46 protein-coding genes (1 of these 46 running past the window's edge) are annotated in these 57671 nt (G+C 45.5%); 27 read left to right on the forward strand and 19 right to left on the reverse strand.

Annotated features, from left to right (window positions below; all coding sequences use genetic code 11):
- Positions 1-183: 183 nt before the first annotated feature.
- Complete coding sequence (locus tag QTO06_RS18450; protein WP_331409284.1) at positions 184-1287, reverse strand: mechanosensitive ion channel family protein; 1104 nt, start codon at positions 1285-1287, stop codon at positions 184-186.
- 349 nt (positions 1288-1636) lie between these two features.
- On the opposite strand from QTO06_RS18450, the gene QTO06_RS18455 reads away from it, so the two are divergent.
- Together QTO06_RS18455 and QTO06_RS18460 are read left to right on the forward strand one after the other, a co-directional pair.
- On the forward strand, positions 1637-1984 hold the full coding sequence (locus tag QTO06_RS18455) for a helix-turn-helix domain-containing protein (protein ID WP_331409285.1): 348 nt from the start codon (positions 1637-1639) through the stop codon (positions 1982-1984).
- Positions 1985-2342: 358 nt separating this feature from the next.
- Positions 2343-3581: a beta-prism lectin domain-containing protein gene (locus QTO06_RS18460; RefSeq protein ID WP_331409286.1), complete on the forward strand. Its 1239-nt coding sequence runs from the start codon at positions 2343-2345 to the stop codon at positions 3579-3581.
- 101 nt (positions 3582-3682) lie between these two features.
- On the opposite strand, the gene lldD is transcribed toward QTO06_RS18460, so the two are convergent.
- Together lldD and QTO06_RS18470 are read right to left on the reverse strand one after the other, a co-directional pair.
- Positions 3683-4825 (reverse strand): FMN-dependent L-lactate dehydrogenase LldD, encoded by a 1143-nt coding sequence (gene lldD, locus QTO06_RS18465; protein WP_331409288.1) that lies wholly within the window; start codon positions 4823-4825, stop codon positions 3683-3685.
- Positions 4826-5113: 288 nt separating this feature from the next.
- Positions 5114-6805 (reverse strand): L-lactate permease, encoded by a 1692-nt coding sequence (locus QTO06_RS18470; RefSeq protein WP_077263365.1) that lies wholly within the window; start codon positions 6803-6805, stop codon positions 5114-5116.
- Between the two features lie 157 nt (positions 6806-6962).
- Between QTO06_RS18470 and QTO06_RS18475 the strand changes: the two genes are divergently transcribed.
- Together QTO06_RS18475 and QTO06_RS18480 are read left to right on the forward strand one after the other, a co-directional pair.
- The gene (locus tag QTO06_RS18475) at positions 6963-7862 is read left to right on the forward strand and encodes a LysR family transcriptional regulator (protein WP_005432244.1); all 900 of its coding nucleotides are present in this window, start codon (positions 6963-6965) and stop codon (positions 7860-7862) included.
- A 137-nt stretch (positions 7863-7999) separates the two neighbouring features.
- Positions 8000-10039 (forward strand): prolyl oligopeptidase family serine peptidase, encoded by a 2040-nt coding sequence (locus tag QTO06_RS18480; protein ID WP_331409290.1) that lies wholly within the window; start codon positions 8000-8002, stop codon positions 10037-10039.
- 246 nt (positions 10040-10285) lie between these two features.
- Here the strand turns inward: QTO06_RS18480 and QTO06_RS18485 are convergent, their stop codons facing one another.
- Together QTO06_RS18485 and QTO06_RS18490 are read right to left on the reverse strand one after the other, a co-directional pair.
- Positions 10286-11917 carry an ABC transporter ATP-binding protein gene (locus QTO06_RS18485; RefSeq protein WP_331409291.1) on the reverse strand — a complete coding sequence of 544 codons (1632 nt, stop codon included), beginning with the start codon at positions 11915-11917 and terminating at the stop codon, positions 10286-10288.
- A 79-nt stretch (positions 11918-11996) separates the two neighbouring features.
- Positions 11997-12494: a hypothetical protein gene (locus tag QTO06_RS18490; protein ID WP_331409293.1), complete on the reverse strand. Its 498-nt coding sequence runs from the start codon at positions 12492-12494 to the stop codon at positions 11997-11999.
- 197 nt (positions 12495-12691) lie between these two features.
- Between QTO06_RS18490 and QTO06_RS18495 the strand changes: the two genes are divergently transcribed.
- The 3 genes from QTO06_RS18495 to QTO06_RS18505 all read left to right on the forward strand — a co-directional run bounded on the left by QTO06_RS18495 (position 12692) and on the right by QTO06_RS18505 (position 18272).
- Positions 12692-15052 (forward strand): Lon protease family protein, encoded by a 2361-nt coding sequence (locus tag QTO06_RS18495; protein ID WP_331409294.1) that lies wholly within the window; start codon positions 12692-12694, stop codon positions 15050-15052.
- A gap of 226 nt (positions 15053-15278) precedes the next feature.
- Entirely contained in the window at positions 15279-16907 is a 1629-nt protein-coding gene (locus QTO06_RS18500; protein ID WP_005432236.1) for a methyl-accepting chemotaxis protein, read from the forward strand.
- 417 nt (positions 16908-17324) lie between these two features.
- Positions 17325-18272 carry a porin gene (locus QTO06_RS18505; protein WP_331409295.1) on the forward strand — a complete coding sequence of 316 codons (948 nt, stop codon included), beginning with the start codon at positions 17325-17327 and terminating at the stop codon, positions 18270-18272.
- A 111-nt stretch (positions 18273-18383) separates the two neighbouring features.
- Here the strand turns inward: QTO06_RS18505 and QTO06_RS18510 are convergent, their stop codons facing one another.
- Positions 18384-19121 carry a flagellar brake protein gene (locus tag QTO06_RS18510; RefSeq protein ID WP_331409332.1) on the reverse strand — a complete coding sequence of 246 codons (738 nt, stop codon included), beginning with the start codon at positions 19119-19121 and terminating at the stop codon, positions 18384-18386.
- A gap of 145 nt (positions 19122-19266) precedes the next feature.
- On the opposite strand from QTO06_RS18510, the gene QTO06_RS18515 reads away from it, so the two are divergent.
- Both QTO06_RS18515 and QTO06_RS18520 read left to right on the forward strand, forming a co-directional pair.
- Entirely contained in the window at positions 19267-19542 is a 276-nt protein-coding gene (locus tag QTO06_RS18515) for a GNAT family N-acetyltransferase (RefSeq protein WP_331409296.1), read from the forward strand.
- Positions 19542-20528, forward strand: coding sequence for a phosphotransferase (locus QTO06_RS18520; protein WP_331409333.1), 987 nt, complete (start codon positions 19542-19544; stop codon positions 20526-20528). Before QTO06_RS18515 ends, QTO06_RS18520 begins: the two co-directional genes overlap by 1 nt.
- A 107-nt stretch (positions 20529-20635) precedes the next feature.
- Here QTO06_RS18520 and QTO06_RS18525 read toward each other — a convergent pair whose 3' ends face one another.
- Complete coding sequence (locus QTO06_RS18525) at positions 20636-21136, reverse strand: GNAT family N-acetyltransferase (RefSeq protein ID WP_331409297.1); 501 nt, start codon at positions 21134-21136, stop codon at positions 20636-20638.
- 407 nt (positions 21137-21543) lie between these two features.
- On the opposite strand from QTO06_RS18525, the gene napG reads away from it, so the two are divergent.
- Together napG and napH are read left to right on the forward strand one after the other, a co-directional pair.
- Positions 21544-22314 (forward strand): ferredoxin-type protein NapG, encoded by a 771-nt coding sequence (gene napG / locus QTO06_RS18530; RefSeq protein ID WP_331409298.1) that lies wholly within the window; start codon positions 21544-21546, stop codon positions 22312-22314.
- Complete coding sequence (napH, locus tag QTO06_RS18535; protein ID WP_331409299.1) at positions 22314-23168, forward strand: quinol dehydrogenase ferredoxin subunit NapH; 855 nt, start codon at positions 22314-22316, stop codon at positions 23166-23168. Before napG ends, napH begins: the two co-directional genes overlap by 1 nt.
- A 551-nt stretch (positions 23169-23719) precedes the next feature.
- Here the strand turns inward: napH and QTO06_RS18540 are convergent.
- Positions 23720-24466 (reverse strand): metalloregulator ArsR/SmtB family transcription factor, encoded by a 747-nt coding sequence (locus tag QTO06_RS18540; protein WP_331409300.1) that lies wholly within the window; start codon positions 24464-24466, stop codon positions 23720-23722.
- A gap of 335 nt (positions 24467-24801) precedes the next feature.
- Here QTO06_RS18540 and QTO06_RS18545 point away from each other — a divergent pair, with 335 nt between their 5' ends.
- Positions 24802-25983 carry an MFS transporter gene (locus tag QTO06_RS18545; protein WP_331409302.1) on the forward strand — a complete coding sequence of 394 codons (1182 nt, stop codon included), beginning with the start codon at positions 24802-24804 and terminating at the stop codon, positions 25981-25983.
- A gap of 104 nt (positions 25984-26087) precedes the next feature.
- Here the strand turns inward: QTO06_RS18545 and QTO06_RS18550 are convergent, their stop codons facing one another.
- The 5 genes from QTO06_RS18550 to QTO06_RS18570 form a co-directional block, all read right to left on the reverse strand.
- A complete protein-coding gene (locus QTO06_RS18550) occupies positions 26088-26927 on the reverse strand; it encodes an energy-coupling factor transporter transmembrane component T family protein (protein ID WP_331409303.1) in 840 nt (279 codons plus the stop codon).
- Entirely contained in the window at positions 26924-28705 is a 1782-nt protein-coding gene (locus QTO06_RS18555; RefSeq protein ID WP_331409304.1) for an ABC transporter ATP-binding protein, read from the reverse strand. The genes QTO06_RS18550 and QTO06_RS18555 overlap by 4 nt, the downstream gene beginning before the upstream one ends.
- A gap of 6 nt (positions 28706-28711) precedes the next feature.
- Complete coding sequence (locus QTO06_RS18560; RefSeq protein ID WP_005432209.1) at positions 28712-29260, reverse strand: ECF-type riboflavin transporter substrate-binding protein; 549 nt, start codon at positions 29258-29260, stop codon at positions 28712-28714.
- Between the two features lie 310 nt (positions 29261-29570).
- Entirely contained in the window at positions 29571-30701 is a 1131-nt protein-coding gene (locus QTO06_RS18565) for an HlyD family secretion protein (protein ID WP_005432207.1), read from the reverse strand.
- Positions 30701-31087: a DUF3302 domain-containing protein gene (locus tag QTO06_RS18570; protein ID WP_005432206.1), complete on the reverse strand. Its 387-nt coding sequence runs from the start codon at positions 31085-31087 to the stop codon at positions 30701-30703. Before QTO06_RS18570 ends, QTO06_RS18565 begins: the two co-directional genes overlap by 1 nt.
- Before the next feature lie 146 nt (positions 31088-31233).
- On the opposite strand from QTO06_RS18570, the gene QTO06_RS18575 reads away from it, so the two are divergent.
- On the forward strand, positions 31234-32124 hold the full coding sequence (locus tag QTO06_RS18575; RefSeq protein WP_331409306.1) for a DMT family transporter: 891 nt from the start codon (positions 31234-31236) through the stop codon (positions 32122-32124).
- Positions 32125-32206: 82 nt separating this feature from the next.
- Here QTO06_RS18575 and QTO06_RS18580 read toward each other — a convergent pair whose 3' ends face one another.
- The 4 genes from QTO06_RS18580 to deoD form a co-directional block, all read right to left on the reverse strand.
- On the reverse strand, positions 32207-33790 hold the full coding sequence (locus tag QTO06_RS18580) for a GGDEF domain-containing protein (protein ID WP_331409308.1): 1584 nt from the start codon (positions 33788-33790) through the stop codon (positions 32207-32209).
- On the reverse strand, positions 33774-35258 hold the full coding sequence (locus QTO06_RS18585; protein WP_331409309.1) for a tetratricopeptide repeat protein: 1485 nt from the start codon (positions 35256-35258) through the stop codon (positions 33774-33776). The genes QTO06_RS18580 and QTO06_RS18585 overlap by 17 nt, the downstream gene beginning before the upstream one ends.
- Before the next feature lie 169 nt (positions 35259-35427).
- Complete coding sequence (locus QTO06_RS18590; protein WP_331409310.1) at positions 35428-36897, reverse strand: lactate dehydrogenase; 1470 nt, start codon at positions 36895-36897, stop codon at positions 35428-35430.
- 68 nt (positions 36898-36965) lie between these two features.
- Complete coding sequence (gene deoD / locus QTO06_RS18595) at positions 36966-37676, reverse strand: purine-nucleoside phosphorylase (RefSeq protein WP_005441106.1); 711 nt, start codon at positions 37674-37676, stop codon at positions 36966-36968.
- A 398-nt stretch (positions 37677-38074) separates the two neighbouring features.
- On the opposite strand from deoD, the gene QTO06_RS18600 reads away from it, so the two are divergent.
- From QTO06_RS18600 to QTO06_RS18615, 4 genes are read left to right on the forward strand one after another with little or no spacing between them, the layout of a single operon-like run.
- Positions 38075-39025, forward strand: a complete 951-nt coding sequence (locus tag QTO06_RS18600; RefSeq protein ID WP_331409311.1) for a YbgA family protein — start codon at positions 38075-38077, stop codon at positions 39023-39025.
- Complete coding sequence (locus tag QTO06_RS18605) at positions 39015-39818, forward strand: MerR family transcriptional regulator (RefSeq protein ID WP_005432196.1); 804 nt, start codon at positions 39015-39017, stop codon at positions 39816-39818. Before QTO06_RS18600 ends, QTO06_RS18605 begins: the two co-directional genes overlap by 11 nt.
- A 24-nt stretch (positions 39819-39842) precedes the next feature.
- Entirely contained in the window at positions 39843-41258 is a 1416-nt protein-coding gene (gene phrB / locus QTO06_RS18610) for a deoxyribodipyrimidine photo-lyase (protein WP_331409312.1), read from the forward strand.
- A gap of 6 nt (positions 41259-41264) precedes the next feature.
- The gene (locus QTO06_RS18615) at positions 41265-42191 is read left to right on the forward strand and encodes a L,D-transpeptidase family protein (protein ID WP_005441098.1); all 927 of its coding nucleotides are present in this window, start codon (positions 41265-41267) and stop codon (positions 42189-42191) included.
- Between the two features lie 26 nt (positions 42192-42217).
- Here QTO06_RS18615 and QTO06_RS18620 read toward each other — a convergent pair whose 3' ends face one another.
- Positions 42218-42466: an Lpp/OprI family alanine-zipper lipoprotein gene (locus QTO06_RS18620; protein WP_005441096.1), complete on the reverse strand. Its 249-nt coding sequence runs from the start codon at positions 42464-42466 to the stop codon at positions 42218-42220.
- 422 nt (positions 42467-42888) lie between these two features.
- Between QTO06_RS18620 and QTO06_RS18625 the strand changes: the two genes are divergently transcribed.
- The 7 genes from QTO06_RS18625 (at position 42889) to QTO06_RS18655 (ending at position 53423) form a co-directional block, all read left to right on the forward strand.
- A complete protein-coding gene (locus tag QTO06_RS18625; RefSeq protein WP_005441090.1) occupies positions 42889-44232 on the forward strand; it encodes a DEAD/DEAH box helicase in 1344 nt (447 codons plus the stop codon).
- Positions 44233-44416: 184 nt separating this feature from the next.
- On the forward strand, positions 44417-44590 hold the full coding sequence (locus QTO06_RS18630) for a hypothetical protein (protein WP_331409315.1): 174 nt from the start codon (positions 44417-44419) through the stop codon (positions 44588-44590).
- Positions 44591-44973: 383 nt separating this feature from the next.
- Complete coding sequence (locus tag QTO06_RS18635) at positions 44974-46986, forward strand: prolyl oligopeptidase family serine peptidase (RefSeq protein ID WP_331409316.1); 2013 nt, start codon at positions 44974-44976, stop codon at positions 46984-46986.
- Entirely contained in the window at positions 46987-49128 is a 2142-nt protein-coding gene (locus tag QTO06_RS18640) for a TonB-dependent hemoglobin/transferrin/lactoferrin family receptor (RefSeq protein WP_331409318.1), read from the forward strand.
- A gap of 9 nt (positions 49129-49137) precedes the next feature.
- Complete coding sequence (locus tag QTO06_RS18645) at positions 49138-51390, forward strand: proprotein convertase P-domain-containing protein (RefSeq protein ID WP_331409320.1); 2253 nt, start codon at positions 49138-49140, stop codon at positions 51388-51390.
- A 25-nt stretch (positions 51391-51415) separates the two neighbouring features.
- Positions 51416-52849, forward strand: coding sequence for an Lcl domain-containing protein (locus QTO06_RS18650; protein WP_331409322.1), 1434 nt, complete (start codon positions 51416-51418; stop codon positions 52847-52849).
- Between the two features lies 1 nt (position 52850).
- Entirely contained in the window at positions 52851-53423 is a 573-nt protein-coding gene (locus QTO06_RS18655) for an Lcl C-terminal domain-containing protein (protein ID WP_331409324.1), read from the forward strand.
- Positions 53424-53525: 102 nt separating this feature from the next.
- Here QTO06_RS18655 and QTO06_RS18660 read toward each other — a convergent pair whose 3' ends face one another.
- Positions 53526-55169, reverse strand: coding sequence for a methyl-accepting chemotaxis protein (locus tag QTO06_RS18660; RefSeq protein ID WP_331409326.1), 1644 nt, complete (start codon positions 55167-55169; stop codon positions 53526-53528).
- Positions 55170-55502: 333 nt separating this feature from the next.
- Between QTO06_RS18660 and QTO06_RS18665 the strand changes: the two genes are divergently transcribed.
- The 3 genes from QTO06_RS18665 to pstA form a co-directional block, all read left to right on the forward strand.
- Positions 55503-56324, forward strand: a complete 822-nt coding sequence (locus QTO06_RS18665; protein ID WP_331409327.1) for a phosphate ABC transporter substrate-binding protein — start codon at positions 55503-55505, stop codon at positions 56322-56324.
- 98 nt (positions 56325-56422) lie between these two features.
- Positions 56423-57355 carry a phosphate ABC transporter permease subunit PstC gene (gene pstC, locus QTO06_RS18670; protein ID WP_331409328.1) on the forward strand — a complete coding sequence of 311 codons (933 nt, stop codon included), beginning with the start codon at positions 56423-56425 and terminating at the stop codon, positions 57353-57355.
- A gap of 22 nt (positions 57356-57377) precedes the next feature.
- A protein-coding gene (gene pstA, locus QTO06_RS18675; protein WP_005441059.1) for a phosphate ABC transporter permease PstA crosses the window boundary here: on the forward strand, positions 57378-57671 show its 5' end (the start). 570 nt of this gene lie beyond the right edge of the window; the window shows 294 of its 864 coding nt (coding positions 1-294); it begins with the start codon at positions 57378-57380; its stop codon lies off the right edge, out of view.

Genomic DNA, 57671 nt, shown 5'->3' on the forward strand with positions numbered 1-57671 from the left:
AATTGTTCTTGTGCCCAAAGTTTAGCGTCTGAATATGTCATCTTAGTGTTTCAGTGAGGAATAGTAAGTGATCAGATCGCACACACGTTAAAGAGTTCAAAAAAAATCCCCAAGCTACAAGCTTGGGGATTTGTGTATAAGAGACAGGCTGATTAAGCGGGCTTTGTGCTTGGTATTTTGAACTTAGAAACCACTGTCGTCTTGCGCTTGAGCTTTCGCCATTTGAATCGGGTCAAGCTTGAGTGTCTGCGTAGGGAACGCAATATCCGCTTCGTGCTTCTTAATGATCGCCATGACTTGCAAAAGCACATCTTGTTTCACTTCGTGGTAGCGGACCCAGTTCACCGTTTTAGTGAAGGTATAGATAAAGAAGTTCAGTGAAGACGCACCAAACGCATCGAAGTTGACGATAAGTGTCTGGCGCGTATCGATATCTTTGTGGTTCTTCAGCATTTCGCGCACTTCATCAATGATTACTGGTACTTTGTCTGCATCGTCGTAGCGCAGGCCAATTGTCTCAAAGATTCGGCGGTTCAACATGCGAGACGGGTTTTCTACCACGATGTTGCTGAACACTGAGTTAGGTACATAGATAGGTCGCTTATCGAAGGTTCGAATGCTGGTCATGCGCCAGCCAATACGTTCCACCGTTCCTTCTATTTGACGGTCTGGAGAGCGGATCCAATCGCCAACTTTAAACGGACGATCGAAGTAAATCATCAAACCACCAAAGAAGTTTGATAGAAGATCCTTGGCTGCTAAACCTACAATCAAACCACCGACACCACCAAAGGTCAGTAAACCAGAAAGGCTGAGACCAAATGCCTGCATAACGGTCAATACGCCGATGATGATAAAGAACAGGCGAGCGACTTTCGCGACGGCTTGTACGGTTGTCTCGTCACGGGTCTTCTGCTCCAGCACGTAGTCTTCGACGTTGGTGATAAGACGCATCACAATCCAAACTAGGATGCTGATAACAAGAATGAGTTTAAGGGTGCTGAGCCAGTTGAACTCGTTCCCCAACTCACTTTGCAGAACAATGCCCAACGATACCGTCGCAGGCCAACACCAGATTAAGGTACTGATGGGGGTTTTGAGTGCTTCTAATAAAAGGTCATCCCAATGAAAGGGGGTTTTCTCGACCAAAATAGCTAATCGAGAATGCAATACGCGCCACGCAATCCAAGCAAAAAAGCTCGCAATCGTAATGAACAGTACGCTGCTGCTCCAGTCTTGATGATGGGCCATGATGTAAGTTTGAAGTTCTGTAAACCACTGTGGCATAAGTAAAGTTTCATTTTTTGGAACAATGAGTGAAAGGTAGCAGAGTTTGAGTCTACGCCCTAGCAAAATGATGTGATTCGAATAATCCGTTCTTGTCTTCTTATAACTGTTATTAAGGCGGTGAGTGTTTAGAGTGATGTTAATGATTAATGTGTAAATACAAGGTAATGATACGTATGGTGAAATGTAACGTTCGTGCTGTTCAACCTACACGGTGTGATGAAACTCGAACTTTGAAAGATAAGCGCTATCATTCGAACCATCAATTGTAGGTTCTTTGACTCATCGCTAACATTTATCAAGCTCAAACATGAGACTTTAATGTCACTTTGACATACGGAGATAAACCATGGAATTCACAGAGCTAGATAGAAATGCGCTCTACGACATTTGGATGTCGCAAAAAGCAAAAATGCACCTCACCCAAATGGAGATGGCAAAGCGCCTAGGTTTAAGCTTGCATGAGTTCTCTGCGTTGCTACGTGGGAACGCTCCGCTAACACTTGGCTTCGTGAAGCAACTTTGCGAACAATTGCATGTCCGTCCTGGTCAAGTGATTCCATCTATGAGCAAGCGCGATATTTCTTCTTCGGGCTCGGTGTACCTACAAAACCGTATCACCGTAGATGGTGAAATCCGTAATGTCTTCATTGAAGGCAACCAAGTTGTGATCGAGTACGAACATACTCTTAGCTAAGTCGCGGAATTAAGTATCTCGAGGCTACTTGGGTATGTCTAGCGAGAAGCTTTTATTGCTTTCCTCTAAATGAAAGGAACGTTGACGGAAGCTTTTCTCAAGATCTCCTTCTCCTGCTAATCAACATACCACTTGTACTCTTAGTTGTTTTATTTTATTAAGTTTGCTTAATTGGTAAATTATCTATAGGCATTCTATATAAGTGGTATTTATCTAGTGCCAATAATAATATTGCCAATATCAATTAGTTTACCCGTGATAGTGAAATATGTTGTATTTGTTTTGAAACAACATACAACATATTAAGCACTAAATAACCACACCAATAAGGTGGGTATTTAATCACGGAGCTACAAGTATGCATAAAATTAGTGTTTTGCCGTTAGTGATGGCGATATCTTTTTCTGCTGTGTTTCAGGCATCGCCAAGTTTGGCCTACTCAGCAGTTTCGTCAGAATCATATGTTTTTAATAAACCTCATGTTGTTCATGTAAATGTATTTGACACGGAACTTAAGACACCAATCCTTGATGGTGAATATGAAGTTTTAGTTAAAATACTCAAATCTGAAAAAAGTAAGCAAATTGGTTATAAGAATATTACTTGTACATTTGTAAATGGCAGTTGTGAAATCCCTATATCAAATGAAGACCTAAAAGGTAATAACACTTTAACGGATTTAGGGGATAGCCATTTTCTCATAGAAATCCCCGAAATATTAAGCAATTATTCGATTGAGTATGAAGTTAAAGCGGTACTATTTGCTCGTGTTGCTGAAAATGCTGTTGGCTTTATTACCCCAACTGAAGTTGATACAAATGCCATTTATATCGACGGTAATATGGTTATTGATAGCTCAGGAAGATGGGTTGGTGACTTAGAAGGCCTTGGCGGTGAAGTTGGTCCTCAAGGGCCGAAAGGTGACGCTGGTGCTGTAGGTCCGGTGGGGCCAAAAGGTGACAAGGGCGACAAAGGTGATAGAGGTACAGCAGGAGCTCAAGGACCAAAAGGTGACAAGGGAGATAAAGGAAACACAGGTAGCCGTGGTTATAGAGGTTACAAAGGTGAGGAAGGTGACTCGGCATATGAGGTCTGGCGAAAACTTCCAGGTAACTCGAACAAGACGGAAGAAGACTTTTTTAAATACATAGCGAGTTTGATCGATATTGACAAAGACTCTTCAGGTTGGAATTCTTCACCATGGTTTGGAGACCAAGTTGGGAACGCAAAATCAATGGAGTTATCTAATAATAAATTGTTTATACGTTCTGGGTGGGCTGTCGATGCAATAGGCTCAAGTTCTAGCAATTATGTTGGTTTGTCGAGCGGCGGTCGTGTATATAACGTTAGTACAACGAACTTAAAGCAAATTAATGTCACCGTCGGCAATTATAGATATGCTCAGGGTAAGCGTTCTATTGTTTCTTTAGAATTTGTATATAAGAATGGCTCGAGACATAAATATGGTACAGGTCAAGAATCCACTAATAAACAGGTGTCTACATATTCCATTCCTAATGGAAAAACATTAAATAAAATAGAGGCATATTCACCATCTAGATACATAGTGAGTGCCATTAAGTTTTATTCAAAATGATAGTTGGTTCATCTAAGTTAGCTATTGTTAATAACGAGGACTCAACTTAATATATTTCCTTTGTCCCAGTTAGGCCGAGATTTTTCTCGGCCTCTTGTCGTTTATTTTATAACCTTTGCTAGTGAGTCCTTAGAGATGTCCGATATCGACTTCGCTCCTGTAAGTGTCATTGCTACACGCATCTCTTTGTCATACAAATTAAGCAAGTTCTCTACGCCAGCACCGCCTTGCGCTGCGAGTGCGTAAACAAAAGAGCGGCCAAGCAGAGTGCAGTCTGCACCGAGTGCCAGCATACGCACCACATCCAGACCTGTACGGATACCCGAGTCGACGAAAATTTTCAAATCACCTTTTACTGCATCTGCGATACTAGGTAATGCTTTCGCTGTTGAAAGGACCCCGTCAAGCTGGCGACCACCGTGGTTTGACACAACAATACCATCAGCCCCGAAGCGAACCGCGTCTTTTGCATCTTCTTCATCCAAAATACCTTTGATGACCATCGGCCCATCCCAAAAGTCTCGAATCCACTCTAGATCTTTCCAACAGATTGAAGGATCGAAGTTTGCGCCCAGCCAGCCAATGTAGTCTTCCAACTTGGTTGGCTCGCCACGGTAAGTGGAGATATTACCTAAGTCGTGAGGTTTACCTAATACACCCACATCTAATGCCCAGCTAGGATGAAGCATAGATTGGAATACACGGCGCATCGCCGCATTTGGACCACTCATACCGGAGTGCATGTCACGGTAACGCGCGCCTGGCACTGGCATATCCACAGTGAAGACCAGCGTTGTTACGCCAGCGGCTTTCGCGCGCTCAAGTACGTTCTGCATAAAGCCACGGTCTTTCAGAACATACAGCTGAAACCACATTGGGCGTTCAATCGCAGGTGCCACTTCTTCAATTGGACAAACGGAGACGGTCGACATGGTGAAAGGAATGCCTTTCTTTTCTGCCGCTTTTGCTGCTTGAACCTCACCACGTCGTGCGTACATACCTGTTAAGCCAACAGGCGCTAGAGCAATAGGCATCGCCAGCTGTTCACCGAAGATTTCCGTTTCTAAGCTTAGCTCACTCATATCGCGCAGAACACGTTGGCGTAGTGCCACGTCACCTAAGTCATCGGTGTTGCGCTTTAATGTGCGCTCGTCGTATGAACCGCCATCAATGTAATGGAAAAGGAATGGAGGCAGCTTGGCTTTCGCGGCAGCGCGGTAATCTGTAGAAGCAGAGATAATCATATTCGTGTGTCCTGGCTGTTATTCTAAGATTGCGTCCTGAGTCAATGAGCACCTGCTCTGTCAGTGTTTCACTGACTGCCATCCTTTCGGCAGTCGACATCAGAATAGAGTATAGATAAGTGATTGAGCTGTTAGACATTCCATACACGGAACAATCAATTATCTGCACTGAAAAAGACTGGCACACCGGTCGGGGGATTGATGCAGCAAGCCACACCAAAAGTCGGGGTAGTAGTGCTGACCGCTGTGCCAGAGAAAGTGCAGGGCGGGGGAGACCCTGCGTAAGTGTTACTTCATTAAAGCGTCGGTGACTTGGAATCCGTAAATCAGAATCAGACCGATGATGCCTGTGACCACCAAGTAGTAGAACGTTGGGATAACGGTCTTGCGAAGCGTTGCGCCTTCTCGTCCTAGCAGGCCAACTGTTGCAGAGGCAGCCACAACGTTGTGGATGGCAATCATGTTACCCGCAGCAGCGCCAACCGCTTGAAGGGCAACCACAATGGCACTTGAGATAGTCAGTGTCTGCGCCACTTCGAACTGGAACTGGCTGAACATCATGTTCGACACGGTATTAGAGCCGGCGATGAATGCACCAAGGGCACCAACAGTCGCACTCAACGCCGGGAATGCTGAGCCAACGAGGTCTGCTGCAAAGTTTGCCGTGGTTACAGGCATACTTGCTAGCTCGGCGCCGTTGACACCTGAGTTAATAAAGATGCGAACCATAGGGATGGTGAACACAAGAACGAAACCTGCACCGATTAGTGTCTTGCTTGATTCGCCAAATGCTTTGCCTAGTGACTTAGCGCCGCCACCTTGTAGAAGAACCGCAAGTAACGCTACGAAGACTAAGATGCCACCCGGAAGGTATAGAGGTTGAATCGCTGTGCTGATACCTGTTTCACCAAGAATATTACCAAATGATAGGCTGACGCTCTTAAGTAGACCTTTGAACTCAGGGCTTACGCGGCTTGCCACTAGGATAACAGCTAGCATCACGTAAGGTGCCCAAGCTTTGGTTAGGCTCATTGGTTTGCCTGGGTTGTCATCAAGATTGATCTTTAGAGAACCTAGCCATTCTGCTGGCCATTTATCTTCGCTTTCGAAGTCCCACTTGGTTTTTGGAACAAGGAAACCTTTCTTCGCCGCAGTAACTACAATAGCTAGACCAACTAGACCACCGATTAATGACGGGAACTCAGCACCTAGGAACACACCTGTTAGTGCATAAGGAACGGTGAAGGCAACACCTGCGAATAGCGCGAAAGGTAGGATGTCTAGACCTTCACTCCAGCTCTTATTCTTACCAAAGAATCGAGTCAGCATCATTGCCATGAGTACCGGAATGAGAGTACCAACCGTTGCGTGAATCATTGCTACGCTTGCGGTGATTTGTTGTAGGTACGCTTCCCATGTTGAGCCATGAGCAACCAGTGCTTCACCAATATTGTGCGTATCTAAACCTTTGTTCACTCCTACGATGATTGGTGTCCCAACCGCACCGAAAGATACTGGTGTAGATTGGATCATCATGCCCATCAGTACCGCTGCAAGCGCAGGGAAGCCAATCGCAACCAATAGAGGGGCGGCGATAGCAGCAGGTGTACCGAAGCCAGATGCGCCCTCAATGAATGAGCCGAAACACCAAGCGATGATGATGGCTTGAACGCGACGGTCGGCTGAAATATCAGTAAACCCATTGCGAATTGTGGTGATCGCGCCAGTGTGTTTTAAAGTGTTAAGCAAGAAGATGGCACCAAACACGATCCATAGAACAGAGACGGTAATGCCTAATCCTTGAAAGACAGACGCCAGTACGCGAGTAGCTGACATATCCCAAAACATTAGGGCGATAGCGACGGTTAGACCGAACGCAACAGGCATAGCTTTTTTAGCAGGCCAGTTGAGACCAACCAATAATATGGCGGCGACAACAATTGGCGAAAACGCCACAAGGGCAAGTAGGGTTTCACTCATTGGTACATCCTCGTACGCTGACTTCTCGAACCGCTTTATGCTGTTGAGATGATTTTTGTTGTAATGGTTTTGTTAATTTGGCGTGAATTTACCCCTTTATTTTTTATAGATATAGGGAAATAATGAAATTGATTTATTCCAAAAGTGACATAATAGAATGCGTGCAGATGATCTAATCCTGTTCTCACAGGTGATAGAAATGGGCAGTTTTAGTAAGGTGGCTGAAGAAAATAACCTTACAAATTCAGTAGTTAGTAAGAGAATTGCGCGGCTAGAAGAAGAGATAGGTGCTCAGCTATTATATCGAACAACGCGTAAATTGACCCTGACCGAAGCAGGGAAGGTTTTGTTACACAGTGCTAAAAATGTGAAGCAAGCCACTCAGGAGGCTATGGATGCAGTTTCAGGCTTTGGTGAGAATGTCAGCGGTCATATCAAAATGTCGGTGCCGACTATCTCGGGTGATTTGATCTTGGCGGACGCCGTCGCCGAGTTTTGTAATATGCACCCAGGTTTAACCGTCGATATGTCGCTTGATAATCGCTTTGTTGACTTGGTTGCTGGTGGCTTTGACTTGGTGATTCGAACTGGTTATCTAGAAGATTCCAGCTTGATTGCGCGTCATATTCTTGATTCACAATGGGTGGTTTGTGCCTCGCCTTCTTATATTGTCAAAAATGGCAAACCGATTGAGCCCATCGACTTAACCACGCACAACTGTTTGCAATACGCCTACCAAACTACCGGTGCGACCGACTGGCAGTTCAAAGGCAAACAGGGTGACTACATCGTCAAAGTGTCGGGCAGCTTCTCTACGGATAACGCTACCGCATTAAGAAAAGCAGCTCTAGGTGGGCATGGTATCGCCTACGTACCGCGTTGCTTGGTTTATCACGACATTCGTAGCGGTGAGCTGGTGGATATTTTCCCTGAGTTGGTCGGTAAAAAGCTCGGCATCTACGCGGTTTATCCTTTTACTCGTCAGCCTCCAAACAAAGTAAAGCTCTTGATTGAGCACATTCGAGAACGATACCTAACTATCTCGCATTACTTTTAGGCAGTTCATAAATACAAGAAATGTTTCAATCTATTGGTTGAAATTCTATACCTGAGCCCTAAGGTAGGTATTGAGAATAAATCTCAACAAAATAATAAAACAAAACACTCAACTTCAAACGGAGTAACACGGACGTTATGCATTACCCAAAAACTCGTAAAGATTCTGTCGTCGACACTTATTTTGGTCACGACATCGCAGATCCATATCGCTGGTTAGAAGACGATATGAGCCAAGAAACCGCAGAATGGGTTTCGGGGCAAAACTCAGTGACCTTCGATTACTTAGGTCAAATCCCTTTCCGCCAACAAATTCGCGATTTAGTGGCGAACAGTCAGAACTATGAAAAGTATTCTCAACCTTTTGTTCATGGTGAATACACCTACTTCTATAAAAATGATGGTTTGCAGAACCAGAGCGTTTTATACCGTCGCAAAGGAGAAGAGGAGGCGGAAATCTTTCTCGATCCGAATACTTTTTCAGAAGAAGGAACGACATCGCTTGGCGAAGTGAAGTTCTCTAAAGACGACACACTTGTCGCGTATTCCATTTCTGAAGGTGGTAGCGATTGGCGTAAGATCTTCGTCATTGATGTCGAAACCAAACAGCAGCTTGAGCCTGAAATTGTCGACGCCAAGTTCACCACTATTTCTTGGGTTGGTAACAAAGGTTTTTACTACGCAAGCTATGATAAACCACAGGGCAGTGAGCTTTCGGCTCGTACTGAGCAGCACAAGCTTTACTACCATGAGTTAGGTACTCCACAAAGTGAAGACAAAGTGGTCTTTGGTGCGTTGGAACCACAAAAGCATCGTTATGTAGGGGGAGTGACCACCAAAGACGATCGTTTCTTGATTATCACAGGTGCGGAATCTACATCAGGAAACCGACTGTTTTATGTGGATCTCACTTCAGAAGAGCAAGACGTTATCACGCTTCGAGATACAACCGATGGTGATACTTATTTGATTGATAACCAAGATGACACTTTAATCTTATACACCAACTTGGATGCGTCTAACGGCAAAGTGGTTGGCTACAACATTCAAACTCAACAATGGACAGAGATCATTGCTGAACAGGAGCAACCACTGGATATCAGCAAAGGTGGTGGTTACTTGTTCGCGACTTACATGGTCGATGTTTTGTCTAAAGTTCAGCAGTTTACTTATCAAGGCGAGTTGGTACGTGAAGTGACTTTACCTGACCAAGGCACCGTATATGGCTTGCAAGGCAAAGCAGAAGATAAGACGCTTTACTACTCTTTTACCAACTACGTGACGCCACCAACCATTTTCTCTTTTGATGTAGAAAGTGGTGAGTCTGCACTCTACCAAGAATCGAAAGCCCCGTTCGACCGTAAAGAATACGAGTCTCAACAAGTGTTCTACACCTCAAAAGACGGTACAAAGGTTCCGATGATCATCTCATATAAAAAAGGCACCAAACTCGATGGCAGCGCACCAACCATGCTTTATGGCTATGGTGGCTTCAATATCAGTTTGACGCCGATGTTCTCAGGAAATGTCGCGAACTGGTTAGAACTTGGTGGTATCTACGCAGTCGCTAACATGCGTGGTGGTGGCGAATATGGTAAAGCTTGGCACAACGCGGGTACTCAACAACAAAAGCAAAACGTATTTGATGACTTCATTGCCGCGGCGGAATACTTGATTGAACACGACTACACCAGCTCAGAGCGGCTTGCGATTCGTGGCGGCTCAAATGGCGGTTTATTGGTCGGTGCGTGCATGACTCAACGACCAGAGCTGTTTAAAGTGGCGATTCCTGCGGTTGGTGTATTGGATATGCTTCGCTACCACACCTTTACTTCTGGTGAAGGTTGGAAATACGATTTTGGTACTTCTGAGCAAACCGAGGCGATGTTCCAATATCTACTTGGGTATTCACCAGTGCATAACGTGAGAGAGGGAGTCTCGTACCCTGCTACGCTTGTCACGACAGCAGACCATGATGACCGTGTGGTACCTGCCCACTCATACAAGTTCATTGCAGAGTTGCAAGACAAGCATCAGGGAGAAAATCCAGTGCTGATCCGTATTGACGTGAACGCAGGTCACGGTGCGGGGATGCCGCTGAGCAAACAAATCGACCTAACTACCGATGTTTATGCATTTGCTCTGCACAACATGGGTATCGAGAAGCTCGATTTTTAATGAACGTATTCTGCTACTGATAGCGAAACGCCAGTTAACAGAACCGCAATAAAAAATGCCGCGATATCCATCGCGGCATTTTTCATGGTTGGGGGAACTCAATTTGATCGTTAGGGTGACTAAGCCTAACGTTGAACCAACCAGTCTCGGCGGCCAAACCGAATGGCAGCTATACCATTTTCGTAGTTATGGCGAAAAATTCGCCATACTTTAATCCTAGTTTATGAATATGAAATTGTGATGAATCTAGGCTGCATCATGTTGATTTTCATTGTTTTCAAGATCAAATGAGGCATCAATCAGCTTTCTCGTGTAATCGCTTTTTGGATTATGGAAGATCTCTTCCGCCGTACCTTGTTCCATCACTTCACCCTTTTGCATGACTAACACACGATCAGACAGTGCTTTCACAACAGAGAGATCGTGGCTGATGAACAAGTAGCCGATGTTATACTTCTTCTGCAGATCTTTCAGAAGATCAATTACGGTCAGTTGAACGGAGCGGTCCAGTGCCGACGTGGGTTCATCAAGCAGAATGAAAGAGGGTTCCAGAATCAACGCGCGCGCAATCGCAATACGTTGGCGTTGACCGCCAGAAAACTCGTGTGGGTAACGGTTAATAGATGCTGGGTCTAAGCGCACCTCTCGCAGAACATCACGTGCTTTTTGCATCCGTTCTGCTTTACTCATTTGAGGTTGATGCACGGTGAGAGCTTCCGTGATGATGTCACCCACGGTCATTCTTGGTGAAAGTGAACCGTATGGGTCTTGGAAGACCATTTGTACGTCTTTCTTCAGTTCGAAGCGTTCTTTGTCCGTCAGAAGTGCTAGATCTTGCCCTTTAAACTGAATTTTCCCGGTTGAGGGCAACAATCCGATCAAGGCTCGGCCAAGCGTTGATTTGCCTGAACCAGATTCACCCACGATACCTAGCGTTTCCCCCTGTTTTAGTTCTAAAGAGATACCTTTTACGGCCTCAAAGTATTCGTTCTTACTTGCGATAAAGTGAGGCTTAATAAGAAATTTAACGCGAATATCATCGGCTTTAAGCAGTTCAGTTGCCCCTTCTTTAATGGGATCTTTACTGCCTTTTGGAATCGAGTTAATCAGCATCTTAGTGTAATCATGCTGAGGATCAGAAAAGAGTGTTTCTGTGATGCCTTCTTCGACCACTTTACCTTTACACATCACCAAGACTCGGTCGGCAAAGTGTTTCACCACACCTAAGTCATGAGTAATGAAGAGAATCGCCATGCCCATTTTTGCTTGGATCTCTTTGATCAAATAAAGCACTTCAGCTTGAACGGTCACGTCGAGCGCCGTTGTTGGTTCATCGGCGATCAGAATATCCGGCTCGTTAATCAAAGCCATGGCAATCATGATGCGTTGCAACTGACCACCGGAGAATTCATGTGGATACTTGTCATAGGCTTGTTGCGGGTTTGGTAAGTGCACTAAATCGAACAACTCGAGAACTTTTTGCTTGGCTTGTTTTTTGCTCACTGGACGATGGCACATGATGGCTTCGGCCACTTGAATACCCACACGCATGTATGGGTTTAGCGAAGTCATGGGCTCTTGGAAAATCATGCCAATACGATCACCGCGGATACTCTGCATTTGGCGTTCAGATTTTTCTAGGATTGATTCGCCTTCAAAGACGATAGAGGAATCGGCGTGCAAAATGGCATTATCTGGCAGCAACCTCATCAACGCATTGGTTGAGACCGATTTTCCTGAACCAGATTCGCCTACGATAGACAATGTTTCACCAGCTTTAAGATCAAAGCTAACATTCTTTACTGCATCGACGATACCATCGTTTGTCGTAAAGCTGACAGAAAGGTTGTTCACCGAAAGAATGGTTTGTGTGGACATCACGTTTCCTTGTGTATCGAGTTGTTATTACTGTTACTGCCTTTCACGTTGGCAGAAACCTATACCGGGTTATCCTTGCCTAGTTATATAGCTGAGGCGCCCCCGCTTCTGCTGCAGTCATTGCTTGCAGATACAAGAATTGCTCATGAGCACGAGTGACATGGTCGAGTTCGATCATCCACTGAGCATTGCGCTGCGCCGAGCAAAATGCGGCCATGTGCGCGAGTAAATCTTCACTTTGCTTACTCAATAACTGGCTAACTCGGCCAATCAAATCATGGCTTTCGAGTTGTAAGAACTGGAACAGAGCGTACGATTGGTTAAGGGTTGAAAACGCCTCTTGCTGCATTCCAAGTTTATTGAGAATTTCAGATTGGGCTACGCTGGCATCGCGCAAACCGCTGATGAGACATACAAACTGGCATGGCTTGGTTAGGTCGTTTTCGAGTGCGGAGTGAATGTGATTTGGCAAATGGCTGAGAACATCTTCATACAAGCGATGAGCTTCTGGCCAATGGCCTTGTTCCATCAGCTGTTCCGCTTTTAAGTAGCGCATCCAGCATTGCTCAATATTCATCTTCGTCTCCACAAAATTCGATTTGAGTAGATATTAAATGAAATTAATTATCAATTGCAAGTGCGACTTGTTTTCATTTTAAAAGCGTATAACTGTTCGTAAAATGTCCAATTGAACTGCGGTGGAAGATAAATCACTTAAATTTAAACAAATTATCTCTACACTGAGGTCAAGACAATAAGAAAAAGGAGGCAAGTATGGCAGTACAAAGATTGGAACCTAAACAGCTGTATTCAGCAGCTGATTTGGAAAATATGCCATGTAAGTCGACCAAGGAATTACCTCCAATTGATGAGATCGTAGGCCAAGAACGCGCACAAAAAGCGGTTGAGTTTGCTATGTCAATCAAGGAGAAAGGGTACAACATCTACGCCATTGGTCAGAATGGTCTGGGCAAGCGCACCATGATTTTGCGCTACTTAAACCGCCATCAACATGATGATGCGGCTCTGTTCGATTGGTGTTATGTCGCGAACTTTGAAGACACGCGCACACCAAAAGTACTGAAACTGCCTTGCGGTATCGGTAACAAGCTTAAAGTTGATATCGAAAAACTGATGGGCAAGCTACTGAATGCACTGCCTCTCGCTTTCGATAACGAGATGTACTACAGCCGTGCCGATCGCCTAAAAAACCAATTGGCGAACAAGCAACAGTCAGAATTGGATACCATCAGTAAAGAAGCCAAAGAGAAGGGCATTAGCCTAACGATCACTGCGCAAGGTGATTACCAATTTGTGGCTATGAATGGTGAAGAACTGCATACCGAAGAGTCTTTCGATGAGCTAAGCAAGAAAGAGCAGGAATACTTCGGTAGTAGCATTGATGAGCTGGAAGTGAGCTTACGTAACATGGTACGTGAGTTAACCGAGTGGGAAGACTCGTTCAGTGAGAAGATCAAAAAGCTTAACGATGATGTGACGTTGGATGTTATCACTCACTTCATCAAGCAGTTGAAAGTGGATTACGCTGAGTATCCAGAAATCAAAACTTACCTAACCGATCTGCAAAAAGACATTGTTGAAAACGCTGAGATCTTCTTAGAGCAGAGTGGTGAGCAAGGTGAGATTGCGACCGCTTCTCTGGATAAGAAACTGCCACGTCGTTACAAAGTCAACGTGCTGGTGAATCGCAAAAACAGTGAGTTCCCTATCGTGGTAGAAGAGAATCCGAACTACCACTCGCTGTTTGGTTCAATTGAAACCGCAACCTTCAAAGGTACGGTATTCACCGATTTCTCTTTGATTCGAGCGGGTAGCTTGCACAAGGCGAACGGTGGTGTGCTATTGATGGATGCACAAAAGGTACTAGAACAGCCTTACGTGTGGGACGGATTGAAGCGCGCTTTACGCTCTCGTCAGTTGAGCTTCACGTCACTAGAGAAAGAAGTAACGCTGACTGGTGCCGTTTCGCTTGATCCTGAACCGATTCCATTGGATATCAAGATCATCTTGTTTGGTGATTACCGTACATACCAATTGCTGCAACATTACGATCCGGAGTTTGGTGAGCTGTTCCGAGTAACGGCGGATTTCGAAGATGAAATGAAACGTACGCCGGATTCAGAGCTGCAATACGCACGTTTTATCTCTAGTGTGGTGAACGACAACAACATGCTGCACTGCGATAAGAAAGCCATTGCGCGCATTATCGAGTACAGCTCACGCTTGTCTGGTGACCAAACCAAGCTTTCGTTGCATTCTGCCAATATCGCTAACCTATTACGTGAGTCTAACTACGTTGCTCGCCAAGCGAATTCCAACATGATCCGTATCGGACACGTAGAAGAGGCGCTGAGTAATCAGGAAATGCGAGTGAGTCGTTTGCAAGACAGCGTGATGGAAACCTTTGTCAACGGCACGACTTTGATCCATACCGAAGGTTCTGCGGTAGGGCAGGTAAATGCATTGTCAGTGCTGAGCACCAGCGATCACATGTTCGGTGCACCTAACCGAATTACAGCGACCACTTGTTACGGTGATGGTGACGTGATTGATATCGAGCGAAGCGTTGATCTTGGCGGCAGCATTCACTCGAAAGGTGTGATGATTCTGTCGGCTTATCTATCGTCTGTATTTGGTAAGACGGCACGTGTTCCACTGACAACCACGATTACTTTCGAGCAATCATATGGTGGCGTTGACGGTGACAGTGCGAGTATGGCGGAGTTCTGTGCGGTAGTATCGGCATTCTCGAAGCAGCCAAACCGCCAGGACATTGCTATCACAGGTTCGATGAACCAATTTGGTGAAGCACAGCCTATCGGTGGGGTAAATGAGAAGATCGAAGGTTTCTACGATGTGTGCGAAATTAAAGGTCGTCACGATGGACAAGGGGTGATTATTCCGCGCTCAAACGTACATAACCTGATGCTTCGTCCTGACATTGTGAAAGCAGTAGAGAAGGGGGATTTCCATATCTGGGCAATCGATCACGTAACCGAGGCTGTTGAGCTATTTACTGGTAAAGCGGCGGGCGAAGCAACAGACGAAGGAACTTACCCAATCGACACCATTTTTGGGTTAGCACAAGCTAAGTTAAATGCGCTGAGAAAATAAGCGATCGTTGACTTAAAAGTTTATAGAAAGACGTACAAGCTTTCATAACTTGTCACAACGACAATATCCTGACGCAATGTCGGGATATTGTCGTTAAAGCCATGAAATTGATGGCTTTTTACTCTGGACAAAAATGTGATCTACCTCTAGTATTTGCCTCCTTGTCTATTCGTCTGGGAATAATCCCATCGCAAGGAAGCCAACACTCAAATACCTGAGGTTACTCATGCAGCTATCACTGAAAAACTTGTCGGTACGAACGCAAGTTTTGGTTCCAGTTCTATTCACCGCGATCACTTTGTTTATTACATTGTGGATCACTCAAAACAACCTAGAAGCAGAGCAAGAATTGGTTGCTTCTAACTCCGATTCTCTCGTGTTTTACAAAGACACGCTGGCTCAAATTGATGACCAAGTTTACCCATTACGCATAAGCGCGGTTTACGCGATCTACGATGCTGCTCGTCGTGATGCGTTCCTTGCTGACCTGAAAGCGGGCGCAAAAGCCATTGATACAGACCTTGATCTTATCGATGCACGCGGTACGTTCAGCAAAGAAGCGGAGAAGGTTCGTCAAAGTATCGATGCTTACATTGATTACTCTACTCGTGCTGTTGATTTCTTTAACCGCCATGACCGTGGTTTAGTGTCGGATAACGAATACACAAACTTCATCTCAGGTTACCGCCGCGTTGGTAATGAAATGGTTGCAACCATCAACGCACTATCACAGCGTGTGAATGAGATTGCTACGGAAGCAACTGCAGAGAGCGCACGCCAGCATACTCGCGTACAAAACAATGCCATGATGTCAGTTATTGCGGTATTTGCATTCTCTTTACTAGGCGCTTGGTTCCTATCTGGCATGATCGTAACGCCAATCCAAAAACTGCAAGAAGTGATGCGTAAGCTAGCAGGTGGTGACCTGTCGGTACGTGCAGACATTGATGGCGACAACGAAATTTCTCAGCTAAGCAAAGACGTAAACCAAACAGCGAAACAGCTTCACGATACGGTTGATCAATTGATGCGCATCAGTGAAGAAGTGGCTTCTGCTTCAACTGAGCTTGCTGCAGTAATGACGCAAGCAGAAGCAAATGCTCAGCAAGAGCTAGCGGAAATCGAGCAAGTTGCGTCGGCAGTCAATGAGCTAGCGAGCACGGCTAATAACGTAAGTGATAACGCGACATCTGCAGATGCAACTGCACGTGAAGCTGATGGCCTAGCGCAATCTGGCCTAGCGATCTTCCAAGAGAGTGCACAAGCAAGCGAGCAAATGTCTCAAGCACTGAACGATGCTGCGCAAGTGGTTCTGCGTCTAAAAGAGCAATCCGTTCAAATCAACGACGTTATCGAAGTGATTCGTGGCGTATCTGAGCAAACGAACCTTCTAGCGCTAAATGCCGCGATTGAAGCCGCGCGCGCTGGTGAATCTGGCCGTGGTTTTGCCGTGGTAGCTGATGAAGTGCGTATGCTGGCTGCTCGTACACAAGATTCTACGCAAGAAATCTCATCTATCATTGAAGAGCTTCAAGCGCAGTCTGGTCTAGCCAACGACAGCATGCAGGTGAGCCTAGAGATGCTTAACCGCAACAACGAGCTGACTCAACAAGCGAACGACGCACTGATCGGCATTACAGAATCGGTAGCGAATATCAACGACTCGAACACGCAAGTGGCGACTGCGGCGGAAGAACAGTCTCAAGTAACACAAGACATCAACCGCAATGTCGTTAACATGTCTGAGCTTGTGAACCAAAACGTAGCGGGCATTAGCCAAAGTGCGAGTGCAAGTACTGAGCTTTCTCACCTTGCAGAGAAACAAAAAGAACAGTTGAGCTTCTTCAAGCTATAAGCATTAAGTAGAAATCTTAAGCGATACAAACTGACTGAATATAACTAGAATCCCTGAGCCTCGGCTTGGGGATTTTTTTATGAAAAGTGAAGTAATGACTGAATTAACATTAATTAAAACAGTCAGTTACCAAAAATAATGCGTGACTCAAATCACATTTATAAATGTTAAACCAGACTTTCTAGCGTCAAATGTTTTTTGACGCGCACACATTTTCTTAACTATCCGACAACTTGATGGTTTTGACATATTCATATCGTCACCACTAATGGTGTTTTGTTCAATTTAGGCTGTGTATTCAACTTGTTGCGCTAAAAAGCGCAGCTGCTACTATGCCGCCCGTTTTCTCGTTGGTACAGAAAAGTCCTGTTTTCTGGTGAGAAAATAATGACAAAACAAAGATATGGAAAACTATAAATGAAATTGAAAACTTTAGCTGTAGCAGTGGCACTGTTAGCATCTGGATCTCAAGTTGTCGCTTCAGAACTGTACAACCAAGATGGCACTTCACTAGAAATGGGCGGCCGTGCTGAAGCTCGTCTATCTATGATGGATGGCAAAGCAGAAGACCGTTCTCGCATCCGTCTTAACTTCCTAGGCAAACAGGAAATCAGCGATAGCCTATACGGTGTTGGTTTCTGGGAAGGTGAGTTTGAAACATTCGAAAACGGCGGTGTAGACAGTAACAGCGATCTTGAAACTCGTTACGCTTACGCAGGTCTTGGCGGTAAGTACGGTGAAATCACTTACGGTAAAAACGACGGTGCACTAGGTGTTATCACTGACTTCACTGATATCATGGCTTACCACGGCAACACTGCAGCACTAAAACTGCCAGTTGCTGACCGTACAGATAACATGGTTTCTTACTCTGGCCAGTTCGAGCAACTAGCAGTACGCGCAAGCTACCGTTTTGCTGATCGCACAACAGATGTGAACGGTTTTGACGACAACGAGCAAGATGGCTTCTCTCTATCTGGTATTTACGCATTCGCTGACACTGGCTTTGAGCTAGGTGCTGGCTTTGCTAACCAAAATGACTTTGATCAGTACATGCTAGCGGCTTCTTACACTGTAGGTAACTTCTACGTTGCTGGTAACTACACAGGTATCGAGAAAGATTCTGACGATTACAAAGGCTACGAACTAGCAGCTGCATACACAATGGGCCAAACAGTGTTTACCTCTACTTACAACAAAGGTGATGTAGAAGACACTGATATTGTAGACAACCTAGCGGTTGACGTAACTTACTACTTCAAGCCTAACTTCCGCGGCTACGCGTCATACAACTTCGACCTAACGGACAACGAAGGTACTGACGAGAAAGACGAGCTAGCACTAGGTCTACGCTACGACTTCTAAGTCGATAATGACTGAAAATATACTGCCTTATTCTTAGTCATTTAAAACCCCTTGCCAGATGGTAAGGGGTTTTTCCGTTACAGCGGTAAAATGCAGAAAAGCCGTGTCGCGTTAGCCTTTCAGCTTTAGCTTGGTACCATCAAATTTGAGGTGACTTAACAGGTTCTTAGCGTTGGCTTTGCCGAAATCATCAAACTCCACGCCGTAACGGGCGTAGTGAACTGATTTCTGCAAGTTACAAATTCTCCCCTTCAATGGCGCAAGCATACGACCATTACCTGGCACGGTAATGTCGAGCGTCACCAGATCGCCAACTTGCAATGTTCTGCTCATCGGTGACGTCACGAACCGACAACCGCTTTTAGAGAGATCACGTATCTCACATTCTGCTCGGTATTGTTCGAACTGAAGGCGAGAGCGCAGATTCACTTCGTATCGCACTTCTTTTCTCAGCTGATATACCTGCATGGTATTAGGAAGGTTTAGTACCAATAGTGGGTAGGGGTCGCCTAAACGGTGTTTTAGCTGTGCTCGGAAAGGAATGACGGCACCCTCGCCACGATGGGAGTAAGCTTTTACGTTGATCCAAAAGCCTTCTTGAAAGTAGAACTTCAAATCCTCATCGGAGATATTTGGGATTTCGATCAGCGCGGTATTGTTAGAATGACAGCCCATAAATGTGCTGGTGGTGATGAACTTGGTACCAACGGGCGTGGTGACGTTGAGAGTCACTTCACTGCCGTGTTCTACCATTGCCATTGCATCGGTGCTGTTGAGTGTACTTGCCTGACGTTCTGGAGCGTTTCTACTTTGTGGAGATGTTCTCTTATCTCCGGCGCTCGCGATCATATTTCTCATTATTATTGTCGTGCCTGATGTGAGAAGGTGTTACGCGCTATATTAGTACGAAGTGACTAGATGATTCGTGGGTATCATTCTAGGCAGTCGTATAGATGGTTTCAATAAAGTGAAAGGGAAAAGTGGGGAGCCGATAATGCAGAAAGTGACACAAGACACAATAAACCAAACTTTTTGGGTCGATTTAGAGAGTAACCACAAAGCGAAGGTGGTTTATAAGCTGGATGGACAGGTGATGCACATTACGTCGACTTTGATTCCTGAAGAGTTACGGGGTAAAGGTTACGGCAAAGTGATGATGGAGGCCGTCTTGCCAGAAATAGAGGCACAAGGTTATCGCATTGTACCCGTTTGCCCATACGTGATTAAATACATGGCAACGCACCCTGAATGGGCACATTTACTCGCATAATGGAGCCAATGAATAATCCGCTTTATCAGAACATCGGTGACGAGCTAGCGCTTGGCACTCTAGAGCACATCGATGTGATTCAATCTTTATGGGGCGGTTATGGGGAGTTAATTCGACTGACTTTTCCAGACCGTTCCGTCATCGTAAAACACGTCAAATTACCAAGACCGTCACAACATCCGAGAGGGTGGAATACAGACCGCTCGCATCAACGTAAACTGCATTCTTATCAAGTTGAAGTGAGTTGGTATCAGCACTTCAGCCAACCTGTTGATGAACGTTGTCGAATTCCACAAGGATTGAAGTGCTTTCAGAATGAAACAGAGTGGTTGATTGTGATGGAAGATCTGGCTCTGGCGGGTTATCCAAACGTCGTCAAAGACGCGACCAAAGGTCAGTTAAAAGCTTGCTTGACGTGGTTAGCCAACTTTCATGCGCGCCATATTGGGGTTCGCCATGATGAACTTTGGCAAACCGGAACCTACTGGCATTTGCAAACGCGACCGGATGAATTGGTTGCGTTACAAGATAATAGGCTCAAGCAACGCGCGGAGCGCATTGACCAAACGTTGCGTCAGGCACGTTTTCAAACTTTGGTTCATGGGGACGCTAAACTGGCCAATTTTTGCTTTGACGATGAAGGCTCAGCCGTTGCAGCAGTAGATTTCCAATATGTGGGACATGGCTGTGCGATGAAAGACGTGGCACTGTTTATGAGCAGCGCTGTTGAACCTAGCCAGTGTGCTGAGATGGAAGCTTGGGTACTGGACACCTACTTCAATGCGTTAGCTAAGGCACTTAACCACTATCGACCTGAGCTTGACGTTTCTGTGGTTGAGCAAGAATGGCGGCCATTGTTTGCTGTTGCGTGGGCAGATTTTCAGCGCTTTGTGAAAGGGTGGAGCCCAGAACACTGGAAGATTAACCCATACACGGAAGCGTTAACTCTACGAGCACTGGATTACTTGGATTCACTTTATAGCTAAGACGTAAGACATCGTTATTAACCTGATTCTTAGGGTATAAATAGAAAAGAAAACCTCCCATGATGTTTCTTTAAGGAATCGTGGGAGGTTTTTTGTTTGGTGTGGGTTTAGTTTTTCGGTTTTCGAATGCGAGCTAGGCTGTAGGTATTGATAAACTCTCCGTCTCGGAAAGAGGCATCAACTAACTCACCTTCGATCTCAAAACCGTGTTTTTTGTATAAATCAATCGCCGCTTCGTTATCAGTATTCACTTCAATTTGGATGCGTCTTACATTCAGCCAGTTGTCTGCTAGTTCAGTCACGGTGCTTATCAGCGCACTGCCTACCCCTAAACCGTGGTACTTATCATGAACTCCAATACCAAATGATGCGGTGTGCGAAGTTCTTGGACGTTGTGAGTGATGGAACCCAATGTTTCCTACTACCTTGCCATCGATTTCTGCGACATAGCTATACACACCAGCTGGCATGTTGGATAACCGGTCGACCCACATGGTGACGGATGGCTTCGGGAGTTGCAGGGTTTCACGTTGTGCTTTTGGTTGCGAATAAATTTCGACTAGCGCAGCAGCGTCTTCAACAGTGGTTGGACGAACGATAATTTCCATGCTTCTCTCCTTTGTAGTTATTTGGAATTAAATTCAATCTAACGAGAGAAAGTTACTTTGAATAGTCTTTTTTTATCTTTACGCTTCAAATGGCTTTTAAATTAGTGTGTTACGAATCTCTAACTTTCACTTTTTATAGTGAATTATCATTGAAAATGCCAATGAGAGTGATTTTTTGTTGAATTTTTGTGCTAAAGAAGTTCACCTTTATGGGGAATAATGGTGAAGTTGTATTGACTAAAATAAACCCATTTTTATCAAAGTGTGAAGTTGGTATCTGCAACGAGTTGATTTTAATCAACACAGGTTGGAGTTACCTCTTATGGGGTATGGGGAGCACGTCTTTTTAGCGCTATTTATGCTTAACTTATTTAAGAGCAATTAGAGCGTGTTTGAGGAATACAATAATGAAATCCTCTCAATCAAAAGTCTCGCAAAGTCGACGTCGATTCTTGCGGGACACTGCGCGCACCGCAGCTGGTGTTGGTGCAGCAGCGTGTGTTCTGGGGTTGCAATCATTGCAAAGCCAAGCACCAGAAACTAAAGGTGTGCCCATTCGTCCCCCCGGCGCCTTACCAGAAGGTGATTTTGAGTCCGCCTGCATTCGATGTGGCTTGTGCGTCCAAGCATGCCCTTACGACACCTTGAAACTCGCCAGCTTATTATCGCCAGTGGCAACAGGTTCCCCTTACTTCACTGCACGTGATATTCCATGTGAAATGTGCGAGGACATTCCGTGTGTCGTCGCCTGCCCGAGTGGTGCTTTGGACCATGACTTAACAGACATCGACGATGCTAGAATGGGAACCGCTGTACTTATTGACCACGAAACCTGCCTGAACTGGCAGGGTTTACGTTGCGACGTTTGTTACCGCGTGTGCCCGCTCATCGATGAAGCCATTACATTAGAAAATATTCGTAATGACAGAACTGGTTATCACGCGAAGCTTATTCCAACAGTTAACTCCGACGTATGCACTGGCTGCGGTAAATGCGAACAAGCCTGCGTATTAGAGGTTGCGGCAATTAAAGTCGTGCCGACAGATTTAGCCAAAGGCAAAGTGGGCAGTCACTACAATTTTGGCTGGCAAGACATCGACAAGCCATTAGAGAACGTCTTACCGGAAGAAACGCCGGTACCGAGTGGTGCGCTTGAGTCGCTTAAAGGAGGCCAATAATGGCCAAGAACTTAGCGCAAGATGCTGGCAAAGAAGCCATCGAGAAACAGGGCTGGTGGCGTGCACATCGTTTCCTGATTCTGCGTCGATTGTGTCAACTGAGCATCATTGTTCTGTTTATGGCTGGGCCGACATGGGGCATTCTACAAGGCAATTTGTCTTCTAGCATGCTGCTTAATACGGTGCCGCTGAGTGATCCCTTGATTGTCCTTCAATCGCTGGCGACAGGACATGTTCCTGAGTTTAACGCTTTGCTAGGCGTTGCGATTGTATTGGTGTTTTACGCAATTCTTGCTCCTCGCGCTTTTTGTGCTTGGGTATGTCCTTTGAATATTGTGACGGATTTTGCGGCGTGGCTGCGCAGAAAACTTAACCTTAAAGCGAGCTACCGGTGGTCACCTAATATCCGTTATTGGTTGATTCCAGCTCTGATGCTGGGCAGTGCGATTTCAGGTTCTGTGCTTTGGACATGGTTAGATCCTGTTGCTGCACTTCACCGAGGCTTAGTATTTGGTATGGGCGCTGGTTGGGTTTTGATCTTATTGGTGTTTGTACTGGATTTATTGCTAGTTGAACACGGCTGGTGTGGTCACTTATGTCCACTGGGAGCAACGTACAGCGTGATTGGTAGCAAGAGCTTAATGCGAGTCACTGCCGTGCGCCGAGAAGATTGTACGAAGTGCATGGATTGTTTTTATGTTTGCCCTGAGCCGGAGATTTTGCGTCAACCGTTAAAAGAAGGCGACCGTCGCGTGATGGATCAAACCTGCATGAGTTGCGGGCGTTGTTTAGATGTTTGTCCTGAAAAGGTGTTTGAGTTCCATAATCGACTGAGTGTGAAGAACATTGAATAAGCAAGGTAAACGGCGAGTTCTAGCAGATAGGCTCTACTCAAGAAAGTTTTGTATGTGTTATCCCAAAATCGGAAAGATTGCCAATAGTAGAAGTCAACAAGTTGCTTGATATTGAAGAGGGTTTAGATGATGAGAGGGGGGAGTTCTTCCCTTTCATCCTTGAAGGGAAGAACTCTTTGAGGTTAGACCTCAGTATTCTGGCACTGTCTAATATGCAAGCTAATAAATTTGCTTTGGTGAATGTTGTAGGACTCTAATTACTTAAAACCTTTGCTACTCAGTGAATTAAGTAGTGCATGTTTCTTAATAACTCCCACAAGAGTAGGCTCCCAGCAACTACCCATAAGATTAGAGTGTAGTTCCACCTATTTGCATAATACTTCCAATATGCACTCATACTTTTCCTAGCCAAGTTCTTAGTGAACTATGGGGCTACTTTATCTAATTATTAGAAGCATTAAATGAGCAATAAGAAAAAATGCACTTAAGATTTGCCTACTTAATGGTCCAACACGATGGATATGGGTAGGTGAATCGGGAAATTTGTAGGCTTATTGCTCGCTCTGTTGTACGGCTTTTAAGCGCGATTTCTCAACGTTAATGATACCAGGGTTACCAACGCGAACCGTTTGCAGTAAATGCTTGATCCACATCGGCAAAGATGGCGATAAGCGGTAATGAATCCAAAGACCTTGGCGTGTGTCTTTTAAGAATGTGGTATCGCGCAATAATGCTAAGTGGCGAGAGACTTTCGGCTGGCTTTCATTTAACGCGTTTTTAAGATCCGTGACCGTCAAATCTTGTTCGTCTTCCAAAAGCATTAATATTTTCAAGCGTAGCGGATCGCTCATCAGTTTAAAGAAGCTGCTCGGGTCAACATGCGTGTTGTTCTCTTCGCTATTAAGAAGCAAAAATAGGCTAATGCGCTCAATGAGTTCTTTGGCGGTATTTTTAAATGGCTTAAGGCCTTCCAGTGGTTTGGGATCAATAAGATTCCAATGCAGTTGATCGACATCTTGCTCGAAAATAATACATTCGTCTTTTGCGTTGTCACATAAGGTGATGACAAAGTCGTAGTGCTTGCTTTCAACGTCAGCATAATCTTTAGAGTGAAGCCCTTCACTCGTGATGTTTTGCCCATCTAAAACTTCAAACACTCTCTGGTCGACTTCACTTGGGTGAACGCCTGCGCTGTCAGCATGAAAACGGTCTCCTGCCATGTGGTTAAAGATCGCTTCGGCAAGTTGCGAGCGAGCGGAGTTACCAGTGCAAAGAAATAGGACTTGTTTTTTCATCATATCAAACTATGGATTTCAGAGGCTTGCGTCAAAATGACCATTGATACGCAACAGTATAACCTTCTGAGAGTTGAACAAGAAGCACGTATCTTTCCTTGGTCTATGAGCGGTCAGGCTACGATTCATACGAAGGAATGCGGTCATTATTTTCAATTTGTAAAAATTGTTTTAATTATCATCAAATAAAATGGGCGGTAGCGAATTTTTTCTGTGCCATTTTTTCACCTAACCTGATGAAATTAAAAGAAAGTACTAAGAAGGGTTAAATTATAATGATATTGCGAATTTGTTACATTTGGCGGTATGATGACGGCTTCATATTCTAAGGACTCGTCATGAATACGCCACAGAAAAGCTGGAGAACGCCACAAAACTTTCTTCTGCTGATTTCCATTATTGTTCCTATTGCCTTCTCCACTTGGATGGCGCTGCTGAACAACTTCGTTATCGAAAAAGCCAACTTTGATGGTGCCGATATCGGCTTACTGCAAAGTGTGCGTGAGATTCCCGGTTTTCTTGCTTTCACTGTTGTCTTTGTTTTGCTGTTTATCCGCGAGCAACGTTTTATGTTGGTCTCGCTCGCCATGCTGACACTGGGCACGGCAATCACAGGTTACTTACCATCTTTGTTTGGACTTCTTTTTACTACCTTGTTGATGTCGACTGGCTTCCACTATTTCGAAACACTGAAGCAATCTTTGTCCTTACAATGGCTTTCTAAAGAAGAAGCGCCAGAGATATTGGGTAAGTTCATCTCGGTTGGGGCGTTAGCGTCTTTAATTACCTATGGTGCGATTTGGGTACTGCTAGAACAGCTGAAGTTGGATTTTAAGACGGTCTATTTATTGGCAGGCGGTATGGGTTTTATCCTGATTATGGTGATGGTGTTTGCGTTTCCTGAATTCAAAACGGAAGTACCACAAAACAAAAAGTTGGTGCTGCGTAAGCGCTACTGGCTTTACTATGCATTGACCTTTATGAGCGGTGCTCGCCGTCAAATCTTCACAGTATTCGCCGGTTTCTTGATGGTGGAGAAGTTTGGCTATTCGGCTGCGGACATCACACTACTTTTCTTAATCAACTATTTGTTCAACTTCCTGTTTGCTAAACGTATTGGTCGCTTTATCGGAGCCGTTGGTGAGCGCAAAGCATTGATGTTTGAATATGTGGGACTGATTTTTGTCTTCGTCGGCTACGGTTTAGTGCAAACTGCTGAGTGGGCGGCAGCATTGTACGTGATTGACCATTTGTTCTTTGCGCTGGCACTCGCAATCAAAACTTACTTCCAGAAGATTGCCGATCCGGCAGATATGGCATCAACGGCGGGTGTGGCGTTTACCATCAACCACATCGCCGCTGTAGTGATTCCGGTAACCTTTGGTGTGATTTGGCTGGTTTCGCCTTCAAGCGTGTTTTACATTGGTGCAGCTATGGCCGCAGTGAGCTTGTTACTATCTTTAAATATCCCAGCTAAGCCGGGGGAGGGTAATGAAACACGTGTGTTGAGATGGAACTAAGTTAGTACTTACTACTCAATAACTTAACGCGAAAACTGGTTATAAAAATGGGATGCAGAGGCATCCCATTTTTGTATTCGGTTTTCAACGTGAGACTGGTTCGTTTAGAACGGATACCAAAACAGTTGAGTGTCTATAACGCGTTTGCTAATCGCAGCGACAACAATCACGACGATGCCAGCCATACATACCATATCGGCTTTGGTCAGAGGCTTTAGGCTGTACCAAGTACGAGAAGAATGACGCCCAAAACCACGCAATGTCATCGCGTTAGAGATTTGGTCAGCGCGATCTAAGCTAGAGAAAATCAAAGGGCCTAAGATCTTAGAAACGTTCTTCATACGGGTAAACAACGGCGCTTTCTTACTCAGTTCAACACCACGAGCTTGTTGAGCGTGCATGATGTTCACGAAGTCTTTCTTCACTTCTGGCAAGTAACGCAAGGTCAAACTTACTGCATAGGCGATTTTGTAAGGCACACCCATACGGTTCAAACTTGCTGCAAACTCAGTAGGATGCGTAGTAAACACAAACACCAAAGCAATTGGGAACATGCTGAAGTATTTCAGTGTCACGGTCACCAGATAAAACAAGGTCTCTTGGGTGAGTGAGTAATTACCCGGTAACGATAACAATACCGTCGTCGAGCCCATGTATTCACTGCCTTGCTGCGGCGCTAATGCGAACATAAACAACGCATTAATCAACAAAACACTGCCTGTACCGATCAGTAAAGGCTTGTACACATGGAAAGGTACTTTGGTCATTTTTAACAAACCAAGACCTACAACGATCAGTAGAGCAATGATGCGCAAATCAAAGGTCGTAAGTACCACCGTTACCCATGCAATGAACATCAAAAACTTGGTGATGCCATTGAGTTTGTGCAGTGGCGATTGGGTATCGATGTAGTTGATACCAAACTTCATCTTGTTGTCTTTCATGCCACTACTTTCTCAATGTTCTTAACATCATTATTTTGTGAATCTTGAGCTTCTGAAGCTTGTACATCAGCTTTGTTATCACGCTCTCGGCGCGCTTTTTCAACGTCAATGAAGTGCTGCATAAAGCCATTCGTGTTTTCTATGCCTAACTCAGTAGCCAGTTCATACAAGCTAGTAGTCGCCAAGTTCGCTTGGTCTAACAGTGCAGGGGAACTAAACACTTCAGTCATTGGCGCGTCAGCAATCAACTTGCTATCAGCAATCACGATGGAACGAGTGGTGTATTCCAAGACTAAGTGCATGTCATGAGAGATGATCATCACCGTAATGCCAAGTTCACGATTAAGCTTCTCGATAAAGCTCAGCATTGATGTGTAGTTACGATAATCCTGACCAGCAGTAGGCTCATCCAGAATCAAAAGCTCAGGCTCTAAGGCAAGAATCGATGCAATCGTCACACGCTTCTTCTGACCGTAGCTTAAGGCCTCAATCGGCCAATGGCGGTACTTGCTCAAACCACACAGCTCAAGGACTTCCAATACCCTCGCTTCGACTAGTGTCTCTTCAACGCCACGGTTACGCAGGCCGAAAGCCACTTCGTCGAAAATCATGTGATGCGAAATCATATGATTTGGGTTTTGCATTACCACGCCAACCTTTTGGCTGCGCTCGAAAATGGTTAGCTCGTTTAAGTCTTGGTCGTTCAAGATCATCGAACCTTGGTCTGGTTCAATCACGCCCATCACAAGCTTAGTGATGGTGGATTTGCCGGAACCGTTTTTACCCAAAACCGAAACGAATTCGCCGCGTTTTACATCGAAGCTAACGTCTTCAAGTGCGTTTTTCTCACCATCGTATGAATAGGTAAGGTTACGAACAGCCAGAAGAGTCTCGGCTTGCTTTTCAACATTGGTTGCTTTTGAGGCTTCAAACCATGCGCTGACGGCGGATTGGTATTGCGCCAATGGCAATGTACTTAAGCTCGATGGTTTTGCATCGCCTTCAATCGCGCAGCCTGCTTCTTTCAAAGCAGAAAGGTAAAGAGGCTCACGGATACCGTATTCTTCAAGGAGCGGGGACGCTAAGATTTCATCTGGTGTGGTATCTGCGATGATTTCACCGCTTTCCATCAGAATAATGCGGTCAACAGAGCGGTGCAGCACATCCTCAAGACGGTGCTCGATAATGATGATGGTTTTGCCCGTTTCGCGGTGCAGATCATCGATAATCTCGATGGTCTTTTTGCCCGCCTTTGGATCAAGGGCTGCAAGTGGTTCGTCAAACAACAAGATGTCGACGTCATCGACTAAAATACCCGCCAAAGAAACACGCTGCTTTTGACCGCCTGATAAATCGTGAGGAGAGCGATCTAACATCTGTTCCAAATCGACCATTTTGGCTGTAGCTTTGACCAAAGGGTACATGTCGATGTTAGACATCAATTGGTTTTCCAACGCGAATGCGATGTCTTCACCAATGCTCAACCCAACAAATTGGCTGTCCGTATCTTGCAGTACGGTACCAACTTGTTCGGTGAATTGGTGCATGTCAAAAGGGGCGGTGTCTTGACCATTGATTGTCAGTTTGCCACTGGTTTCCCCTTTGATAGCGTGTGGGATCAGTCCGTTAAGACATTGGCCAAGGGTAGATTTACCACTACCACTTGGACCGATAATGACGATTTTCTCTCCTTTCTCTATCCTTAGATTGATATTTTTTAGCGTCGGTTTGTCCAGCGACTCATATCTAAAAGAGAAGTTAGAAAATTCGATTGTCATTCGACATTAAGCCTCTGTTAAGTTGCGGCTTTGCTTGTTACGTTTTGCGACAGACTTAAGAATGAAGAAGCCCACAATAGCAATAAGAATAGTGTTACCCAGCGCGATGATCGACAGCTGTGTGAATACCTTAGTGAACGGTTCTGCGTACAAAATGGTGTCTAGGAAGGCTGAACAGCCATAACCGAATACGTTGCCCAACAGAGCAAGCACCACGAACAACGCGAAGTCTTTCATATTGAAGTCACCTTTCTCTAAACGGTTGCGAGTCAGAGAAGGGAAAAGACCGATAATTAAACCAACAATACCTGAACCAAGTACCCAAGTGAGCCATACGCCCCAGCCTGCAAATAGGTCGGTAACCCAGTGGCCGATAAAGCCAACCAAGAAGCCTACCAGAGGGCCGAATAATACTGAGAACAATGCCAATACCGCCATTGCTGGTTTCAGCGTCGTGTTTGCAAACACAGGGATGCCAAACATTGGCAAACCGCCGATGCCGTATAGTGCAGCACCGATTGCAATAACCACCACGGTTTTAGCAGAAAGATTCATAGATAACCTCAGTTCAATTGTCGATTTTAAAGAACGTTCACTTGCTTTGTTTTGCAGCGCTGATTGTGTAACAAAGTTTGGAAACAACCAAGCTGCTTATTGTTTGCTCTATTTTTCTTCAAGAAATGTGTGACTGAATTCACGCACCTCATTGACTGGCTTAGTTTTTCAGCAAGCATCAAAAATAAGGCGCGCATTATACAGAATATTGATAAAAGTGGGAATGCTATCTGTCTGGATGGCTAGAATGAAAACAGGGGCTGACTGTCAGCCCCTGATTACACCTTGTGATGGTTTTTTCACCTATAAATTAATGGTCTAGGTATAGGTAGTTTTGCCAGCTCTTCATACGAATAAGGACTTTGCGCATGATAGATACGTGGGTAAAGCTATCTGAGTAAACGGCGACTTCAACCGCTGTACCCATCGGCAGATGATACTCTTCTAGGTCGTCCGTGATTTTTAATGTCACGAACACGCGACCGCTGGTGCGCAGAGCTTCTGTTCCAAGCAGTGAGCCTCGCGCTTGGAATTGGCTCTCACCAATGGCTGGCAACACATCGACCACTTGACCTTTAAACACCTTGCCCGGTAATGCACGGAACATAAACTCCGCTTCAAACCCAGGCTCTAGACGTTGCAATGAGTTCTGACGAAACGCTGCCGTATAAAGCTTGTCTTCGGTATGGACAAAGGTCATTACTGGTGCGAGCGGCAAAGGTACAGCCATCACACCTGGACGCAGTGCCAATTGCGTTACATAGCCATCCGTTGGTGCGGTTACGACGGTTTGCTCTAAATTGAACTCAGCTTTTCTTAACTCGGCCAATAGTGACGCGACTTGCGTGTTTTCACCACCCACTTCAGAATCGAGCGCGATTTGCGCCTGTTCTTGCTTTGATTGCGCCACTTCTAGTGCTGCTTGCGCGGCCTTGAACGCTTGGCGACGGGTATCCAATTGTTGCTCGGTGAAGGCGCCACGATCGAAACCACGTTGGTAACGATCAAATTCGCGTTGCGCTTTATCACGTTCTGCAAGCGCTTTGATGACCGCTGCTTCTGCTTCTTGAACGCTAGACTCAAGACCAAGTGCGCCTTGGCTTGCTTCTTTTACTTTTGCTCTTAGCTTGTCTACTTCCGCTTGGAATGGAATCGGATCGATACGGAAGAGTACATCACCTTTTTGTAGCGGTTGGTTTGGTTGAACCGGAACTTCAATGACTCGACCACGAACGCCTGAAACAACAGGGGTGGTTGAGAACACTTGGTTACCAATTTGAGTAAACGGGTGGTTGTAGTTCATCAATAAGATAAGTGTACCGACCAACACTACACCACCGAGTACGGCTGTTGGCACTGTCCACTTGTTCAGTGGGATATTAAAGATTTTGAAAATCGCGATACATAGCGCGGCGTAAGTCAGAACCAGTAGTAAATCCATTATTGTTCCTCCTTACCTTGTTCTTTTTGTGCTGGAGTGCTCGATGCTGCCTTTTCGCCTTTCAGCGTAGAGACTTCTTTTTTCAATTCATTGACTTCATCAATTAGCTCTTCAAGGCGATGATGGATATCATGTGTTTCTTGTTCGAGTTGCTTGAAGCCCCAGCCTCGCTCTTTGCGCCACAACGTTGCCCAGATCCATAGGAATGGCCAAAGAGCATGAAGTGTGAAAAGGCTAACCCAGCCTGCGTAGTGTATTGCGTCTTGGTGAGGGTGCTCGCGCTCTTTTGCTATTTCATAAGGAATATCGTGAATCACGATAATTCCGTAGAAGATAACCAAAGCAACGAAAATGAGTAACCCAAGTGCAAAATAGTCTAGAAACATCTTACTTCCCTGTGCTTGTTGCTAAATAGAAAAACTTACGTAAATTAACTGTTTAAGTATTTGATAGAACAATAAGTGAATCAAGTTATTTATAGCTCAATCCACAGTTATTGAGAGATACGGCATGGAATACGAAGGAGTAAACAGTGCTATATTCTGGTGAGATTGCCGCGATCAGCGCCGCAATTGTTTGGGCATGTGCGACTTGGATATACAGTCAATTCAGCCATCGTTTTTCTGCCATGCAACTTAACATTGTCAAAGGGGTGAGCGCCTCGATGATGATGTTGGTCGTGATTCCTTTTCTCCCCCAAGGTCTGCCAAGCCAAATCGAACCTATTCATCTTGCTGTATTAGCAGTGTCCGGTGTCATTGGTATTGCCATTGGTGATAGCGCTTACTTTTCTGCTCTAAAACGTATCGGACCAAATAAAACGTTATTGTTGGAGTCCCTTGCTCCACCGTTGTCTGGCGTGCTTGCGTTGGTATTTCTCGGCTCGGAGCTGACGTTACAAAGTTGGCTTGGTGTAGTAGTGACGACCGCTGCAGTCACTTTTGTTGTCTTTCAGCCCTCTTCAACAGGTGAAGAAACCAATTGGAGTGGTATCGGATTTGGTCTGTTGGCGAGTGTATGCCAAGCAACGGGTGTGGTGATTTCTCACTATGCATTGGTGGCAGGGGATCTTCCACCTTTGTTGGGGGCATTAATCAGACTCAGCATTGGTGTGGTTGCGGTTTGTTTGGTAATTAAAGTTGTTGAGCCTGCGCCGTTCAAAGGCATCAAGCAACATATTCAAGAGATGGGTAATAAGGCGATGGGATGGCTGTTATTAGCGATTTTCGTCGGTACTTTCCTCGCGCTTTGGCTACAACAAATCGCTTTGAAATACGCCAACCCAGCGATAGCACAAACCTTAATCGCCACTAGCCCACTGTTTATCTTGGTGATTTACGCTATGAAAGGTGAAAAGGTAGGAGCGAAGAGCGTGATTGGAACATTAGTCGCGCTCGGTGGCATTTCGCTGTTCTTTCTTTAAAGCATTCTCTTAGTTAGTTGAAGCAATATACAAAAATGCCCCAGTTTGAGCTGGGGCGTTTTTTATAGATTGAAAATCTGGCTTATAGCTCAGTACACACTTGGTTTCGACCATTGGCTTTCGCGCGGTATAGAGCTTTGTCGGCACGGTAGAAGGTGCGCTGAGTATTCTCACCTTCACGGTGTAGGGTAATGCCGATGGAGACGGTCAAACCGCGCTCACCCAAGATTTCATGCCAACCAAACTGGTAAATGCGCTCACGGTAGTTTTCAGCGTGCATTTCAGCTTTAGCGACTTCGGTGTTTTCAAGAATCACCAAGAACTCTTCTCCACCAAAACGTACACACGAAGACCCACGGAATTTAAAGTAACCGGAGAGTTCTTTCGAAACGTTCACAATGGCTTTATCACCCACTAAGTGGCTGAGCTCATCGTTGATCGATTTGAAGTGATCAATGTCGATAACCAGTAAAGCAAAAGGCGTGTCGTGCAGCAGCAAATCTTTTAGCTTCACTTCCAACCAACGTCGGTTGTGCAAAGACGTTAGAGGATCTGTGAACACGTCTTGTTGCAACTGGGCTACCGTACTTTTTTGTTGTTGGGTCGTCTCTTTCAGCTCTTTGTTTTCAATCTCTGAAAGGATAAGTTTGAGTTGTAATTCAAAGCGGGTCAGGCGGCGCAACTGTGCTGGCCCTAGCTCACTGATTGGAATGTGTTTCACCAAGTCAGATTCGACACGAAACGCTTTCTTCTCGTAATTAAGTGCCTCTTTGAACAAACCTTGCGATGAACACACTTGACTCATTGCATTGTAAAAGCGGTTCGCAATCAGTGGTGAAGAATGTTCGTTGATACGTTTCCCCGTAGAAGCTAACAATAGGTTTGATAATGATTGATGACCAACTTCATTCAAACAGTAAGCCGTCTCGATCTTTACCATGGTCGAGAGCCAAACATTATGTTGCTTGCCTGTTGCGTATTGAATCTGAGAGATAGCAAGTAGTGCTTTGTTGTACTCTTTTTGCAGTCGAAGCAACTTAGCTCGGTATAAGTGAATTTGTCCTGTCAGATTTTTATCGCTGACGAGGATACTGAGCTCTTCGCACTCGCTTAAGAGGTCCGTCGCCGCGCCTATACGTTGCAAACTGATATAACAAGCTAGCATGTACAGCTTATAGCGTAATCTCAATGAACGGCTGCCGATAGCATGGTCAATCGCATCGATTTTTTGGTAGTAACGAAGAGCGCGGTTGTGGTCGCCATACGCGTCACAAAGGTTGCCCATGCCGATGATTGCCAGAACATACTCATCGATATAACCGTATTCGACGGCAATGTTAGTGGAAGCAATGTATTCGGTGAGTGCAGAGTTATAATCGCCTTTTTCTACCAATCGGTCACTCAAGCTGGATTTGACAGAGAGGATGTCCTCAACGTCTTCTGGCAGTTTAAGTAAATCGAGTGCATGGCGCAGTTCTTCAATGCTCTCTTGCAGCTGTTTAATCTTACTTCGATATTCCGCGCTGATGATGTAGCAGTGCGCTTTCTCTTGATTGGTCGAGGCGATATGCAGACGGATGTGTTCCCATAGGATTAGCGCTTCTTCACCGGCAACGGAAGAGGGATCCATGCCTGCATCGGTCACCTTACTAAGCAGTTGTTCCATTCTTCATTACCTCAATGTGGCTCTCTTCCAACTGCTCTAAGGTGAACGGGAAGGTTAGGATGTCCTGTAGATAAAGTGTTGGTTTAGGGCCAGTTAAACCACGGCGTTTCCATGGATAGATGTCTAACATAGCGCAAACGGTGCGGTAGAGCTCTTCGGCTGCTTGGCCCTTTTCTGCAATCAACATTGCTAAGCGGTCGCTGCTTAAGCGAGAGATAAGATCGCTAGATGTAGTGAGCGAATGAACCAACTCAGTACAGATGTCTAGGAAGGCCGGATCTGAGTGACGGATCATGATCACAGCATGGTTGGAGTGTTTTAGCTCGGTCTTAAATAGAACCAGTTGCTCCCACCAGTAAGTTTCTGACACCACGTTTGAGAACTGTTTCTCTGGATCGTATTCATGTTGGGCACGAATACGGTTAATGAGTTTTCGCGCGCGTTGCTCGAGTTGACGTTTTGAGCCTCGCGCTTTGTCCATACTGACACGATGAGTTTGCTCTTTGAGCATCTTAAGCGCGTGTCGACGGTATTTTTGGAACGCTTTGAAAGCAAGTTCGTAATCGCCTTGCTCTTCGGCTACACGGGATTGTTGGAAACAAATTTGGCTTAGCAGCTCACCGTTATCAAACGCGAGTGCTGATTGCTCGGCTAATTGCAGCAACTTTGCTGCACTCTCTGTGTTTTTACGCAGTAATTCCAGTCTTGCTCGGCTGATGAAGGAATGCGCTTTCATCCACGTCAGATCTTGCTCTATCGCAAGCTGGTGAGCTTTTTGTGTGGCTTCTTCTGCCGCATCAAGTCGCTCTAATCCTAGTAAAGCAAGGCCTTTGAAATCCCAGATCTCTGCTTGCCAAGTGCTGTCGTCGTGATCTCTGAGTACTTCAGTCGCACCATCAAGCACACTCAACATTTCAACGAAATTGTTCAGCAAGTAGTAATCCCATGCGAGCAGGATTCTGGCTTTGCCTTCTAGCCAAGCAATACGGACATTGTTTGCCACTTTCACTGCGAGTTCATGCGTAGAGGCGGCAAGCTTGTGTTCGTTGGTGATTCGCCAAACATTGCCTAAGCCAATTAATGCTTCGATTTGGATCTCGATATCGTCGACCAAAGCCGATTGCTCTAGGGCATTAATCCAGTATTGTTGTGCAGAGTAATATTTGGCTTGTCCCCAATACTGCAGGGCGAATAAATGAAGGATCTTTGGAAGGTGATCGTCAGTATCAAGTTGAATTTGGAGGTTGTAAGCGTCTTTGATCAGCTTTAAGCCATGTCGATAATCCATGCTACACCAGCAAGCATTAGACATCGCGATAAGCGCTCGAATCTCACCATCTACAAATAGAATTTGCTCTGAACGAATACGGCATTGCTCCGCGATTCGAAATGCTCGCTCAGGATCAGATTTTATCTGGCCTTCAAGGGCGTTGAGCTCGGCTTCGAGCTGAATTTGGCTTTTATCCAACGTTCACATCCATGACTATCGAACTGGAATTTACACCTAAAAACAAGTGGTTAGATGCGTATATCATTGCGGTGTAGAAAACAGCCACACCAATAAGGTATCGGATTCCGTAATGTATACCGCGCTCCGCGCTTATTTACCACTTCTAAATGAGTAAACTGTTAAATAATCATGATAACAATTGTTTGATCGTGAGTGGTGCGTCGGTGACTTTGAGCCTTTGAGCAGCAGTAAGTCCTTGCTTATCCTGATAGCACAAATTATGCCAAGCTCTGAATATATCTAAAAGAGGCAATATGCCTGCAGGACGCAATTTGCGACGTGGCTCGTTGATAAAGCTTTCAAACAGCAGTTGAAAACGATTTTGATAGAATTGGATATGACGTGTTGTTGCCACATTAAACCAGGCTTCTGGCTCGTTTTTATCGCCAGCTAAATGGCAAATACCCTTGTTACACTCATACTGGCTAGAAATTGCCCAGCGATCTCGCCACCAACTCATGTAGGCAATGTCTACTTTGCCAAATGGCGTACTCATGTCCCAAATTGCGTCTTCTTCTACGTACATCAGATCCACATTTTTCTCTTGGATACGAGACAAACAAACGCTCAACGCAGCAGAGCGGAGCAGGGGATCTTGAGGCATGTAGATAGAAACGCGCTTCTCAGGGCAGCACATATCTAGCACATGAAGATAGTGTGCGTAAGAAGTATATGGCGGACGAATCAAAGCGCCCTTGGATGGGTAATGGAACACCGAAAGGTTACCCAAAGGATCTTCAACGTTGCCACGAGCCAGAATGGTTTGATATTTCTGATCGATTCGCTCACGCAGTTTCTTAGATGGTGCTGGCGGCGGTTCACTCGCTTCCGCTGTGTATTCTTGCGAGACAAAGCGAGACACTTCATCGTATGGGTTGTGATCCAGTGTAGCGACTGGCTCATCATCAGAAGAGTAGTTCACATGCTGACAAAGAATGTAACCCGAATGCGCTTCACCCGAAGCGATCCAGTAAACGCCATTATTGCTGTTTGGCTGCAACGCGACGTAGTTTGATGCGAGCTCATAATGCTCAGCGTGGTTTACCCAGCGTGCATCAATCGTCGCCAGTTTGCGTCGGCAACGGCTAGCGATGTGGTCAACATGATCGTAAAAGGTTTTTGGGTTGATGCTGAGTTTACGGCAGATTTCACGAACGGAATAACCAGTAAACAACAAGCCCATCAAATTCTCTTGGAATTGAAGCTTTTTGTTGGCACCAGACCATTTATCGACAAAAGTACTTTGGCACACTTTGCAGCGGTAACGTTGGCGATCGCCACTGTAACCGAAAGCGTGATAGAGGTGTTTGTGCGTGTGGACAGAAAGTCCGAAGTTATCGCAATCATCATTACGACAAGCAGGTAACCCGTCACTGTGGACGTGACGCAGACGATGAAGCTCGTTCACTACATCGCGGTTATTAAGTAAGGGGGGGAAAGCTCCACACTCACGGCATACCATCGCCGGACGTTTAGGGTTAGCATGTTGCAAAACGTATCGCTTTGCATCACTCAATCCAAAGTTGTCACACGCCAATGTTTTACAAAAGTTGAGTTGTAACCCATCTGCGTCCCTTGGCAGTTCGCCGTTAGACACAATCGCCCCCTCGGGATAATTCTTGCAGCCGGTCAGGCCCCGGCTGCTATTTACTACTTAGGTGTTTCTTAGATGTTGATTGCTGTTTCTAGAGCAACTTTCATCATGTCGTTGAACGACTTTTGACGCTCTTCAGAGCTTAGTTTTTCACCACGGATGATGTGGTCAGAAACTGTTAGGATAGTTAGAGCTTTCGCGCCTAGGTCTGCAGCAACGCCGTAGATACCAGCCGCTTCCATGTCTACACCTAGGATGCCTAGTTTTTCCATTTTCTCGAACAGGTCTGCTTCTGGTGTGTAGAACAGGTCTGCAGAGAATACGTTACCAACTTTAACCGGTACTTCTTGAGCACGTGCTTGGTTAACCGCTTCTTCTAGAAGACCGTAGTCAGCGATTGCAGCGAAGTCGTGGTTGTTGAAACGGATACGGTTAACTTTTGAGTCTGTAGATGCACCCATACCGATAACAACGTCCATTAGTTTCACGTCGTCACGTACTGCACCACAGCTACCTACACGGATAACGTTTTTCACGCCGTACTCAGCGATTAGTTCGTGTACGTAGATACAGCAAGATGGGATACCCATGCCGTGGCCCATTACAGAAACTTTCTTGCCTTTGTAAGTGCCAGTAAAGCCGAACATGTTGCGAACGTCACAAACTTGTTTCACATCTTCTAGGAACGTTTCTGCGATGTATTTAGCGCGCAACGGGTCGCCTGGCATTAGAACTGTTTCAGCGAAATCACCTGGTTGTGCGTTAATGTGTGGGGTTGCCATAAGTGCTCTCCAAAGTTTTGTTCAGGTAAAACGCATCAATTATAGAATGCTATTACCAATTCTGTTGAACTTGTTCGTTTTCGTTGAGGCCATAATATCGGGATAGGGTAAGGGGACTTGAGAGTTAAGTCACAAAACGGTCGGCTTTAGTGTTTAAATATTCTGTTGATAACTAAATCTGTTGAAAGCAAAAAGGCAATCGATTTGCTTTTGAGCAGTTTGTCGATTGCGCGCACAAATTCTTCCTTTTTTCGCCTAAATTTTTTCTGAAATCGTGCTGATCGAATTCCTATATAAGTGAGTAAAACGGTTAAATTGTACAATTTATTTTCTTGTACAATCTGGTAAGGCTTGCTATAAGTTATACAACAAAACATTTTGTATAGGGATGCGTCATCATGGAATCGTCAATCAAAGTAGGTATCAGCTCTTGTGTGTTAGGTGAACGTGTACGTTTCGACTCTGGGCACAAAATCAGCAACTTCGTTACTAAAGAATTAGATGGGTACTTTAGCTTCGTGCCTGTCTGCCCAGAAGTCGGTGTTGGCATGACAGTACCTCGCCCAACCATTCGTCTAGTGAGCAACGAAGAGCGTATTGCATTGGTCGAAACAAAGAATCCTGAAAACGATCATACCGATAAAATGCTGACGTACTCAGAAAACAAAGTGAACGAGCTCCAAGGGGAACTGCTGTGTGGCTACATCGTATGTGCTAAGTCTCCAACGTGTGGCATGGAACGTGTGAAGGTTTACAGCAAGAACAGTGCTGCGAAAGAAGGCGTTGGCTTGTACACCAAAACTTTGATGGAAAAAATGCCGTGGTTACCAGTAGAAGAAGACGGTCGCCTGAACGATCCGGTATTAAAAGAGAACTTCATCACTCGCGTTTACTGTTTGAATGACTTTTATGAGTCGATGGATGGAGAGCCAACCCGCGGCAAAATTATCGAGTTTCACTCGCGCTACAAGCTGACGCTGATGGCGCACCACCCAGAGTCGTACCGTTCTCTTGGTCGATTGGTGGCTGATGTAGCGAACTATGAAATCGATGAGTTTTACAGCCAATATCGTCTGGGCTTGATGCAAGCACTACAAAACCGTGCCAGCCGCAAAAATAACACCAATGTGTTGATGCACTTACAAGGCTACTTTAAACGCTCATTAACTTCTGACGAGAAAGCAGAACTTGCGACCGTGATCAGTGACTACCGCACAGGGTTATTACCACTGCTTGCGCCGCTAACGTTAATTAAGCACTATCTCAACGCGTACCCAGATGCGTACTTACAAAAACAGAAATATCTAGAACCATACCCACAGGAGATGAGACTTCGTTATGGATTGTAGCCAAGAAGAAAAACTATACGCGATTCGAGATGTATCTGAGTTAACGGGTGTAAAGCCCGTTACTCTGCGCGCTTGGCAAAGACGCTATAACTTGATCCAACCGCAAAGAACTGAAAAAGGGCATCGCTTATATCGTCAGCAAGATTTGGACACAATACGAGAGATCCAAGGCTGGTTAGCTAAGGGCGTTGCTATCGGCAAAGTGAAGGGACTGCTAGGACAAGAGTCAGACGTTGATGTGTCAACAGACAACCAGCGTTTGGAAGAAGTTGAAGTGATGTTGAAAGCGTTGTCGGAGCTTAATCGTGGCAAAACGGAAACGCTCCTGTCTAACGTATTAAAAGAATACCCACTTAATATTGTGATTGAACAGCTGATCAATCCGGTGTTCGAAGCATTAGATCTAGTGAAAGTCTCGCTGCGTTCATTGCAACTCGGTTTGTTCCAAACGTGTCTAATTACTCGCCTCGCCCTAGTGGTGGATTCAGAGAATAAAGCCGCGTCTAAAGGGAAATGTCTGCTGGTGAGCTTCGAGCAAGCTCGTGACTCAGAGAGCTGGATTCAAGCCGCAAAACTGTGTGAACAAGGCTACCACATCACCTTAATCGACAAGGTCGAAGATGTGTCTGGTTTGATTGGGCATGATGTACTTGCTCGTTATCAGCAAGTGCATTTCTTCTCGAACAAAGCGCTGCCGATCAAACAGGTGGAAGCGTTAACTGCATTGCAAACCCGAGCACCTGAGCAAGTTCAATTTTCTGAAGTCATCGAGAAACTGCATTTCGCTAACTAGCCCAATAATAGGTAAGGAGAGGACATGATTCTGGTTTGGTTTCGACGTGATCTGAGAACGTTAGACCACACAGCGTTAAAGGCTGCCTTGGATACGGGACAACCTGTTGTGGCTGGTTTTGTTTCGACACCGGAACAATGGCAAGAGCATAATATGGCGCCAATGCAGGCAGACCTGATCGCGCGACGCTTGGTGCATCTCAATGAAGAACTCGCAGACCTCAACATTCCACTTCTCTATAAAGAAGTGCCCAAATTTTCCGACGTGGCTGAGGTCATTAAGGGGTGGGCATTATCATTAAACGCAGAAAGCGTCATGGCGAACATCCATTACGAGGTCAATGAACAAGCGCTAGACCGGGAGGTTTCAGAGGTTCTTGCTAAAAGCGAGGTCGCGTTCGAAGCTTTCCACGACAAATGTGTTCATGCGCCAACCACGGTGTTAAACAAGCAAGGTGAATACTTCAAGGTATTCACGCCATTCAAACGCGCTTGGTTGTTGAAATTCCGGATGCCAATGGTGTCCAAACCACAACCGCAAGCCGAGCTGTCCAAAAACGTGCTTCAGACAGTTGAAGCAGATATTTATCATTCCGATGTGCCTTTTTCTTACCCACGCGATTCCAGCGGACGTTGGCACGCCTCAACCACAGATATTGTCCAACAACTAAGAGAGTTCGCCCGTGAGCGCAGCGATGCATATCAAGCAGAGAGAGACCTTCCTGCTGTCGATGGCACGAGTCAGTTATCTCCCTATCTCGCAATTGGCGCGCTGTCGCCAAGACAATGTATCGCAAGGCTTTATGCAGAAAACCCACTTCCTGACCTCACCGAAGGGAAAGCCATTTGGCTGAGTGAAATTATCTGGCGAGAGTTTTACCAACACTTATTGGTGTTTGAACCAAAACTTGTTAGAGGAAAGGGCTTCATTCCATGGGAAGAAAAGATCCAATGGTCTTACGATGAGCAAGCTTTCGATCGCTGGAAAACAGGCACAACAGGGTACCCTATTGTTGATGCTGCGATGCGCCAACTGAACACGACGGGTTGGATGCACAATCGCCTACGCATGGTTGTAGCGAGCTTCTTAACTAAAGACCTGCATATTGACTGGCGTTGGGGAGAGGCATACTTCATGAGTAAGCTGGTGGATGGCGATTTCGCTGCCAACAATGGTGGATGGCAATGGTCGGCGTCTACGGGCTGTGATGGGCAACCTTATTTCCGAATCTTCAACCCTATCAGTCAGGGCGAAAAGTTTGACTCTGATGGCACTTTTGTCCGCCATTGGGTACCGGAAATTAAAGAGGTACCGAATAAGTTTATTCATAACCCTTGGCTATGGAGTGGTTTTAATTTACTGGATTATCACAAGCCGATGGTTGATCACAAGGTGGAAAGAGAGATAACCTTACGGCTCTTCAAAAACGCCAAGGAATAGAGAGAGATGCCTAGCAAGAAGCGTCCGATGAGTATCGCTAAACGAACCCTGTTGTCTGTATCGCTGTCTTTAGTGAGTGGTTTGTCATTCGCAAAGATGTACGAATTGCCGGAGGACGGGGCGCGAGTCATAGGCCGCATGGAAAACCATGTGGTTGAACAAGGCGAAACCATGGCAAACATTGCTAAGCAGTACGATGTTGGCATGCTGGCGTTAATGGCGGCTAACAAAGGCGTGGACCCTTTTCTACCAAAAGAAGGGCACGTTCTGACTATTCCTACTCAGCTTATTCTCCCAGACGTTCCCCACAAAGGCATCGTGATTAACTTGGCGGAGCTGCGTCTTTACTACTTTCCGGCTAAAGAAAATGTGGTTCATGTATTCCCGGTAGGTATTGGCCGTATTGGTCGAGACACGCCAGAGATGACAACGAGCATAAGCCAGAAGCGTCCAAACCCAACCTGGACACCACCTTCATCTATCCGTGCGGAATACAAGGCTAAGGGCATTGACCTACCTGCAGTCGTACCAGCTGGACCAGATAACCCACTTGGTATGTTTGCGCTGCGCTTGGCGTATGGTCATGGTGAGTACTTGATCCACGGTACTAACAAAGACTTTGGTATTGGCATGCGTGTAAGTGCGGGTTGTATCCGTATGGACCCTAATGATATCGAGTGGTTATTCGACAAGGTACGTCGTGGTGAAAAAGTGAAGATCATCAATCAGCCGGTGAAAGTCACACTAGAACCAGACCGCAGTGTATTTGTTGAGGCGCATGAACCATTGACTCGCAGTAACGGCGAGAAAGATCACTTACAAATTCCACAAGAGTTGAATTGGTGGTTGGATGAATATGGGATGACGAATGCGAAAGCTAAAGCAACGATTGCTGCTCAGAATGGTGTTCCAGTAGAAATAACCGCGCCTTAACAAGCGTTAAAGCGCGGAATCACATCTTACTTAGTGTAAGACTGAGCGATGTTGTCGATACGCTCGTTAGCACGTGCAGCTTCTTCTTGAGCTGCCATAGCCGCGTCATTAGACTTTTGAACGTCAGATTGTAGAGACTGAACGTCTTGGCTTAGTTGGCTAACTTGGTTGCTTAGTTCGTCTAGTTTAGTAGCTGTTGCTGCTTCGTCAGAAGAAGCACAACCTGCTAGTAGAAGTACTGAAGTTGCTGCAGCTGCGATCAACGTTTTGTTCATTTTAGAACTCCTTGCCTATAGTTAAATTCCTACGCTATACGTTTTGTGTCATATAGTCATAGTGGTAAATGTGAATACATTCTATCAGTACATGATGTAGCAAAAGTCAAAAAAATCCAAGGATTTCATAGAGTACCTGATACGGACGCTAACCTTTAGTTTACATAAGTGAGCGTTTACTCACCTTTAACGCCTGTATCGGGTAGTACAGCAGCTCTTTTACCACGTCCCTGATATCAATAATTTAGACGAAATTTACACAAATGAAAGTTTCTTAGATGAATCTTTATTTTTTCTAATGGAATTAGTTTGTGTGATCTCTATCTATACTCCTATGATTTGCGGTATTATATCGAGCTTTTATTTTTTGCTGCGTTAGAGCGGAAACGACACTGAAAAAGCGCTCAAACGATGACTATTTATTGGAGAATACTTTGCAATTTAAAGATCTAGGCCTAGACAACCGATTGTTGAAGAACCTAAAACACTACGATTTCAAAAAAGCGACTGACATTCAGAAGCAGGCGATTCCTGTTGCGATTGCAGGCAAGGATCTATTGGCATCTTCGAAAACGGGTTCGGGTAAGACTTTGGCGTTTGTATTACCAATGCTTCACAAGTCACTAAAGACGAAGTCGTTTTCTGCAAAAGACCCTCGTGCAGTCATCCTTGCTCCTACGCGTGAGCTAGCAAAACAAGTATATGGCGAGCTTCGTTCAATGCTTGGTGGTCTGAGTTATGACGCAGCATTGATTCTTGGTGGTGAGAATTTTAACGATCAGGTGAAAGCGCTACGCCGCTACCCGAAGTTCATCGTGGCAACACCAGGACGTTTGGCTGACCACCTAGAGCATCGCTCTCTGTTTCTTGATGGTTTGGAAACGCTGATTCTGGATGAAGCTGACCGTATGCTCGATCTAGGTTTTGCACCAGAGCTTCGTCGTATCCACAAAGCGGCGAAGCACCGTCGTCGTCAAACTCTGATGTTCTCAGCAACGCTCGACCACGCAGAAGTGAATGACATTGCATCAGAGATGCTGAATGCGCCAAAACGTATTGCTATCGGCGTATCAAACGAAGAGCACAAAGACATCACTCAAAAATTCTACTTGTGTGATCACCTAGATCACAAAGAAGCGATCCTTGAGCGTGTTCTTGAAGAGGCCGAATACCGTCAGGTGATCATCTTTACTGCAACTCGTGATGACACTGAGCGTCTAACGAACAAGTTGAATGAGAAGAAGCTTAAAGCGGTCGCGCTGAGCGGTAACTTGAACCAGACTCAACGTAACACCATCATGAGTCAGTTTGAGCGTGCTGTATTTAAGATTCTAGTAACGACAGACGTTGCATCTCGTGGTCTTGATATCGCAACAGTAACGCACGTTATCAACTTCGATATGCCGAAGCACACAGAAGAATACGTGCACCGTGTTGGTCGTACTGGTCGTGCGGGTAACAAAGGTGACGCAGTGTCTCTTGTTGGCCCTAAAGACTGGGACAGCTTTAAGCGTGTTGAAACTTACCTACAGCAAGATTTGAACTTCTCTGTATTTGAAGATTTAAAAGGTAAATTCAAGGGCTTGAAACCACGTAAGCCTGATTTCCGTGGTAAGAAGACAGAAACCAAAAAAGCACGCCCACAAGCGAAAAAAGTCGCGAAGAAACCTGCTAAGCGCGATAAAGGTTTCTACCAAAACGTGGCAGTGGGTGAAAACGTGTTTATCCCTAAGAAAAAGCCAGCGGAACCAAAAGCTGAAGATTAATCTTCAACTCAGCGCTAGAGGTTAACTGAATTCAAATCCGAGCTTACGAGCTCGGATTTTTTATATCTGAAATTTGCCTTCTCACGGGCTATTGTTTAGCTGTTCTAAACAAGGGTTAAATAGTCTTTGATTTTTCTGAACGCCAATTTTGCATAGCATAGGTTTCCAGAAGAGGAGGCAAAATATGTATCAAGAAGAACAGTGGTTAGAAGACATCGATCTGAGCCTTACAGAACAACAGTGCAAATCGTTAGGTTGGGGAAAGAAAGGCATCTGGGTTGAGATGTTGACGTTTCTCTGCTTAGCGTTGGTGAGTTGTACCTTAGTGCACAATCACGGAGGCTCACATGATTACTGAAAAGTCTCAAATGGGTGAATTGATTAAATCGGTCGTTTTTTCCTCCCTCTATTTTGTTGGATTTCTTGCTTTACTTTGGGTTGTAACTAGTCATCTTTTCTAGTTTTTCTACTTCTTTTGAGCTACTGACTAAAGTAAAAAAGTTACCCTCGTCACCTTCTTCAGGTGACGTTTTCATTTCTAGATTCTTAATTGCATAGCAATAGATGACTTATCTAACAATAGCTTTGCATAACAGTGCATTCATCCATGATTTAAACGTTTGACATAATAAAAACCGATAAAAACATCACGAAAACATGCAAATGATAATTGATCTCATTTTTATTTAAAGGCAGAATACGCGACATAACATTAATCCTATAAATAGTTGTGCCATTTATATGAAATTTAGTCATGTTTTTTTGGGGCTTTTAGTCACCTCTATGCCCAGTGTTGCCTCGGATAACTTTAATTGGCTGAGAGACGATTCCAGACAAGATGAGCGAGTCCTTTCTTACCTCAAGCAACAGAACCAAAAAACAGAACAATTTCAGAAACGTTATGACGAGATTACCCAAAATCTGTTGAGCCAATGGGAATCCATGGCAGCAGAAAAAGGCGAGAAGCCTTGGGCGATCAAAAACGGTCAAGAATGGAACCTGACTCGTCGACAAGGCAACTTTGTTTTGCTTTCGCGAGCTTATAACAACGCGCAAGAGAAAGTGGTTTACGATTTCTCTTTTCGCCAAGAAGAACGTCAGTATTTCCAAATTGGTCAATGGCGTATTCAAGGCGATTCTTTGTTGTTTACAGAAGATATTGATGGCAGCGAGCAGTACCGTGCTGTATTGGTTGATCTAAAGAGTGGTGCTGCACGTGAGCTTATCAGCAACATTGATAATGGGGTTCTGCTCTCACCAAATGCCAAGTTTGCTCTCGTTGTATCAAAAGAAGCGAAAACTCAGCGCCCTTACCAAATCGTCCGAATTAATACTCAAACCAATGAGCAGAAAGTACTTTGGCAAGAGGACAAGACCGATTGGCTTATGTCTTTCTATCCAGCAGCCGACGCGCGTTTCGCACTGGTACAAAGTAACAATGAATCGACCACCGAACAAAAGATCCTAAACCTTGATTCTGGAGAGCTAACGGCCTCGCTACGTAAACCGGAATCCGGTGTGGAGTATTATGCAGATGTTGCTCAAGATAGAGTCTTTCTCAACAGCAATCTTAATGGTCAGTTTGGTTTGTTTGAAACTGCGATGCCCGAGAAAGACGTGGACACTGCTGAGTCTAATTGGAAGTCTTTCTTACGCTCAGAAAATGGCGTAGAACAATTTTACTTGTACGATGCGGGACTTGTGGCATTAACCAAGCAAAACAATCAAACGACAATCTCGGTTTACTCGTATGATGGCAAGGAGAAAAAATCTCTTCCGTTAGAGTCGGAAGGTCGCGTTGCTTGGTTGAGCACTCTTGGTGATTACCGCTCTAACAAAATCCGCATTCGTAGTATGTCGATGACGACACCGCCGTTGTGGGAAGAGTTTGATGTTAAAGTACTGACAAAGACAAATCTCTCGCAAGATATTTATCACGGCTTCTCTAGCCAAGATTATGTTTCTCAACGCATTATGGTCAAAAGCCAAGGCGTGGAAGTGCCGGTTTCTCTTGCTTATCGCAAAGATAAGCTCAGCGACAACGCTCCTGTTGTGCTGTACGGCTATGGCGCTTACGGATTTACCATGAAACCTTACTTCATGCCTCAAACCGTGAGCTTACTAGATCAAGGCGTTATCTACGCGATAGCGCATGTTCGTGGTGGCGGTTACTTTGGTGCTGACTGGCACGAGCAAGGCCGAGGCGTTCTTAAAGCTAACTCTATCAATGACTTCACGGCAGCTGCGCAAGCACTTAAACACTTTGATGGTGGTGAACGTGATGTCTACGCGATTGGATCGAGTGCTGGTGGCACTTTAGTTGCCGGCTCGATCAACCAAGCTCCTGACTTGTTTGCTGGCGCGGTGATGAAGGTTCCGTTTGTCGATGTCGTTGCTAGCATGTCCGATACGACGTTACCACTTACCGCACAACAATATGGAGAATGGGGGAATCCGACACTCCCAGAGCAGCTCAAAGCGATGCAAGCTTATGATCCTATCCTCAATATCCATAAAGATGCTTACCCACCCATGTTGGTTCAAGTCGGATTGAACGACCAACGTGTGCCTTATTGGGAAGGCGCGAAGTATCTCGCTCAAATTTCGTCGACCAGTGAATCGACAGGCCCTTATTTGTTGCAAACGGATTTTCACTCTGGCCACCGCATGGATCCAAGGCAGGCAAGAGAGCAACAAGCGAAGGAATACGCATTTCTACTATCACTCATTAAAACATCTAAAGCGGAGCAGTAAATGAAGCTTACCCCAGTGTCAGCGGCAGTACTTTCGGTACTTGCTGCCAGTCAAGTGCACGCCGAATCTAAGGTTTTCTCAATGGAAGAGGTGGTTGTAACCGCCAATAAAATCGATCAGCCATTGTCAAAAGTGGCAGGTAGTGTCGCGGTTATCACAAACGAGCAAATCGAAGAACGAGGCGAAACCGAGCTTTATGACGTGCTGCGTAACGAACCTGGTGTAAGCGTGACGGGAGGTGCAGGACGTCCGCAAAACATTACCATCCGTGGTATGACAGGTAACCGCATTATGATCGTTCGTGATGGCATTCGTTCTGCGGATGGCTTCGGTGCGAATGACATTAATGATGCAGTTGGGCGAGATACTTTTGATTTATCCAATTTTGAATCGCTGCAAATCATTAAAGGTGCAAGCTCTTCGGTGCATGGCTCTGGCGCGATCGGCGGTGTGGTGATTTTAGAATCCAGTAAGCCGGGTGATTTCTTAAAAGACAAAGACTTCTACACCGATGTTTCCGGTACTTACAACGATATCAGCAACAAGTACAAAGGCACGAGTAATCTAGCTTTCCGCTCCGGCGATACAGAGAGTTTGTTTAACGTTTCATACTGGCAAGGGCAAGAGACACGTAACTTTGATGAAGATTTGTATAACCGCGACCTAGATGGTTACAGCGGTGCTTATACAATCAACCACTTTTTCAATGAAGAGGTGATGTTGAAAGCCAAAGCGGAACTCTACACCCAGAATCAAGAGCGTTTGGAGGGTTCACCGTCCATTCAACCTGATGGAATCTGGCATATTGAAGACTTTGCTGAAGATGAAACCTCCGAAGAGTACAGCGCTTACATTGGTGTGGAGGTGACACCGATTAATCCAACTTGGTTCGAAGAGTTGGATACCAAAGTTTACTGGCGTCACACCGAAGTCGTGGAAGACACCAACCGTTTAATGCGCCAAGTGGATCACAATGGTTTGATCACCAAACGTCGCGAGCTGGAACACAAAACCTTCATCGATGAGACAATTGGTTTCCGTGGCGACTTCACCAATACGATTTATGCAGCAAATGTAGAGCACCAATTGGCTTACGGTGTTGAGCTTTCTACTGACTATTACGAACGCACAGATAGCGACTCCAAGATTGATTGGAACGGCGTAACACCTTCGACCAAACAACCATTCGCCCCTGCTCGTGCTTATAACATTGGTTTGTATGTTCGAGACATGGTGGAACTGGATAAATGGACCATCACAGGCGGCTTACGCTTTGATGCGCACCGTCTAACGCCGGACGGTGAGGGCGAAGTGGGCGGCTTCCCATTAAAGGACATGGATAGCTCGGAGGTGTCTCCAAGCCTGTCGGTTTCTCGTGAAATGTTTGCCAACAACATCGTTTATGTGTCGTACAACCACGGTTACCGAGCTCCGGAATACGACAAAGCATATGGCTTCGTGAGTCATGATTTCGTACCGCTAACGCCTTTTGTTATCGCGCCCAACTTAGACCTAGAAGCTGAAACTTCGGACTCATTTGAAATCGGTAACAAGTTCGATAACGGTCGTGCGTATGTCTATGCGTCTGTGTTCTACAACAAGTTTGAAAACTTCATCGATGTTGTGACTACTGGCTTTGATTCAAGCACAGGTAATTACATCAAACAGTACCAAAACCTTGATGGCGTAGAGACTTATGGCGCAGAGCTTTCTGCGGGTTACGCGCTAACCAAACAATGGGACATCAGCACTAAGTTTGGCTACGTAGATGGCAAAGACGCGGAAGGCGAATACGTTCGAAGTATTACGCCATTCGAAGGTAACGCTCAACTGAAATACGTCAACCAAGACTTCAACGCTTACGTGGCTTGGAACTGGGCCGCTGCCATGGAGCGCGTTCCTAAATGCCAGACCACGCTTGGTCTAGCGACAGAGTGTGCGCAGACAAGCGCCTGGAATACGTTTGATCTTGGCGCAACTTACCACGTTTCCAAAGACCTTCGTGTTAGCGCAAACATCGTCAACCTGTTCGACAAAGAGTACATCCGATACCAAGACGCAGCGGGTATCGCTGAGGAAAGTAAGCGTTACTCAACGGAGCCTGGGCGCTACTTCACGCTAAATGCAAAATACGAATTCTAGGACGAAATCATGAAGCTAAAACCATTGGCTTTTTCGCTGCTTATTGCTTGTACCCCTGCGGCGCAGGCTGCAGAGTGGGATTATCCCGCAACGGACTTTGTGGTAACGAATGAAGCGCAAGCGAAAACTTATCTAGACTGCCACTACTCAGAAGCGGGCGAGTTTAAGTTCCGTTACAAAACCCAGTCTCAGCTTGGCGAGCATTACAATTTTGATGTTTGGGTTAACGGTGAATATCAAGCACAGCGCGCCCTCGTAGTCACAACCGATAAAAATCATCACGTTGTGCGAGTGTTTAAGAGCCTTGAAGATACGATCATTCGCAACGGTAAACCAACGGTTGCAATGGAATTGGAATCGCCTCGCCAACTACAAGCACAAGAGCCACCGGTTTTGAGCTCTGGAAGTCTGGTTGATGTTGAGGTTTCTTTATTCAACCCAGATCTTCGCACCATGCAACAGCAAGCGGCACCAGAATCGACGTGGTCAGCACTGTCTGATTACCCTCAGCCGATCGAGTACGTAACCAAGTCGATTGAGGTTTTAAAGTCCGGCGGTAAGTTCTATCTCTCTAACCCAAGATTAAAGCAAGTGGATGCGACGGGCTTATTTGCAGCCCCAGCACCTGGTGAAGCGCCTGTACTTGATACGTTGGACTTTCTCAGCGCAGAAGGGGTTCAAGCATTTGACAGTGTTGATGAGATGCAAAGCACCGAGTTTGGTGACAATGCGTTCCCGCAGTTGATGGCTTTTTATCATCTTGATAGCTCGATCCAATATCTGACAAGCCTGACTTACGACTTGTTTAACGAACCGCTTCGTTTTGATGCTCGCGGTTTATCAAAAGATAACTCTACTTACTATTACGGTCCGAAAGCACTCATGCTGGGTGTCGGTGGTGTTTCTCCGGATGCAGTCGATTCTGATGTAGTGATACACGAGCTTGGGCATGGCATTCATTACCAAATCGTACCGGATTGGGCGTACGGTCATACTGGTGCTATCGCAGAGGGTTTTGCTGATTACTGGGCGGGCAGTGTGAGCTACCGCACTCAATATTTGGATGCTTCGCGTCGCGGTCAAGAATTTGAGTTAGATACGGTGTTCAACTGGGACGGAGTGTTCGGAACACGCAAAACAACTCGTAGCTTATGGAACCAAAGAGCGCGTTATTTCGAGAGCTCAGAGTATCCAGCGCATGTTAGTGTGGGCGGTGAACTAGGTGACGAGCTATGGTCAACGCCACTGTTCCAAACGCTTAAAGCATCGGTTGAACGATACGGTGATGATACCGATAGCGTGTTCCGCGAGTTTGACGCCATTGTACTTGAAGGCATGTACGGGATTGGTCGTGGCGTGAAAATGCATGATCTTGCAGAATCGACCGTGTTTGCCGCAAACACTTTGTTCCCAAATAAAGATTACGCCCAATTCCTGACAGACAGCTTCAACAAACACAACTTACTTAAAGCGCCTCTTCGCGTTCGCTATGACGCTCGATACATCGCACAAGGTCAAGACGTTGGGGTGAGCCTGAGCCAAACTGGCCGTGAAGCGAGCATCAAAGGGCAATGGCTGCTAAACAACGCATCCGTGTTCGACTTTGATGAAACGCTTTCTGACTCAACCTCAATGAAGGTGGCGTTACCAAGCGGTCTGACGTGTGGCACGCAATTCGATTCCTCTATTTCATTGGATTACCAATTTGCAGAAGGCTTAAAGACTCATCAGTGGAATGAAAAGGTGATGCTGGTTAATGGTACGCCAGGGCTCGGTATCCAGCCTCAATCAGTGAATTCCGCTTTGCCAGAGCAGGGCGACAGGCTGTTCTCTCAGACGCTATCGGACAAGTCACGCACGATTGATGATTCGTTTGCGGTTTACCTGAACATCGAACATGACTCACTGCAGGATCTGCAAGTGACGCTTGTGTCTCCACAAGGCAAATCGGTCGTGCTACTAAGCCATCAATCAAGCAATACCAATGGATTTAAAGGTTACTTCACAGCTCAGTATGAAGAGGAGTTACAAGCGCTTGTCGGTCAACCGAGTTGGGGGACTTGGCGTCTCGAAGTGTCTGACCGCGTGTCAGGGAACTCTGGGGTGTTGAAAGAGTGGGGTGTGAGTCACTTTGCTCAGTATCAGTGCAGTGCTGATACCACTAAAGAAAGCAGTGGTGGTGGTTCAGGTGGCAGTAGTTCGCCTTGGACCTTGTTAGGACTTTTCCTGCTTTCAATGGTGAGAGTGATTCGCTCTCGTTAATTAAAATCAAAAGAAGATAAAATCTATGAAGTTTCAATATTCTTTCGTTGCTATGTCACTAGCCCTAGCTGGCTGTGGTGGTGGTTCTGGTGGTGACACGTCGGCACCGACCTATGATGTAGCTGGCACCATCGTTTCTGCAGGTACACTTCTTGATACGCCAGTGTGCATCGATTTAAACCAAAACTACGTTTGTGATACTACTGAACCGAGCACTAAAACGGATAATGCCGGTAAATTTAGCCTGACTTCAAGCGATAAAAACGTACTAACCAGCACCATTCTTGCTCAAGTTGATCAAGGTTCGAACCAAACGTTGCGTCTTGCGGCTCCGGGCCAAAATTTAGCAACGGGTAACACGGTCAATGGTGTAACAACGTTGACCGCAGGTCTTGTGGTTGACGGTAAAACCGTTGCTCAAGCTGAAGAGATCGTGAAAGCGCAACTCACCGATGCCGGCGTTTCTTTGTCTGGTACGGTAATGTCTAACGCAGAATCCAGCGAGCTAGACAAGCTAGAGCAAAACACGGTTGCGCTATTAGCTGCGATGCAACCACAACAAATGACCAAAGGCGTAGCGCTGCTTGCTCAAAGCCTTAGCTTCCAAGGTAAATCGTTGGCCTCTGATCTTCTGTCTGAAGCGGAAGTGAGTGCATTTGCTGAAGAAATTGCAGCGGTTGCTGAACAAACGGTTGGCAGCAACGATACGGGTGCCGTTCTTCATTTTGCTGATGGCGCAGCAGACGTTGCTGAGGTTCAAGCTTCTTACCCTGGTCAAGATGCGGAATACGGCTTCGACAAAGAGGACAAGCAAACGTCGACAGGCGCAGGCTTTAAGTTCGTTAAGCTAGATTCACAAGGTGCTGCTTTAGCTGCAGATGCGACTGAGTGGGCTTGTACTATGGACGAGCGTACTGGTCTTGTTTGGGAAAATAAGAGTGTGGATGCGAGCTCGGTTCAATTTAAAGATCGTACATTCGTGTATGAGTCAGCAACATTCAAACCGTATTACGAAGATCTTGAAGTCGTTGGTTGTGTGGATGCTGCTGATGGCATCTGTTCAACAAGCCAATATGTTGAACATATAAACAAGCAATCACTATGTGGCATTACTGATTGGCGCCTACCAACATACCAAGAGTTCTACGATGTTCTCGACTTAGGTGAGACAGAGAAAGATGCTGATGACAACGTTTACGGTCTGAGCATGGCTTACTTCCCGTATCAAGGTAAAGGTAGCCCAGACATTGAAACTGGCGCGATTTGGTTAGGCGACTTCACTTTTAACAACTATTCCGTTTACAACTACGAAGGCGCTCTGCAATTCCCTGTTGTGGCAACCAAAGGTGCAGACCGTGGCTATGTAAGCTTTGTTGAAATCTACTCTGACAAAGTTGAGCGTGATACTGGCACTTCTTTCCAATTCCCAATCCGTCTAGTAGCAGTAAAGGGCCAATAAAATGAAGAAATTAATGACCGCACTATCTCTTGTTTTGGCTTCTCAAGTGGTGATGGCTGCACAAGAGTGTTCCACTGATTTTGGAAAAACAGCACCAAACTCTCGTTACACCTACTCTGATGCTGGGACGGTAACTGACTTAAAAACGGGCCTAACGTGGATGCGTTGCCCTGTTGGCTCAACGTGGAATGCGGCAAATGAAGCCTGTGATGGCGCTGCGACTAAGATGTCATGGCAGTTAGCGCTATCAACCGCTGAGCAAATCCGCAATGAATCAGGCAACCATGCTTTGCATGATTTCGCGGGCAAAAAGAATTGGCGCTTACCAAACGTTAAAGAGTTGGTCGCGTTGACGGAACGTGCTTGCCATAGCCCTGCGATGAACGGCACTGCATTTGCAAGTGGTTACACGTTAGAGGTGGGTGACTACGCAGGCTACATCTGGAGTAACACTCCAAACGGTGACGGCTCAAACGTTATGGTGTTTGATTCATTTAACGGTGAGGTTTACAACTGGAGCCCACTAGACCCAACGAACACTTTCTCTGTTCTACTGGTCACTGACGAAGAATAACCACACCGTTGGATTTTCTCTAATCCGGATAATAAAAAGCTCCGCCAGTGCGGAGCTTTCTTCATTCCTAACCTTTGAAACTTATCGTGTTGAGCAGAACCTTTAAACTTGGAACTGCTTAAGTTGGTGCTTTTGATTTTCAGCCAAGCCTGACAACTCCTGCGCTGCAGCGGCAGATTGAGTGATGCCAGTTACGTTTTGGCTAACCAGCTCGTAGATGGTGCTTAAGTTGTTGTTGATGTCCGACGTGACTTGTTTTTGTTCTTCAGATGCCGTAGCTACTTGCGTATTAATTCCGTTCAGGTTTTCAATAGCATGCTGAATGTCGTTTAGCGACTGATTTACTGAACTTGCTAGCACTTGATTATCGTTCAGTAGCTCAAGGCTTGAGTTCATGCTCTCGTTCGCTTGTCCCGACTGTTGCTGCAGCTCCTCAATTATTACTTGGATCTCTTTGGTCGACTCTTGCGTTCTTGCCGCAAGCATTCGAACTTCGTCGGCAACAACCGCAAATCCACGACCGCTCTCACCCGCACGAGCGGCTTCAATTGCTGCGTTTAACGCTAGTAGATTGGTTTGTTCAGAGATACTTTCAATGACTTCAATTACTTTGCCAATTTGTTCTGATTGGTCTTTGAGTGAGGTCACAACGGTGGCTGCATCGTTAAGTTGTTGCGCCATTTTTTCACTAGCTTGAGTACTCTCTGCAAACATAGATAAGCTTTTAGCTGTAATATCACTTGCTTCGACAGCGGCATTGTCAGCTTGCTGAGCGTTCGATGACACCTCTGCAGCAGTTGATTCTAACTGATTGACTGCTGAAGCGACTTGCTCGACTTCTAGTTTCTCTTGATCTGAGTTAGCACTGCTTTGCGTCATTACGGTTGCAAGTTCGGTAGATGCTGATGCGACATCCTCACTGATTCTAACTAGTGAACCAACTGTGCCACGAAGTTGTTGGATGGTTTGGTTTACGTCATGCGCCAGTTGTGAGACTTCGTTTTTGCCCACTTCGTCTGCTTCTACCAACAAGTTACCTTTTGCTACTTCTTGCATGGTTTCTTGTAGGTTGCGGATTGGAGCAACAATGTAGCTCGCTAGCAGCCAACTGATCAAAGAGGCAATAGAGAGAATAACCACTAGAGATACCGTGCTATAGGTCAGGGTATCAGAGTGAAGAATGCCATTTTCCTCGACTTCATCGGTAACGATTTGGTTGAGCTTTTTAGACAAGTTGTCGATCGCTTTTATCATGGCTTCACCCGCAAGGCGGTATTGGCCCATTGCAGACTCGTACTCTCGTTCAAAGTCTGACGTGGTGTACTCAGAAGTATGCTTGGTATTGAGAAGGGGAGTCATGGTAACACGAGTAAAATCGACGTAGTGATTCATGGCGTCGCGCATGGCGTTTACTTCAGCCTGAATACCTTCAATTTGGTCGATAGAATTAAGAAACTCTCGGTTTCTTGTTTGGCGTTGCTGCAGTTCTTGGTTCAGTGTTTTGACATCTTCCGCCCTGAATAGACTATAAATCGCCTTAATGCGCATCGCGTAGGTGTTGTCTACGATAGAGCCCAGCTCTTCTTTATGCACGATAAGGTTATTGGTAGAAACCGTCACCTTGTCGAATGCTTGTTCTAACTTTCCTATGCCTATGCTTAAACCGACGATGAGAAGTATGACAGTAAAAAGTACGGGTACGAAAACCTGTGACTTAATAGACAGCGTACTAAGTAATTGACGCATGATTGACCCTCTAAAGATTAGAACTATTATCATTTTTGTAAATAAAACATCCTGATTCTAATTACTAGGCTTGATATATCAATCATTTAACGATGCTTATTTGTTATGAAATATATTAAAAGCGATGTGGTTGGCATTTTGTTATAACCAAATCATTGCAAAGTATTTTGAGCTCGAAAGTAAATAAAGTTTGATTGCTGATTTATTAAGCAGAAATGACAACGTGTCATAGAGCTTTCAACTAAGTGAAACACAACTGTCATATTTGGATTCTAAAGTGAGCACCGTTCAAGTGAAACACAACGGCAATAAGGCCACTTAAAGGAAATTGTGATGAAAAAGACAGTAATCGGTGCAATCGCACTTCTAGGCGCAATGGCAGTGACTCCTGTTTCTGCTAAAGAAACTATCTCTGCAGTGGGTTCTAGCAGCGTAACTCCACTGATGGAAGTTTTCTCTGAAACATACATGAAGACAAACCCGAATGTATTTATCGAAGTTCAAGGCCCGGGTTCATCAGCGGGTGTTAAAGCAGCGAAGAACGGTTCTGCTGACCTAGGTATGTCTTCTCGTAACCTAAAAGATTCTGAAAAAGAGCCAACGCTAAAAGAAGAAGCGGTTGCTCTAGACGGTATCGCAGTTGTTGTAAACCCACAAAACAAACTTACTGGCCTTACAGCTGAGCAAGTTACTGCAATCTACAAAGGTGAAGTAACAAACTGGAAAGACGTTGGCGGTGCAGACAAGCCAATCGTTGCTATCACTCGTGACACGGCTTCTGGTACTCGTGGCGCATTCGAAGACATCATGTCTCTAAAAATGAAGATTTCTGGTAAAAAAGTTTCTGCAATCTCTCAACGTGCTCAAGTTGCTAACGGTAACGGTGCACTGAAGACAATGGTTGCTTCTAACCCATACGCAATCGGCTACATCTCTCTAGGTACAGTTGATGGCTCTGTAAACGCACTTCCAATTGATGGTATCCAAGCTTCTGTAGACAACGTGAAAAACGGTTCTTACAAAGTTGCTCGTCCATTCCTTGTTCTTTACAAAGAAGGCAAGCCATCAGCTGAAACTCAAAAATTCCTAGACTGGATGCTAACTGAAGAAGCGCAAGCGCTAGTTGACCAAAAAGGTTACATCTCAGTTCACTAATCCCATCGGGACTCTAAAGTTTGCTCAGCCCAACGTTTCGGGCTGAGCCTTTTCTATCCATTGTGTTCGACGCCATTGCCAAGAACCGTGAGATTTTTATGACCATCGCAACAAATAGTGAAAAGCTTATGACTACTGACGCAAAAGCGATCAGCAAGCCAGGCCTACGCGAAAAACGCCGCGTAGACTGGAGAGAGCGCATCTTCCACGGCTTGTTCCTAACGAGTGCTGTAATCGGCATCATATCATTAGCAGTTATCGCATACTTCATCGTTCGAGAGAGTATCCCAGCATTCCAAGAAGCGGGCGTCTCGGGCATCGTTCTAGGCCAAAACTGGCTACCACCGGCACTGTACGGTGTTGCAACCATGATTGTTGCTTCTATCGTTTCGACAGCAGGCGCTGTTTTAGTCGGTGTTCCAGTTGGTGTCTTAACCGCTATCTTCATCGCTGAAATCGCACCAAAGCGTTTAGCTGACATCATCCGCCCAGCGGTTGAGCTGCTAGCCGGTATTCCTTCGGTGGTTTACGGTTTCTTTGGTCTGGTTATTATCGTTCCATTGATTCAGAACGTATTCGATGTACCAGCAGGTAACACTATCTTGGCCGGTATCATTGTTCTTGGTGTGATGATTCTACCAACGGTAATTACGGTATCTGAAACCTCTATCCGCGCGGTTCCTCGTACTTACAAAGAAGGTTCTTTGGCTCTGGGCGCATCGAAAATCTACACCATCTTTAAATTGCTCGTTCCAGCGGCTCGCTCAGGCATCATGACAGGTGTGATTCTGGGTATCGGTCGTGCGTTGGGTGAGACCATGGCGATCATCATGGTAATGGGTAACGCGCCGGCAATGCCAGAAGGCATCCTTGATTCGGCTCGTACGCTAACCGCAAACATCGCTATTGAAATGTCTTACGCAAGTGGTGTTCACGCGAACGCACTTTACGCTACAGGTGTGGTACTTCTGGTCTTCATCATGTCGTTGAACGCTGTACTACTGTACCTAAACCGAGAAAAAGCGAAGTAATCGCTTGTTAAAGGTGACTATTATGGATCGCGCAAAACTGAAAAAAGCACGCCAGTTCAAAGATAATGTCTTTAACGCATTTGTCTGGATCTCGGCAGCACTAACGGTAGGTTTCTTGTTCTGGATTATCTGGTACATCCTATCAAACGGTCTACAACACGTAGATTGGAACTTCATTACTGATAACTACACGCGCACAGGTGAAGAGCACGGCATCTTCCCAATGATTGTGGCGACAATTTATATGGTTATCGCTTCTATCGCAGTGGCGGCGCCACTCGGTATCATGACGGCAATCTACTTGACCGAATACGCG

This window comes from Vibrio sp. M260121, assembly GCF_036533715.1.
In the GTDB taxonomy this organism is placed as follows: domain Bacteria; phylum Pseudomonadota; class Gammaproteobacteria; order Enterobacterales; family Vibrionaceae; genus Vibrio.

Excerpts from the sequence above, each read along its gene's own strand:
- QTO06_RS18450 (WP_331409284.1), bottom strand. The coding sequence starts at position 1,287 with ATGCCACAGTGGTTTACAGAACTTCAAACTTACATCATGGCCCATCAT.
- QTO06_RS18455 (WP_331409285.1), top strand. The coding sequence starts at position 1,637 with ATGGAATTCACAGAGCTAGATAGAAATGCGCTCTACGACATTTGGATG.
- QTO06_RS18460 (WP_331409286.1), top strand. The coding sequence starts at position 2,343 with ATGCATAAAATTAGTGTTTTGCCGTTAGTGATGGCGATATCTTTTTCT.
- lldD (WP_331409288.1), bottom strand. The coding sequence starts at position 4,825 with ATGATTATCTCTGCTTCTACAGATTACCGCGCTGCCGCGAAAGCCAAG.
- QTO06_RS18470 (WP_077263365.1), bottom strand. The coding sequence starts at position 6,805 with ATGAGTGAAACCCTACTTGCCCTTGTGGCGTTTTCGCCAATTGTTGTC.
- QTO06_RS18475 (WP_005432244.1), top strand. The coding sequence starts at position 6,963 with ATGCGTGCAGATGATCTAATCCTGTTCTCACAGGTGATAGAAATGGGC.
- QTO06_RS18480 (WP_331409290.1), top strand. The coding sequence starts at position 8,000 with ATGCATTACCCAAAAACTCGTAAAGATTCTGTCGTCGACACTTATTTT.
- QTO06_RS18485 (WP_331409291.1), bottom strand. The coding sequence starts at position 11,917 with ATGTCCACACAAACCATTCTTTCGGTGAACAACCTTTCTGTCAGCTTT.
- QTO06_RS18490 (WP_331409293.1), bottom strand. The coding sequence starts at position 12,494 with ATGAATATTGAGCAATGCTGGATGCGCTACTTAAAAGCGGAACAGCTG.
- QTO06_RS18495 (WP_331409294.1), top strand. The coding sequence starts at position 12,692 with ATGGCAGTACAAAGATTGGAACCTAAACAGCTGTATTCAGCAGCTGAT.
- QTO06_RS18500 (WP_005432236.1), top strand. The coding sequence starts at position 15,279 with ATGCAGCTATCACTGAAAAACTTGTCGGTACGAACGCAAGTTTTGGTT.
- QTO06_RS18505 (WP_331409295.1), top strand. The coding sequence starts at position 17,325 with ATGAAATTGAAAACTTTAGCTGTAGCAGTGGCACTGTTAGCATCTGGA.
- QTO06_RS18510 (WP_331409332.1), bottom strand. The coding sequence starts at position 19,121 with ATGATCGCGAGCGCCGGAGATAAGAGAACATCTCCACAAAGTAGAAAC.
- QTO06_RS18515 (WP_331409296.1), top strand. The coding sequence starts at position 19,267 with ATGCAGAAAGTGACACAAGACACAATAAACCAAACTTTTTGGGTCGAT.
- QTO06_RS18520 (WP_331409333.1), top strand. The coding sequence starts at position 19,542 with ATGGAGCCAATGAATAATCCGCTTTATCAGAACATCGGTGACGAGCTA.
- QTO06_RS18525 (WP_331409297.1), bottom strand. The coding sequence starts at position 21,136 with ATGGAAATTATCGTTCGTCCAACCACTGTTGAAGACGCTGCTGCGCTA.
- napG (WP_331409298.1), top strand. The coding sequence starts at position 21,544 with ATGAAATCCTCTCAATCAAAAGTCTCGCAAAGTCGACGTCGATTCTTG.
- napH (WP_331409299.1), top strand. The coding sequence starts at position 22,314 with ATGGCCAAGAACTTAGCGCAAGATGCTGGCAAAGAAGCCATCGAGAAA.
- QTO06_RS18540 (WP_331409300.1), bottom strand. The coding sequence starts at position 24,466 with ATGATGAAAAAACAAGTCCTATTTCTTTGCACTGGTAACTCCGCTCGC.
- QTO06_RS18545 (WP_331409302.1), top strand. The coding sequence starts at position 24,802 with ATGAATACGCCACAGAAAAGCTGGAGAACGCCACAAAACTTTCTTCTG.
- QTO06_RS18550 (WP_331409303.1), bottom strand. The coding sequence starts at position 26,927 with ATGAAAGACAACAAGATGAAGTTTGGTATCAACTACATCGATACCCAA.
- QTO06_RS18555 (WP_331409304.1), bottom strand. The coding sequence starts at position 28,705 with ATGACAATCGAATTTTCTAACTTCTCTTTTAGATATGAGTCGCTGGAC.
- QTO06_RS18560 (WP_005432209.1), bottom strand. The coding sequence starts at position 29,260 with ATGAATCTTTCTGCTAAAACCGTGGTGGTTATTGCAATCGGTGCTGCA.
- QTO06_RS18565 (WP_005432207.1), bottom strand. The coding sequence starts at position 30,701 with ATGGATTTACTACTGGTTCTGACTTACGCCGCGCTATGTATCGCGATT.
- QTO06_RS18570 (WP_005432206.1), bottom strand. The coding sequence starts at position 31,087 with ATGTTTCTAGACTATTTTGCACTTGGGTTACTCATTTTCGTTGCTTTG.
- QTO06_RS18580 (WP_331409308.1), bottom strand. The coding sequence starts at position 33,790 with ATGGAACAACTGCTTAGTAAGGTGACCGATGCAGGCATGGATCCCTCT.
- deoD (WP_005441106.1), bottom strand. The coding sequence starts at position 37,676 with ATGGCAACCCCACACATTAACGCACAACCAGGTGATTTCGCTGAAACA.
- QTO06_RS18600 (WP_331409311.1), top strand. The coding sequence starts at position 38,075 with ATGGAATCGTCAATCAAAGTAGGTATCAGCTCTTGTGTGTTAGGTGAA.
- QTO06_RS18605 (WP_005432196.1), top strand. The coding sequence starts at position 39,015 with ATGGATTGTAGCCAAGAAGAAAAACTATACGCGATTCGAGATGTATCT.
- phrB (WP_331409312.1), top strand. The coding sequence starts at position 39,843 with ATGATTCTGGTTTGGTTTCGACGTGATCTGAGAACGTTAGACCACACA.
- QTO06_RS18615 (WP_005441098.1), top strand. The coding sequence starts at position 41,265 with ATGCCTAGCAAGAAGCGTCCGATGAGTATCGCTAAACGAACCCTGTTG.
- QTO06_RS18620 (WP_005441096.1), bottom strand. The coding sequence starts at position 42,466 with ATGAACAAAACGTTGATCGCAGCTGCAGCAACTTCAGTACTTCTACTA.
- QTO06_RS18630 (WP_331409315.1), top strand. The coding sequence starts at position 44,417 with ATGTATCAAGAAGAACAGTGGTTAGAAGACATCGATCTGAGCCTTACA.
- QTO06_RS18635 (WP_331409316.1), top strand. The coding sequence starts at position 44,974 with ATGAAATTTAGTCATGTTTTTTTGGGGCTTTTAGTCACCTCTATGCCC.
- QTO06_RS18640 (WP_331409318.1), top strand. The coding sequence starts at position 46,987 with ATGAAGCTTACCCCAGTGTCAGCGGCAGTACTTTCGGTACTTGCTGCC.
- QTO06_RS18645 (WP_331409320.1), top strand. The coding sequence starts at position 49,138 with ATGAAGCTAAAACCATTGGCTTTTTCGCTGCTTATTGCTTGTACCCCT.
- QTO06_RS18650 (WP_331409322.1), top strand. The coding sequence starts at position 51,416 with ATGAAGTTTCAATATTCTTTCGTTGCTATGTCACTAGCCCTAGCTGGC.
- QTO06_RS18655 (WP_331409324.1), top strand. The coding sequence starts at position 52,851 with ATGAAGAAATTAATGACCGCACTATCTCTTGTTTTGGCTTCTCAAGTG.
- QTO06_RS18660 (WP_331409326.1), bottom strand. The coding sequence starts at position 55,169 with ATGCGTCAATTACTTAGTACGCTGTCTATTAAGTCACAGGTTTTCGTA.
- QTO06_RS18665 (WP_331409327.1), top strand. The coding sequence starts at position 55,503 with ATGAAAAAGACAGTAATCGGTGCAATCGCACTTCTAGGCGCAATGGCA.
- pstC (WP_331409328.1), top strand. The coding sequence starts at position 56,423 with ATGACCATCGCAACAAATAGTGAAAAGCTTATGACTACTGACGCAAAA.